The following is a 57,671-nucleotide window of genomic DNA, read 5'->3' on the forward strand; positions in this document are numbered from 1 at the left end:
ACATTTCAGGACGGGACAACTTATAAAAAAACGCCTCAAGCATTGCTTGAGGCGTTTTTGTTTGTCTGTTGTAGGCGCATCTATTGCTCTACAACGATTATTCTTATTATACGTTCGTTACGTCGATGAACATTGACTCATCGATGTTAGAAGATGAAATTTCAGCTTCTTCGAATTCGTACGCTTTGCGGTCTTCACTACGGTCTAGTGGAAGGTTCACGAAGTCAAACAGCTCGCGGTCAGCCAGTTGGCTTGGACTTACGTTCTGGATTGACTTAAAGATCTTCTCAACACGACCTGGCGTTTTCTTATCCCAATCAATTAGCATCGCTTTAATGTTCTGACGCTGTAGATTCTCTTGAGAGCCACATAGGTTACAAGGAATGATTGGGAACTCTTTATGTTCTGCGTATTTGATTAGGTCCGTTTCACGACAGTAAGTCAGTGGACGAATAACAACGTTACGACCATCATCTGAACGAAGCTTTGGTGGCATAGCCTTTAAGCGCGCACCGTGGAACATGTTTAGGAACATGGTCTCAACGATGTCGTCTAGGTGGTGACCCAGAGCGATCTTAGTTGCACCAATCTTCTCTGCGAATGAGTACAAAGTACCACGACGAAGACGAGAACATAGGCCACACGTTGTTTTACCTTCTGGCACTTTCTCTTTAACCACTGAATACGTGTCTTTATCTACGATGTAGTAAGGAATGTTCAGCGTTTCAAAGTACTCAGGAAGAATGTGTTCAGGGAACCCAGGTTGTTTTTGATCTAGGTTTACTGCCACAACATCAAATTTGATCGGTGCTGCTTCACGTAAACGTAGCAAAATATCTAACATCGCAAATGAATCTTTACCGCCACTAATACATGCCATTACTACGTCATTCTCTTCGATCATGTTGTAGTCGATGATGGCATTTCCAACATTTCTTCTCAGACGTTTCTGAAGTTTGTTGAATTCAAGTGTTTCTTTTCTATTATCGTTTTGGTTCATTGCGACTCTCACACCGTCGTATTACCGACTGTAGATTGCTAGTGGGACTGTTTTAGGGCGTGGATTATACGGATTTTTATTTGATGTTGAAATAGTAACGGCCGGATAAACAAGCTGAGTAATAGAAAGATTCTGCTTTTATTGTTCGATAAGCGCCTAAACGGCAGAGAAACGCGGCTTCACAAGCTCTCGGTTGGTATCATAGATAAAGAAAAGCAGCCTGATCTTATTCGATGAGGCTGCTTTAAGATATGTCGCAAAAACTTAGGGGGATGATTTCGCTAAGCTTTTACTTCACTAACAATGATTCTGTTAAAAATTATTGCGCGGGAATGTACGGCAATACGCGAACTGTTGGTTCTGGCAACGTGATGCTGTCACTTCCATTCAGTTCTTCTAAGGTGAATTTCGCACGTCCTTCTTTGATTGGTAGTTGCTTGCCATTTGAAAGCTCGATGTTGCCTTCCAGCTTATTAGCGAACTCTAGCGTTAACCCTTGGATATCTGGCGTGAACCAACCAGAGAACATACCGCTGACGTCTTCAAGCATCGCCTGCATCTGTGGCAATAGATTTTCTATCTGTGTAACTTCAACAGTTCCAACTAAAGGCTCTTGAGTCATCACGACCAAAGAATACGCACATTCTTGTTCTTGAGTTTGTACAAAGATAAGAGGGTTTGCTGAACGAAGGTTTTGATCTACCGGTAGAAGCAGTTCATTGGCTGGAGAGACTTTTAGCTCTTCGTAGTGCTCTTCTTTTTCCATCCAAGCTTTGCTGATGTGACAGGTTTGCTGAGCTTGTTGATCAACAAAGAAGACCGCAACTTTGACATCATCATGCCCTTCTTTGGTGTTGTTTTTCAGCTGAGTATAAAGCTTAGAATACGTGAACATGTATTCTTGCGCTGTAGCAGGAAGAGAAACCCCAAGGCTTAATGAGGCTAATAAAGCGAGTGCTGTCTTTTTCATTATTATAATCTTGTCGAAGTTGAGCGTTTATAAATAGAAAGAGCAGCCAATGAGCTGCTCTTTTTGTGATATTACTTGGTATAAGCCGACTATCGAAGGCAACCAAGTTGGTATCAAAATGAGTTACTTTTTCCAGTATACCTCGTTGTGACGGATCATAGCTTGTAAATCAGTCACATAGTCGGAACCTCGCTCAGAATATTTTAACAAGCCATTGGTGAGCTCTGTCGCCGTTGCGGTTGTTAAAAGATCATCACCTTGGGCAGCAAGTTTTGCACGAATCGCTCTTAGATCGGCGTAAGCACGATTACGATTAAGGTTCATGAAGTAACGATGTACGGATTCTTGGCTTGAAGAGAATGTGGCGACTTCATGCGAGCTACCTTCGTTACGTTGTAGCGGAACAAGGCCACAACCTTTGGTATAACACCAATGTCCAAAATAGTTGTTCGCTTTGGTGGCGAAACGCGATGTTCCCCAAGCCGACTCATTCGCAGCTTGTGTCAGTACAAGTGCCTCTGGCAGCACATTCACGCGGTTAAGCATCTCTGTCAGCCATACTTGATCTAAACCTTCACTAGGTACAGGCAAGCTGTATAACTTCCCTAACCTTTTCGCATAAGACGCGTCTTCAGAATCAATACTGCTTAAACCGGACTCAGAGAGCTTAGTTAAAAACGCGCGTTCTTTGGTGATACGTTTGTTTTCGATATTGATACTTGGACGTAGGAACGAAAAGAAGGTGTCCTTTTTCTCGTTCACATCTTCGATGGCCGCAAAGTTTGGTGTGCTCGAAGAAACCGTCAAGTCACCAAATTGGTCAGTGGAATTGGCGCTCTGCTCTGTCGTACGTCGACGCTCCTCTTCTTGGTAAATATAAGGACCAATTAGTGAAATAGAGCCAACAAGAGCCAGTGCCGTCACTTTTAGCGCAAGTGATTTACTTGCGCTTAATTTAGAGTTGTTATGCATCGAATACCTGTGGGTCTTTATTGTTGCTACCGTTGTGGTCGTCATCGCTCTTTGGACGATCTGAAGCAATCAGTTTCAACTTGATGCCAAACATTTCACGGTAAAGGATTCCTTTCACGTGGAAGAAGAACGGAAGAACGAAGATTAAGCCAATGCCGTACATCATTGCCGCGACGATGAACATCAGCATTACTAATAGGTAGATAGAAGCAACGGTGAAGATTTTTTTGTTGACAGCACGCAGAGAAAGCAGCAGCGATTGCATTGGCGGCACTTTCTTATCACAAATCAGCAGAATCGAATGGCTGAACGCCAGTGAGAAGTAGATAGACAAGAACGGCAGAATCATACCTGCGATGCCTTGAAGCATTAGGCTAAATAAAGTCACTAGGATAACGGGAACCGTAAACTGCAAACCTTTACCAATGTGGCGTACTTTGGTTTGTAGACCAGCAGCGTGGCTCATGGCCATTAAACAGATACCAGCATAGATAGGTGCACTGATCACTTCATAGCTAAAGTTCGCAATAAAAATCGATTCAACGATTTGTGGCGTGAACGACTCTGGGTCGATAACCGCATCCAAGATAACCGCAGGATCACCAAGCTGTAGTTTTAGTGCGATATAAAAGATAGCGAGCTGCACAAACATCAAAGCAATAATCGCTGGGGAAAACGAAAGAAAGTGACTTATCGTATGTTTCCAAGCTTCTTGGAATACAGCCGTTGCTTTGAGCTCATAATCGCCAGAAAGTGCACGGTTGATACTACCGCCCAAATTAAAATCTTTTTCGATGTCGTTGTTCATATTGATACCTAGGTGTGCCGATTAAGCGAAGCCACCTAACTTATTGATAAAAAATTACCTTCATTATACTCATATGTCGGATACAAACTAAAATATGAATCTGTAACAAGGCTTGCTTTTGCGTCTTAATGGTTAATAATTAGACACTTGTTAGGGTGTAGACCCAGTAAATAACAGTATGGTAAAGGATGTTTACTTTTACCTGCGAAATTTTTTATCTTCGAAAGGTAAAAAATGCTTTGAATTCACGTTTTTGGTGATTATGATGCGCGCCTTAAAGGTGTATAGCAACAGGTCTCAAATAGAACCAAGGTGGAGAAAAACAGACGTTGAACGCTAAAAAATCAGTAGGAAAGCCAGTAGTACAGCTAACTGGCATCAGTAAAAGTTTCGATGGTAAGGAAGTCATCGGCAATCTGGATTTAAACGTAAATCATGGTGAGTTTCTCACGATTTTAGGCCCATCAGGTTGTGGTAAAACAACCGTGCTAAGAATGATTGCGGGTTTTGAAACGGCAGATAGTGGTCAAATACTATTAGCTGAACAAAACGTAACCCAAGTTCCTGCTGAACAAAGGCATGTAAACACTGTATTCCAAAGCTATGCCCTATTCCCGCATATGACCGTTTTCGACAATGTGGCATTTGGCTTACGCATGCAGAAAGTTCCAAACAGCGAGATTGAACCTCGTGTAATGGATGCTTTGAAAATGGTGCGCCTAGAACAAATGGCACAACGAAAGCCACACCAGCTATCTGGTGGTCAACAGCAACGTATCGCAATCGCTCGTGCTGTCGTTAATAAGCCTAAAGTTCTTTTGTTGGATGAATCTCTATCTGCTCTGGATTACAAACTACGTAAACAGATGCAAATCGAGCTGAAACAATTACAACGCCAACTTGGTATCACGTTCATTTTTGTAACGCATGACCAAGAAGAGGCGCTGTCTATGTCTGACCGTATTATTGTTATGCGTGATGGCGTGATTGAACAAGACGGAACACCAAGAGAGATCTACGAAGAGCCTAAGAACCTATTTGTAGCGCGTTTCATTGGTGAAATTAACGTATTCGAAGCGACAGCGAAATCTCGTCAAGATGAAAAACGCATTGTTGCGACAATCGAAGGTGAAGAGTCCATTATCTATCACGATAAAGACGTAACACCGGGTCAAAAACTGCAAGTATTGCTTCGCCCTGAAGATCTTCGAATCGAAGAAATTAAAGAGTCAGAGCAACGCGGTATTGTTGGCCATATTGTCGAGCGAACCTATAAAGGCATGACATTAGATTCAGTCGTAGAACTTGAATCTGGTATGCGTGTCATGGTTAGCGAATTCTTCAACGAAGATGACCCTGATGTTGATCACTCACTGGGCCAAAAAGTTGCAGTAACTTGGGTTGAGAGCTGGGAAGTGGTATTAGAAGATGAGCAAGAAGTTTAATTTACAAAACGCAATTGTTGCTTTAATCACAGGTTGGTTAGTGCTGTTCGTGATGATTCCAAACATCATGATCATCGGTACTAGCTTCTTAACTCGTGATGAAGCGAACTTGATCGAGATGACCTTCACCCTCGATAACTACGTGCGTTTGGCTGACCCGCTGTATTTTAAAGTGTTGATGCACTCTTTCTATATGGCAATTGTCGCAACCCTACTTTGTTTAATTATTGGTTACCCGTTCGCTTACATCGTGGCAAAAATGCCTGCGAAGTGGCGTCCAATCATGTTGTTCCTAGTGATTGTCCCATTTTGGACTAACTCTTTGATTCGTACTTATGGATTGAAGATTGTACTGGGTACGCAAGGTGTCTTGAACAAAAGTTTGTTAGCGCTAGATATCATTGATAAACCGCTACGTATCATGTACTCAGAAACCGCAGTAATGATCGGTTTAGTGTACATCCTACTTCCGTTTATGATTCTGCCGCTGTATTCAGCGATTGAGAAACTGGATGATACGTATTTAGAAGCGGCTAAAGATTTAGGTGCGAACAAACTGCAAACGCTATTGAAAGTTGTACTGCCCCTAACAATGCCGGGCATTATCGGCGGTTGTTTATTAGTACTACTGCCAGCGTTAGGTATGTTCTACATCTCTGACCTATTAGGCGGAGCTAAGAACCTATTGATTGGTAACGTGATTAAGAGCCAAGTGCTCAACGCTCGAGACTGGCCGTTTGGTGCAGCGACGAGTATCGCACTGACCATGGCAATGGCTGTGATGCTGTATGCCTACTACCGAGCAGGTAAGTTATTGAATAAGAAAGTGGAGCTAGACTAATGGGTCGCACAGTTAAGTTCAGCTTTATGGCGCTGGTATACGCCTTTCTATACCTACCTATTATCGTATTGATTGCTAACTCGTTTAATGCCAATAAGTTTGGTATGAAATGGGGTGGCTTCACGACTAAATGGTATGACGCGCTTATTAACAACGACAGCCTAATGCAGGCTGCGTGGCACTCGATCAACGTAGCGGTGTTCTCAGCAACAGCCGCAACGATTGTCGGTAGCCTTACAGCAGTAGCCCTATTCCGTTATCAATTTAAAGGTAAAGGCATCGTAAATGGCATGTTGTTCATTGTAATGATGTCACCAGATATCGTAATGGCAATTTCGTTACTGGCTCTGTTCTTAGTAATGGGTGTACAACTTGGGTTCTTTACCCTACTTGCTGCTCACATTACCTTCTGTCTACCGTTCGTTGTGGTAACGGTTTACAGTCGCTTGAATGGCTTTGATGTGAAGATGTTAGAAGCAGCAAAAGACTTAGGTGCGAGCGAATGGACGATCCTAAAACAGATCATCTTACCACTTGCTAAGCCAGCGGTTGCTGCGGGTTGGTTATTGAGCTTCACTCTGTCTCTGGACGATGTGATCATCAGTTCTTTCGTAACCGGTCCAACGTATGAAATCTTACCCCTGAAGATTTACTCAATGGTTAAAGTGGGTATCTCTCCTGAGGTAAACGCCCTAGCAACAGTGATGTTAGTGGTGTCATTAATACTGGTGATCATTTCTCAGTTATTAGCGAGAGAAAAAATCAAGTAAGTCTCCTACTCTATAAAGAGACAGGCTTGGTAAGAAGTTAAGCTACTTCAAGTTCAAAAAAGTGTTAATCATAAACAGAATGGTAAATTGCCATTCTGTTTTTCTATCTACTGCCTTCGGGCAACGTTTAGTTTGGAGCTAACGTCAATGAAAAAATGGGCTACTCTATTAGCTGGTAGTGCATGTGCGCTTTCAATGTTATCTGCACCATCATTTGCAAAAGATAACAAAGAATTGGTATTCATGAACTGGGGACCTTACATCAACAGTGAGATTCTAGAACAGTTCACTGATGAAACTGGTATCAAGGTTATCTACTCGACTTACGAGTCGAACGAAACCCTGTACGCAAAGCTAAAAACACACAACAAAGGCTACGACCTAGTTGTGCCGTCGACTTACTTCGTATCTAAGATGCGTGACGAAGGTATGCTACAAAAGATCGACAAAACTAAGCTGAACAACTTCAAGAATCTAGATACTAACTACCTAGATAAGCCGTACGACCCAAGTAACGACTACTCTATTCCACACGTAGTTGCGATCACAGGTCTTGCTGTTAACACTGACATGTACGATCCAGAAGATTTCCAAAGCTGGGCTGATCTATGGAAGCCTGAGCTTGAAGGTCAACTAATGATGATGGATGACACTCGTGAAGTGTTCCACATCGCACTGCGTAAGTTAGGTTACTCTGGTAACACAACAAACGAGAAAGAGATCGACGAAGCGTACGCTGAGCTACAAAAGCTGATGCCAAACGTTCTAGTATTTAACTCAGATAACCCAGGCGCGCCATATATGTCTGGTGAAGTTGGACTTGGTATGCTGTGGAACGGTTCTGCTGCCGCTGCGCAAAACGAAGGTCTACCAATCAAATTGGTTTTCCCTAAAGAAGGCGGTATCGGTTGGGTTGATAACTTTGCAATCAGTTCTGGTGCGGTAAACGTAGAAGCGGCTCATAAGATGATCGACTTCCTACTTCGCCCTGAAATTGCTGAGCAGATTTCTCGCGATACTGGCTACCTAACGGCAGTTAAAGCGTCTAACGAGAAGTTCAAAGACAGCCCTGCTCTGTTCCCGTCTCAAGAAGACCTTGACCGTGTTGAATGGCAAGCTGCAGTTGGCGACAAGACAGTGAAGTACGAAGATTACTTCATGAAACTTAAAGCAGGTCAGTAACTTAGCTTATTATCTAATGGCGACTAAGTAATAGGTTTACTTCACAAGCCTAGCTAGATAATCAACAAGTTAAAAATAAGAATATCAATGAATAGGCAGCTTAGGCTGCCTATTTTATTATATCGCTGCTATAATATACCGCGATTTTTAGGAATCCTTTTACTTTGGGCTCACTACCCAACTTCAAATCAAACAAATGAACGGAACAGTAATGAAAAAAACACTGTATACCGGCGCATTGTGTGCTGCTACTTTACTTTCTACACCCTCTTTCGCAGCTGACCAAGAACTGTATTTTTACAACTGGTCTGAATATATCCCAAATGAAGTATTAGAAGACTTCACAAAAGAGACGGGCATTAAGGTTTATTACTCTACTTATGAGTCTAACGAAAGCATGTACGCTAAGTTAAAAACTCAAGGTACGGGTTATGACTTAGTGGTTCCTTCTACTTACTTCGTTTCTAAGATGCGTAAAGAAGGCATGCTTCAAGAGCTTGATAAAACTAAGCTAAGCCACTTTGCTGATTTGGATCCAAATTACTTAGATAAGCCATTTGACCCAAGCAACAACTACTCAATCCCATACATTTGGGGTGCAACGGGCATTGGTATCAACTCAGATATGCTAGACAAGTCTTCAGTGAAAAACTGGGGCGACCTGTGGGATACACAGTGGGAAGGTCAGTTGATGATGATGGATGACTCTCGTGAGGTTTTCCATATCGCTTTATCTAAACTGGGTTACTCTCCAAACACAACCAACCCAGAAGAAATCAAAGAAGCGTACGAAGAACTTCGTAAGCTGATGCCAAACGTATTGGTATTTAACTCAGACTTCCCTGCGAACCCTTACCTAGCGGGTGAAGTGTCACTTGGTATGCTTTGGAATGGCTCTGCTTACATGGCACGCCAAGAAGGTGCAACGATTGACATTATCTGGCCGGAGAAAGGCGCTATCTTCTGGATGGACAGCCTAGCGATTCCATCTGGTGCTAAGAACATCGAAGCGGCTCATAAGATGATCGATTTCCTTCTTCGCCCAGAGAACGCAGCGAAAATTGCTCTAGAGATCGGCTACCCGACTCCAGTAAAAACCGCTTACCCTCTTCTTCCAAAAGAATTTGCTGAAGACAAGAACGTTTTCCCACCACAAGCAGTGATGGATAACGGTGTATGGCAAGATGAAGTTGGTGAAGCGAGCGTCATTTATGACGAGTACTTCCAAAAACTTAAAGTGAACAACTAAGTTATTGTTAGTTAATCAGTTAAGTAAATAAAGCGGCGTAAGCCGCTTTATTTTTTTCAGATTCAGAAACTGATGTGCTTTATCAAAGACAAGGCTTAGGCCGTTAAAGAACCTTTCTCTGAACATAACAATTCCCCGACTAGTTTAGGTACCTCGATACTCGCCTTACCGTAACGTTTCTCTTCAAACTCACTTTCAACCGCGCTTGGTTCTAGATTGATCTCTATTGTGTGCGCACCATGCATTTTTGCATCATGAACAAAGCCTGCAGCTGGATAAACAACACCTGAAGTTCCGATAGAGATAAAGAGATCGGCTTCTTCGAGTGCTGAATAGATGTCACCCATTCTTAATGGCATTTCGCCAAACCACACAATATGAGGACGCATTTGCGCTGGAATTTGACAACAGTGACAAAGTTCACCAGTTTCAATATCACCTTTATATTCGATAACTTGATTCGATTCACTGCAACGTGCTTTTAGAAGTTCACCGTGCATGTGGATAATGTTGTTACTACCGCCTCTCTCGTGCAGGTTGTCGATGTTCTGAGTGATGATTGTTACTTTACCATCAAGTTTGTCTTCAAGCTCACCTAGCGCCTTGTGGGCTGAGTTTGGATGAATGCCCTCACCTTGTAAACCATGGCGACGCTTGTTATAGAATGCTTGAACCAAGTCGGGATCTTTAGCAAACCCTTCTGGAGTGGCGACATCTTCGATTTTATGGTTTTCCCATAGCCCGTCTTGTGCTCGGAATGTTTGTATCCCCGACTCCGCAGAGATGCCAGCGCCAGTAAGAATTACGATATTTCGATATGGGAAATGCATACAACGTCCTTTTCAATATGTCACTTTGTAACAGCTTAGCACTGTTCAAATTCCAACAATAGTTTTAGGGATTAGACCATAGTCTTAGGCAACTGAATTCATTGGCTATTTGTGACATAACTCGCTTGATGGGTGCTGCCGTTGTTACGCAAACTCTCCGTTTTGCTTTTCACTGAAACAAAAAAAGCGACCGAAGCCGCTTAGTTCTGTTTAACTGATGCCTACTTGATGAGCCTAAACCCATCAAAGTGAACGACGTTAGTCTTCGTTGATAGATGAGATCTTATGGATTGAAAGATCCGCACCGTTGAACTCATCTTCTTCACTTAAACGTAGGCCAGTTAGCTTGCTGAGCACGCCGTAAACAATCAAAGCACCAATCAGAGCAACAGCAATACCCGCCAGTGTACCAACCACTTGAGAAGCAAAGCTCACACCGCCTAAGCCCCAGAATGTTTGCGAACCGAAGATACCCGCTGCAATGCCACCCCAAGCGCCACATACACCATGCAGAGGCCATACACCCAATACATCATCAATCTGTGTTTTGTTTTGCATGTACGTGAACAAGTAAACGAACAACGCGCCTGCCACACCGCCTGTCACCAAAGCGCCTAATGGGTGCATTAAGTCTGAACCTGCACAAATTGCTACTAAGCCAGCCAAAGGACCATTATGGATAAAGCCCGGGTCATTCTTACCAGCAACAAGCGCCGCAAGAATACCGCCAACCATTGCCATCAGTGAGTTCATCGCCACTAGGCCGCTGATGCCGTTGATTGCTTGTGCAGACATCACGTTAAAGCCAAACCAACCCACACATAAGATCCAAGAACCTAGTGCTAAAAATGGAATGTTCGATGGTGCGAAGTTAGTGTGCTTACCCGCGCGGATGCGACCTTTACGCATCCCTAAGAAGTAAACCGCAACCAATGCAATCCAACCGCCGACACCGTGAACCACTACCGAGCCTGCGAAGTCATGGAAACCATAGCCAAACAGGCCTTCTAGCCAATCTTGGAAACCAAAGTTACCGTTCCAAATGATGCCTTCGAAAAATGGGTAGATGAAACCAACGGTAAATAACGTTGCGATCAAAATTGGATAGAAACGTGCACGCTCTGCGATACCACCAGAAACAATCGCAGGAATTGCGGCTGCGAAGGTCATTAGGAAGAAGAACTTAACCAGTTCGTAACCATTACCTTGTGAGAGCGTTTCAGCATCGGCAAAAAAGTGTGCACCGTAAGCAACCCAGTAACCGATAAAGAAATAAGCGATGGCGGAGACACCAAAGTCGGAAAGGATTTTAACCAGCGCGTTTACTTGGTTTTTCTTTCGCACGGTACCGACTTCGAGAAAAGCAAAGCCTGCATGCATCAGGAAGACCATGATTGCGCCAAGTAGTAGGAATAAAGTATCTGAACTTTGGGTAAGGGTTTGTACTGCACTATGAACTTGAGTCACCGTTTCACTCATTAAAGCATTCTCCTTCGCTTTATCTGATTTGCACTGATATCGTGCGATTCAATGTTGTAATTAATTAAAGACTCAACAGTAAACGCAAGATGTGTTCCAAGTGTTAAGGGTAATTTTCGTGCAACAGATTTTAATTTTAAGTCGTTGATTATTAGGGTCTAAATATTTACGTGCACTTTTATGGTTATTAAAAATTGAAAAAACAACCACGACAATTGCACCAAATAAGGGAGTTGCACCATATTGAAGCGGCCAATAAGTAGGTTCTGATACAGAGAGCGGCTGACAACAATTTACTGTTCCATAGCCTAAAAACAAAAAGCCCAGTGAATTTGAATCACTGGGCTTTCTTTAGATATGTCGTTAACGTGTTAGCGTTAGAGGTTTGGCCCTGTCGACGGGCTTTGCGGTAGGTTTTGACTTAAACGCTGCATGCCTTGATACATACGGATAAACCAAACCACAATCGCAACACCACCGAACAACATGCCTACATATGGAATGTAGTAAGCGATGTCATCGATAATATGGTTTTGATACCAGTAATCGTTCACACCGATTAACACGCCATTAGAGGTCGCTACCGTTACGATAAGCACCACGAAGAACGTCAGGTTCAAGAAGAACGAGCGAATCAGTCCGTAGTAATGGGTATCCACTACTTCCCCGTCTTCGCCTTTATCTAAACGATAGCCCGCGTAGATGATGGCAACCACACCAGAGAGAAGGCAAGTAAATGGTGTAAAGCAGCTTAGTATGTAAGCGACCCAAATACCTTTATGAGGTTTGTTCATTCTTATTCACCCCTTCCGTTTTCTCTGTTGCTGCGTTAGCGCTTTGCTCAACGCCGTTTTTCTCTTGTTCCATCACTTCTTTGTACCAAAGGTCATGGTGCTCTTTAGCCCAAGTCTCATCAACTTCGCCTGTTACCATGCCTTCTAGTGCCCCTTCCATACCGAACAAGCCGATGTAGATGTGGAACACGAAACCACAGATAAGGATCAAAGCAGCTAACATATGGACTAGGTTTGAAAGCTCCATATCTCGACGCGTTTGACCGAAGATTGGGAAGTCTAAAACCAAGCCACTGATCGCAGCCACACTACCCATAACAATCAATAGCCAGAACAGTGCTTTTTCACCCGCGTTCGAGAACTCTGCAGATGGGTGAGAACCTTTATGTTTCCCTACCATGCCACCCAGTTTCATGAACCACTGGATATCGACCATCTTAAAGATAGACTTGCGCCACCACTTGATCAGAACAGCCATCAACAGCACATAGAAAATCGGTCCGATGTAGTTGTGGTATTGCTTAGCCAGTAGAACAATGAAGCCCCATAGATCCGTTGGGATATAAGGTTTCAAGAAGTGTTTACCGTAAACCAACATCAAACCACTGAATGCCAGTGTTAAGAAGGTAAACGCCATGCTCCAGTGCAATGCACGATCAAGTCGAGACCAACGTTTGATCTTACGACCTGTTCTTGGTGCGCTTAGCATTAGCGGTCCAATCACAACGTACATCAAAGTCACGAAAGCAATACTGCCAAAGATAGCGACGGCACCGGCTGGTGACATCCACTTCTCTTTCAATATGTACCACGTCTGACCTGGAGTACTGATTAACACACCGTGTTCAGCCGATTGAGATGTGGTGTAACCTTCTTCACCATTTCTTACTTGTCGCCAAAAATCGGCACCAGCAAGTTGAGTGATTTCTCGTTGAGCAGAGCTCGATTGAGTTTGTGATGAGTTCGTCTCAGATGCATGACTCATAGGAGAAAGCATTGTTAGTGCTGCCAACATAGGCAGCACAACAAGGAAGAGACGCTTAAACATTGTAAGCATATGTCTCTCCTACTTAGCTCTTAGTCGCATCGTAAGAAAGGTCGTTGCCGTCTGTCCAACCAGCACCTTTCGCACCACGTTCAACTACACGCTGACGGAAAACATCAGAAACTTTCTCTGCGTCACCCGCTAGCAGTGCTTTGGTTGAACAAAGCGAAGCACACATTGGCAGTTTGCCTTCTGCAATACGGTTCGCACCGTACTTTTGACGCTCCTCAACAGAACCTGGCTCTGTTTCTGGGCCGCCAGCACAGAAGGTACATTTGTCCATCTTACCGCGCTCACCAAACGCTTCCTGTTTAGGGAATTGAGGTGCGCCAAACGGACAAGCAAACAAGCAGTAACCACAACCGATACAAAGATCTTTATTGTGAAGTACGATGCCGTCTTCTGTATGTTCAAAACAGTCTGCAGGACAAACTGCCATACAAGGCGCATCAGTACAGTGCATACACGCTACTGAGATAGAGTTTTCACCCGGTTCGCCATCGTTCAATGTCACAACGCGACGACGTTGAATACCCCATTCCAGAGCATCATCATTTTCATTCTTACATGCAGTGACACAACCGTTACATTCGATACAACGCTTGGTGTCACAAAGAAATTTCATTCTAGCCATTTTAAGACTCCTTACGCTTTACGAATATTACAAAGGGTTACTTTCGTTTCCTGCATCAACGTGACAGGGTCGTAACCGTATGTGGTTGCTGTGTTAGCAGCTTCACCAATAACGTAAGGATCAGTGCCTTCTGGGTATTTAGAACGCAAATCTTCGCCTTGGAACTTACCACCGAAGTGGAATGGGATGAATGCCAGCCCCGGTTTCACACGACGTGTAACCATCGCTTTCACCTTAATTCGGCCCTTCTCAGCACCCTCAACCCAAACATCATCACCGTCTTTAAAGCCGATGTCGTTCGCGTCTTTCGGGTTCACTTCAACGAACATCTCTTGTTGAAGTTCTGCTAGCCAAGGGTTAGAACGTGTCTCTTCACCACCACCTTCGTACTCAACCAGACGACCAGAAGTCAGGATAATCGGGTATTCACCAGATTTGTCTTGCTCTTGAATCGACTTGTAAAGCGTAGGTACACGGAAGATCGCCTCTTTGTCATCCCATGTTGGGTAATCAGCAACAAGATCACGACGTGGCGTGTAAAGTGGCTCACGGTGTAGAGGTACGCGGTCTGGGAATGTCCAAACAATCGCACGCGCTTTCGCATTACCAAACGGGATACAACCATGCTTGATAGCCACACGTTGGATGCCACCAGAAACGTCAGTCTTCCAGTTTTTACCTTCAGCAGAGGCTTTTTCTTCTGCTGTTAGGTCGTCCCACCACCCCAGTTGTTTCAGCAGTTTGTCACTGAACTCTGGGTAACCATCTTTGATTTCGCTGCCTTTTGAGTAGCTGTCTTCAGCCAATAGGCTTTGACCTTCAAATTCGACACCGAAACGAGTACGGAAGTTACCGCCGCCCTCAGCAACTGGTTTAGACGTATCGTAAAGGATATGCGTACCTGGGTGTTTCATTTCTGGGTTGCCCCAACATGGCCAAGGCAGACCGTAAGTCTCGCCATTCGCTGGGCCGCCTTCTGCAGCAAGCGTGGTTTTGTGGAACGTGTGCCAGTTTTGTTGGTGTTCTTTCAAACGCTCTGGGCTTTGACCTGTATAGCCGATCGTCCACATACCTTTGTTGAATTCACGAGTGATGTCTTCAATCAATGGTTGATTGTTCTCAACACGGATGTTTTTGAACAGTTGATCAGAGAAACCAAGCTTCTTAGAAAGAAGGTACATGATTTCGTGGTCAGGCTTAGATTCGAACAGAGGATCAACAACCTTATCACGCCACTGTAGAGAACGGTTTGACGCCGTTACACTGCCGTAGGTTTCAAATTGAGTGGTTGCTGGAAGCAAGTAAACGCCGTCGGTGCGATCGTTCATTACTGCCGCGACTGTTGGGTATGGGTCAACGATAACCATCATATCCAGCTTCTGCATCGCCTTCTTCATCTCTGGACCACGAGTCTGAGAGTTCACTGCGTGACCCCAGTAGAACATGGCACGGATGTTTTCGCGTTGGCGAATCTTGTCTTTGTCTTCAAGTACGCCATCAACCCAACGAGATACAGGAATACCTGCACTGTTCATTGGTTTTTGACCGCCGTATGCGTTGTCGTCGAAACGGCCTTTCACCCAGTCAAAGTCGATATCCCAAACTTTTGACCAGTGACGCCAAGAACCTTCAGACAAGCCGTAGTAGCCTGGAAGTGTGTCTGACAGTACGCCAAGGTCGGTTGCGCCTTGTACGTTATCGTGACCACGGAAAATGTTTGCACCGCCACCTGACTTGCCGATGTTACCTAGCGCAAGCTCAAGTACACAGTAAGCACGTGTGTTGTTGTTACCCGTCGTGTGTTGAGTACCACCCATACACCAAACGATACAACCCGGACGGTTTTCAGAAAGCAGTTTTGCTGTGTGGTAAACGTCTTGTTCACTTACGCCAGTAACGCGCTCAACTTCAGCTGGGCTCCACTTCGCGACTTCTTCACGGATCTCGTCCATGCCGAATACACGTTGGCGGATGAACTCTTGGTCTTCCCATTGGTTAGCAAAGACATGCCATAACACACCCCAGATAAACGCAACGTCTGAACCTGGGCGAAGAGAAACATAGTGATCAGATTTCGCAGCAGTACGCGTACGACGAGGATCCGCAACAACGATCTTACAGTTGTTCTTCTCTTTCGCGATTAAGATGTGCTGCATCGCAACCGGGTGAGCTTCTGCTGGGTTCGAACCAATGAACAGCATCGATTTACAGTTGTGCATGTCATTGAACGAGTTTGTCATTGCACCGTAACCCCAAGTGTTCGCAACACCGGCTACTGTGGTTGAGTGACAAATACGTGCTTGGTGGTCAACGTTGTTGGTGCCCCAAAGCGAAGCCATCTTACGGAATGCATAAGCTTGCTCGTTACTGTGTTTCGCACTACCTAGGAAGTAAACTGAATCAGGGCCAGACTCTTTACGAAGTTCTAGCGCTTTGTTACCGATCTCTTCAATCGCTTGTTCCCAAGAAAGCTTCTTCCACTTACCGCCTTCCAATTTCATTGGGTACTTAAGACGACGTTCACCGTGGCCGTGCTCACGAAGTGCTGCACCTTTCGCACAGTGTCCACCAGCGTTGAATGGGTGATCGAATGCAGGCTCTTGACCTGTCCATACGCCATTTTGAACTTCAGCGTAGATACCACAACCCACAGAACAGTGAGAACAGATAGTACGTTTCACTTCTGTTTTCGCTTCTGGATCGACTGATTTAGCCTGTGCTTTCTTCATCATACCTGGTGCAAATAGACTTGCGCCTACCACTGCGCCACCAGCAGCTAATGAAGTGTTTTTCATGAAGGCACGTCGAGACACACCTAGCTGATTGGTTTCTTTGCTCACACTATCGGAGCGTTTGACAAGTTTCATCCGTTATCTCCTAAAGTGTGTCGTAGTAATCGCGAATGTGTTGCGTCTCACGATACCCTGTCTTCTTCACGTCTTCTTTCGAAATTTCAACAGTTTCTGAAGCGGTTGCCACTTTAGTTGTACCAGCGACAACGGCACCAGCAACGGCTGCAGTCGTCAAGCCTTTGAGTAGATCCCTACGGCTTGTATTTATATCTTTATTATCTTTCATCATTGCTTCCTTACCTTACGGTAGATCTTTTTTTGGAGGCTTAATGCCCCTCTATCGATATAATCGCGTACTGCTCGATTACTCGTAATCAGTGACGTTTTTCACATCAATCTTTAATTTGTGCTTACTGCTTTTTGTATTCACGCTAAAACGCACTTGTTCTAACGTTAAGAATGCTTCACACAGTTGAGCGGCCGATTTGTAGAAGTTCGCGCTTTCTGCCCCTTCAAGCTGACGCGTGAAAGAGTTAAACCAAGGGCCAAGGTGCTTATTGAATACCGCCTGTTGCAGTGCTTCTTCTTCAGCCGTTAGCATCGCCATCACTTCACACAGTGCTGCGATATGATCTTCCGGCTCTTTCACTTGATCGTCACGCTCAATGCCTAAAAGCTCTAAGTCATGACGAATCTCTGCCAATGGTTTTTCCATCATGGCGCCAGTGCGATGCCAAGAACCAAATGGAACGACTTCTCCACGCCCAATACCGATGAACAAATCTTGATATTCGTCTTCAAGAGCTTCACGGTTTGATTCTGTTGCCGCTTGTTGAATGGCAATCCAAGCCTTTTGCATTGCGCTTTCAGACGCTTCAATATCGAGTGTTTTTAGAAAGTCGATCACCTCTTCAGAAGGTGCGCTGCGAAACAGTGCGGATAGAACCAAATAGATCTCAGTTCTTAGTGTCTGTTCTTGTGCCTGATCCAAATTCGTTTCCAAGGCTAACTCCTAGTATTTCAATTGTTTCAATGGGTCTTGAGCCATTGAATCGAACATATCCACCACACGGCAGTCTTCACACATAGCAATACGATTAATCGCTGCTTCATCTGAAAAGTGAGAGTGACCGCGTAACTTGTTCTGTAACATGTCAATCATAGACTGAGGTGCGAATGGCTTATGACAACGAATACATTCCGCTGCTTTCTCTTCATGAATTACAACAGCCTTCTGACGCTCTTCTTTAACCCAATTCATGCGAGGCGTTAGAGTCAGAACATTTTCAGGACATGCTTTTTCACACAAGCCACATTGAATACAGTCTTGTTCTACAAACTTAAGTGATGGAGACGCGCCGTCGGTATGAAGCGCACGTGTCGGACACACAGCCACACAACTCATACACAAAGTACAATCTTTGCTTTCACACGAAACGTTGCCGTAAGGTGCGTTTGACGGAAGCTCAACAATATTTTCAACAGGAATACGAGCTGAAGACATCGCATCAAGTGCTGTAAATAGACGTTGGCGCTTGTTGCCTTGAAGATCGCCAAGTGCAAGGTCGAATGAATCCACACAAAGTGTTGGAGGACCTTCACGTAGAGATTCTAAGTACAGAATATCGATGGTTTCTTTTGGAATACCGATTTGGTCTAGCAGTTCTTGTGCGATCCCTACTTCGTTATTCAGAACTCGAATGATCGTTTCTGGCATAAAGCGAGATGCGGCAAACAGAACCTGAGTTGCGCCATTAACTAAAGCTGCAAACCAAGTATCGATACCAATAGATGGCAGTTCTTCTACGACAATTGGAATCACGTTATCTGGTAGCGCTTTAAGAGCCATCACGTTGTAAGTCTCATGACGTGAGCTACAGATAAGTACGATTGGATCCAGACCACCCGCTTGCTCGTAGTTAGCTAGCGTACGTTCAATGAATTTTTGAGTATCGTCAGGGTTAGGTAATGCGTAAGAGATAGCTTCTGTCGGACAGCTCGTTGCACACGTACCCACGCCTTGACATAGGTAAGGGTTAATCTCGATCTTATGACCCGTCTTATCTGAGCCTTCACTTGAAAGTGCACCAGCAGGACAAGCATCAACACAACGCTCACAACCTTTAACACCACGAGAACTGTGTGCACATAGGTCTGTGTCCAAACGGAAGAACTTAGGCTTATCAAACGTGCCCATTAACGTAGGAATTTCTTCTAACGCTTCAGCCAGTTTTGGATAGCCTCGACCTACTGGGTAATAACCAGGAACAGGCACTTCTTCAGTCATGCAGCTATTCAGACATAAGTCCAAAACCACATCAAAACAGTCATGATTGATTGCTACTTTTGCAAGGTTATTGGTTAGGCCTTTGTTTTCGATTAGAACTTCGAACGTACCAAGGAACCCTGAAACCTGAACAGCATTTGCGTAGTAAAGCTCTGACTCAGTATTCGTTGCCTTCACACCATCTGTCGAAAGCAGTGTTAGGCTTGTTAACTGAGGTAATTGAGCCGCAGCACTTTCAATGATCGCAGTTGGACCAATAACAAGTGTATTACCGCCGCTTTCGTAGCTAACAGTAGGTGGAATCAGATTTGTTAACTCAACTGTATTTTCAAATGCATACAGTCTTGCTTTAGCGTTATTTGAATTTGCTTGTTCTAATAATTGTTTAAGCATTGCTCAGTTCCATCTTTGGACATGGATAATCTGTTCAACCTTTATTGTAGTAAGCGAGAGAGAACTTGCTGAGTAATCCGTTAACAACTAACCCTTTAGCCAGTGTGTCGTTCGTCAGACCGTGAACTCGTCTATCTACAAAAAAGTTGATAATGAACGTTATTTTGCAAATGCCATGCCAATTTAATATGCCTTATATTTCAGTGATTTAATCCTATATAACGTTTATTGTGCGTATAAAAAAACCGCTTGGGACATTTTGTCGCAAGCGGTTCATTGAGTGTTTAGTCAAAATGTACCTATTCTTTGTGTGGTATATTTTGTCCCACCTCTTTCAGGTCTGCTTCGTCTGACATTGTAGCGTTATTATCCGACACTGTGTTTTTATACAGTTCTTTTTCTTGTTCGGTTATTTCGGCACTTTCTGACGTTTCAAGTTTATTATCAGATACCTCAAGATCGCTTTCAGAATTTTCTAAAACTTCACCTTCGTCTTTATTATCAATGATTTGCTCTTCTTCTGGCGCAGTTTCTTCTTCCGTTTTGTCTTTAACCCAATCACGCAAGGTTTCCGCAACCCCTTCAGAAAGAGACTTCAAATTACTGTAATCGTCGTCGTAATCATCTAAACCATCACGAACGTTGAATTCTTCTGAGAGGAATAATTTACGCAATGCCGCTTTTTTTACGCTTTCTGAAGCTTCTGACACCAATAATTGAGCAACAGACAAGTCTTCAGTCGTTTCTGATGCTATCTCCTGAGAGTCAATAGTTTGAGAATCGACAGCGTGTTCTGGAGACTCTTTTTCCAAAGTTCCACGTTCTAATGACTCCGATGTTTCTGCGTCTATAGATGAAGCAGCAGACGAAGTCTTTGCGGAAGTAAGCTCAGTTTCCTCAAGCGTTTGTTGCGCTTCTAAAGGTTGGTCGGTTGATTCATCAAGCTTTCGTTGAGACCAACGGCTAAAAAAGTTAGTTGCCATTTGATCGACCCGCGCCTTTACGTTTCTTACGTCTTGCTTCTAATAACTCACCATGACGACCGATGAACGCTTCCATCCAAGCTTGTACAGGTAACGGAATGTCGTATGAAAGGACTTGGTTGTCACCGTCCATGTATTGCCCTGCAACGGTTTGTGATGCTGTAAGTAACTGAATGACGGGCTTAACGCCTGAATCGACATTATCCATCACTAAGAAAAGCTTAGGTTGCTGAGAGCTTAGGTTGAAACGATAGTCTGTACGCTCGTCTTTGTGCAACTGAAGCAAACATACGTCTGGGGTTTCATGTTCAGGTGATAATTCAAAACCGATGAGTTCCCATTGAGTTGCTACCCAAATGCCAGTTTTGATCTCTTTCTCTATTCTTTGGACACCTATTGGCCAAGCTGATTCTGTTTTTTCGTAGTGTTCTTGGAATTCTTTTATCTCAGACATACTGCACCCAATTGATTTTCTTTATTCTGATCGTACGTAGGACATTTTGTACTTCGCATAATCATATACCCTCTACAAAGCAATAAACACGCCAATACATTTTAAGTCCTGCTCCGTCTTTAGTGCGTTTGTCGTAAAGTTACCCCTATAACGTTAGTCGATCGCGCTGGTTTGAGACAGTTAGTCTCGGTGAACTCTCATATTTTGCGCTATTTTAATCGAATGCTTCATGTTTTCTCGAATAGCCGCTATTTTGGAATGAGAATTGCTAAATGCTTGAGTTAAAGCTAAGACTGACTAAGTGACAGAGAACGCATGTATTCTAAAGAGTCGTATGATGACTCTTGCCTAACTTCTTATCCCTTATAATCGCTATCTCATTAAGTAGGACGTGACTGTGGTAAAACCAAACATAATAAAAACCAGTGAAAACCCACTTCAGACCATCGAAGTTGAAGTGTTTGATGAATATGGCGAAAAGCTAACGAAACAAATTGCGTGCGAGCGCCCTCTTACCGTTATGTTGAACTGGAAAGAGATCGTAACTCTAATGACATTGGGTTCACGCCCGGAAGCATTAGTCTTGGGTTATTTGAAAAACCAAAGCTTCCTTTCTGATCCAGAAGCCGTTGAATCAATCATCATCGACTGGGAAACCAGCTCAGCAGCGGTTATCACCAAAGAAGATACGAGCCAACTTGAGCAAGCGCTTAAGAAGAAGACAGTTACCTCTGGCTGTGGCCAAGGTACCATGTATGGCAACGTGATGAAGCAATTGGAAGATTACCAAGTGCCTCAAACCAAGATTAAGCAATCTGAAATCTATACGGCTCTAGAAGCGCTGACTCATTATAACGACACCTACAAGAAAGCGGGTGCGGTTCATGGCTGTGCTGTTTGCAAAGACGACAAGGTTCTATCGTTTGTTGAAGATGTTGGCCGACACAATGCCGTTGATACATTGGCTGGTGAGATGTGGCTTAACAAAGAGACAGGTGAAGATAAGATCTTCTACACCACAGGCCGTTTAACGTCTGAGATGGTGATTAAGGTTGCGCAGATGGGAATCCCTGTTCTACTGTCACGCTCTGGCGTTACACAAATGGGCTTAGATTTAGCGCAGAAGTTCGGCATCACTACGATTGCTCGCGCTAAAGGTTTACGCTTCCAAGTGTTCACGGGTGCAGACAAGATTGACTTTGATGTGAAAGGTGAATAATCAGCAGTCGGAAAAAAGCGTAGGTTTGATTGGTGATTCACTAACCGCTTCTAATTGTAAAGTTCTGATGTAAATAGTTAGTGACCCATCAAGGATAAATACATAGAAACTTAGCTAGATACAAAAACGCCGTCATGCTTTTTAGTATGACGGCGTTTTTAATTTTCAATTTATAGCTTAATTTCCAACGCATAGAGTTGAAAACTAAGGCTAACTTAAAGCTTAGCCGCGTGCTTTCAAGAACTCAGCGTAAGTACCGCGGAAATCGTTGATCTTGCCATCTTTGATTTCAAGGATACGAGTTGCAAGCGAGTCTACGAATACACGGTCGTGAGATACGAAGAACAATGTGCCTTTGTAGTTCTCAAGAGCCAAGTTAAGCGCTTCGATAGATTCCATATCCATGTGGTTTGTTGGCTCATCCATTAGCAGGATGTTTGGTTTATGCATCATGATCTTACCAAGAAGCATACGACCTTGCTCACCACCAGAGATAACCTTTACAGATTTCTTAATGTCGTCTTGACCAAATAGCATACGACCTAGGAAGCCACGAACAACTTGCTCGTCTTCGCCTTCTTGACGCCATTGGCTCATCCAATCAAACAGGTTCATGTCTTGTTCGAAGTCATGTGCGTGATCTTGAGCGTAGTAACCGATGTTTGAGTTTTCAGACCACTTGTACTCACCAGTGCGAGGCTCAAGAGCGCCAGCTAGTGTGTTAAGTAGTGTTGTTTTACCCACACCGTTCTCACCGATGATAGCAACACGCTCACCTACTTCGAAAATACCGTCGAACTTGTTGTATAGGTCTTCTTCAAAACCTTGAGATAGGTTTTCAACCACAAGTGCGTTACGGAATAGCTCTTTAGACTGTTCGAAACGGATGAATGGGTTTTGACGGCTAGACGCTTTAACTTCGTCTAGTTGGATCTTATCGATCTGCTTAGCACGAGACGTTGCTTGCTTCGCTTTCGATGCGTTAGCAGAGAAACGAGATACGAACGTTTGAAGTTCAGCAATTTGCGCTTTCTTCTTAGCGTTGTCAGACAGTAGACGCTCACGAGCTTGAGTCGCAGCCGTCATGTACTCATCGTAGTTACCTGGGAATAGACGAAGTTCGCCGTAATCAAGGTCAGCCATGTGTGTACAAACAGAGTTTAGGAAGTGACGGTCGTGCGAAATGATGATCATTGTGCAGTTACGTTGGTTTAGCGTATCTTCCAACCACTTGATGGTGTCCATATCCAGGTTGTTCGTTGGTTCGTCAAGAAGCATGATATGCGGGTCTGCAAACAGTACTTGAGACAATAGAACACGAAGTTTCCAACCCGGTGCTACTTCGCTCATAAGGCCGAAGTGCATTGATTCTTCAATACCTACCGCAAGAAGAAGCTCACCCGCTTTAGCTTCTGCCATGTAACCGTCCATTTCAGCGAACTGAACTTCAAGGTCAGCCACTTTCATGCCGTCTTCTTCGCTCATTTCTGGCAAAGAGTAAATGCGGTCACGCTCTTGCTTAATAGCCCAAAGCTCTTTGTGACCCATGATAACCGTGTCGATTACCGTGAATTCTTCGTAAGCAAATTGGTCTTGGTTTAGCTTAGCAACGCGCTCGTTTGGATCGTAGCTTACGTTACCAGCACTTGGCTCAAGTTCACCAGATAGGATCTTCATGAACGTCGATTTACCACAGCCATTCGCGCCGATTAAACCGTAGCGGTTGCCTTCGCCGAACTTAACTGAAATATTTTCGAAAAGTGGCTTAGCGCCGAATTGTTGGGTGATATTTGCTGTGGAGATCAATGCCATTACCTTTTTAATGTGAAAAACGCCGCAACGTTACTTGTTCAGGGCTTTAACTGCAAGTATTGATTGCAATTACTGGCCATTAAGTGAGTGATAACCTAGCCAAATCATAGTTTGAGCTGACTCACATTTTTGATTTTCTATTTATCGCCGATAAGCCGTCGATTTTAAGGAAAAACAAAATATCGAACAGCGCCCCATAATGGGCGGTATATAACGTCCTAAATCGTGCCAACCATTGAATATATCGTATGCTGATTGGTCACAGTAAAAGCCAACCCGATCAACGCAACAGCAGACATAACAAAGATGCTCAAATACTAGCCTAATCCCTGACAATTTCATGACAAAATCGCTCGAAACAGGAATAAAGTACTCGCCCCCGACACGGGGTTGGATTTCACAAAGTCAGATTATCTAACTATAGTAATCCTAACCTCATAATTCTAAGAGACTTTTATGCGTTCACTATCGCGCTTCTTAATCCTCACTTTGGCCATTCTCTCTTGGCCTAGTCATGCCAACTTGGAATATGACTTACAATCTCAGCCGCAGGTATCCGATTCTGCTGTTGATCTCGATGATCGAATTGATTCGTTACCCGACCCCCTCTTTATGGAGCCGTCGGACAGACGCCAAGTCAATATATTGCTCGCTGAAGTGCTACAAGTTCAAAAGCAGGAAATCAAAACCTTCGAGCAACAGATAAAAGCCTACAGAGCGAACAACGACGCCGATCAATGGTTTGCCGTTCAAACCAGTTACGTCACTTTGAATAGCTTGAATGTGAGCAAGCAACACCTGTTAGAGCAGACGAATTCCGCTAATAAAGAGCGCCTAACGGGTTTTGGCCCCTACGGCGTAACTCAATTTAAGCAAGAGTGGGAATTAACCAAGCTCAACATTGAGTATCTTGTTTACTTCCAAATTCGTAGCTTTAAAGCGCTCGTTAAAGACATCTTTATTTCGCCAGTGCCTGTGATTGGTGCATCGTTAAAAGTGTTGTTTATCTATTTTGGTTTAGCGTGGTGGCTTGCCAATAGCACTCGTTTGATTGAGTTGTTCAGAATTAATTTTCTTGAAGCGAAAACGAACCCTCCATTTTTAGTACGTGTGATCTGGTACATCAGCCGCGCTGATCGTGCGATTGCTTGGTTAATTGCGATTACGCTTTCTCTAAGAGTGCTCTCCAGCATCCCTAGCCTGCAACACCTGATTTTCCTTGAGATCTTCACTTGGTGGATTCTAGGTGGTTCGATTGCTATCAGCTTTATTTTGGAATTTGCGTATCGTTTGGGCCGCACATCTAATCAAGAAGTGATTGCGCTGCGCCTATCGACCATTCGCCGTTATGTTTGGAGCTTCATTGTTGCGGGTGTGACTTTGCAAATATCGAGTATCACGCTAGGCAAAGGCACTATCTATAGCTGGATCTACAGCGCCCTATTTTTCTGGTTTGTACTGGTTACCATTTCAGTGCTTAGATTATGGCGTGCGAAAGTCTTCGATACGCTGCAACACATCTCTGATCGTCCGGTATGGGTGAACTGGGCAGTAAACCGCAAGGATACCTTCTTACTTAATATATTGGCGACGGCCATTGGCATCGTATGGTTGAGTGTTTACAACTTCCAACACCGCATCATGGCCTTACTGTCTAATTACACACTGTTTAGCCAAGCTTTGGCGTACCTGTTTAGAATTGAAGTGGCTAAGCAGTCTGACCTTGACAAGAATCAGCAAAACTTGGTTCGAATCAAAGGCGATCAAACCTATGAATACATTCTTCCGGGTAATATCGACAGCACGCTGATTGATTACGCCGGTGATGAGGTTAAGCAACTGTCTCGCTACTTGATGTCAGACAGCCCTGCTATCTGTATTGTTTCAGGTGAACGTGGTGTGGGCGCAACAACGCTGCTTTATACCCTGCTGCACAAAGTCTCTAACGCTGAACCTGTCTACGTAAGTTGCCCTTACGCTGGTTATCAAGAGCTGTTAGCGCATCTAGCGGTGAGCATCGGCTTGGAAGAGAAAGCGACTGAGATTCAGATCTTGGCTCACCTTCGTAAAAGCAAGACCACGTACTTGATTGCGATCGATAATGCACAACGTCTAGTTAAGCCAATGGTTGGCGGCTTGTCTGATCTGATACGTTTAACCAATCTACTGCGTCGTTCTAAAAAGAACCACCGTGTCGTGATATCGATCGCCAAATCAAGCTGGCGGTTTGTCGATCGAGCGCGTGGCGAACGTTTGCTGTTTGACTTGGTGTGTTTCCTTCCGCGTTGGACAGAGAAACAAGTCGGTGAGCTTCTAAATAGCCGTATTAATACGGAGCTTGAGAAGCCGTTATCGTTTGATGGTTTGGTGGTGCCTAAACAGTGGGACCAAGATGACATGAGCGAGGAAGATCGCGCACGCCAAGGCTTCTACCGAATCTTGTGGCATTACTCTGATGGTAACCCTACCGTTGCGTTGCGCTTCTTCCGACTCTCATTGAATCGAAACAAAGATACCGATCAAGCCGTGGTGCGCTTGTTCCATGTTCCAGAAGCACAAGAACTAGAAAACATGCCAAAACCTATGCTGGCTGTGCTTCGTTCTATCGTGCAGTTGGAAATCGCGTCTCCGGAAGTCTTGTCTGATTGTACGCAGCTAAGCACGGCTGAGATAACCGGCATTCTGCGTTACTTTGAAAGCCGTGGTTATATTGGTTGGCATGAAGAAAAGGCTCGAATTTCCGAGCACTGGTTCCGCCACATTACTAACGTTCTCGACCGTCAACATCTACTGGTGAAGTAAAATGAAGAAGTTATTTATCCTACTATTTGTTGGCTTGGCAAGTGCTGTCAGTTTCCCGATCTTTGCGACGGAAGAGTTAGCCAATGTAGAAAACATCTCAAAGATAGCGAGTCTAGTGCGATGGAGCGGCGTGTTCTTCTCCATGATCGTTATTGCTGCGATGTGGTTACTGCTCAAGTTCATCAACTCAATGGTGACCAGTTTTGGTAGCCAATTCGTGCAATATCGAATGTTGCTACAAAAACTGCAGTCGTTTACTCAGTTCTTTATCTACGTGAGCACCGGTCTTATCGTGTTCATGATGAGCTTTAGAATCAACGACCAAATACTGGCTTTGATTGGTGGTACCCTCGCCGTGTCGGTCGGCTTTGCGCTTAAAGACTTGGCAGCATCATTTATCGCGGGCATCACGGTAATGATTGATAGACCCTTTCAAGTTGGTGACCGCGTCACGTTCGAAGGCAACTACGGTGATATCATTACCATTGGTTTGCGTTCAGTGCGAATGAGAACCCTGAACGATGACATCATTACCATTCCGAACAACAAGTTCTTAAATGAAGTGACCACCAGTGGTAACTACGGTGCGTTGGACATGCAGGTGGTGATTCCGTTTTACGTTGGTATGGATGAAGACATCACCCTAGCCCGCGATCTGATTCAAGAAGCGGCGTCTTCAAGTCGTTATATCCACTTGCCGAAACCTGTAACGGTTTTGGTTAAACAGACGATTACCGATAACTACCTAGCAATACAGCTAACTTGTAAGGCTTACGTTGTGGATACTGCGTATGAGAAGCTGTTTGAAACCGACATTACTTTGCGTGTGATGAAAGAGTTTAAGAAGCACAACATCAACCCACCGAAAATTTCAGTAGCGGCGCATTAGGCTTGATGCTTTAGACGTTTGTTGCTTATAGCAAATGACTAGCCATAAATAAAAACACCTCCGAACTTATCGCAAGTGCGGAGGTGTTTTTTATGAGCTTTTTATCTTTAAGCTAATAGTCCTATTGATGCTAAACCTTAAAGTATTTCAATTGCTCAGTAAGGTGTTCTGTAGTGTTCGCCATTTTCTGACTGTCTTCTGCGAGCGATTGTGAGGCTTGGAGTACCTCATTTGCAGCGAGTTGAGATTTGGTTTGCGATAGATTAGTAGTGCGGAATTTTCGTGCTTGGGCTAAAACGTTCGTGTAATAGCCCAAGCGCGTTAGAAATATTATCAGATGATAATATCAGTGAATGAGTTCTTAGAACTTATAGGTTTGATACAAGCAATTGAGGTGTCGCTTTCTGTTGAAGATAGATACTAAAGCAACTTCCCTTACCTACCTCAGATTCAACTCGGATCTCGCCGCCAGTTTGGCTCAAGATACTCTGAGATACTGACAACCCTAAGCCCGTGCCATCTCGTTTGGTGGTATAGAAAGGCGAGAAGATACGTTTCAGTTGTTCTTCCTTAATACCGCAGCCTTCATCTTGAACATGAACGATAGCGCCATGAGACACACCATTTTCAACCCAGTCTTCACTCGAAATGGTTAACGTGCCCTGACCGTCCATTGCATGAATCGCGTTCATTTGTAGGTTAACCAGAATCTGTAGCAATTGGTTTCGATTGACCTCGACTGAGGTTTTAGCGTTCAGCTGCGATACGTACACAATGCCTTTCTTCTTCGCACCTGTTTTTACGAGCGTAATACTTTCATCCACTATTGGGTTGATATGTTGCCACGTAATTTCGTCTTGTACGCCGCCGTGACGGCTGTATTGAAGCAGGCTTCGTGTGATATTTCGAATTCGGTCAATCTGCTCCATGATCGCGTGGACTTCCTCATCTACACGGCTCACTTCATCGCCCAGTTCAAACTTCATCAGTTCAACGTTGCCAAGAATCACGGCGGTTGGGTTATTGATCTCATGAGCAATACCTGCCGTTAATTCACCTAACGCGGCCAGTTTTTCATTGACCACCAGCTTATCTCTGGCTTGATTGAGAAGCTTGATGTGCAGTTCAAGTTCTTCAGTTTTCTCTTTCAAACTCGCGGTACGAGAATGCACTTTGCACTCTAGTTCAGACGCCGCTTGTTGAATCTCTTGATTACGCTCGTGCAGTAGATCCAACATCTTATCGAACTGTTTAGCGAGCAGTGTCAGTTCGTGTTGATCATCCAAACCTAGCGTACCAATTCGCTTGTCTTGCCCCATCTGTACTAGCTTCACCACTTTATGAATGCGTTCGATTGGGTTGAAAAGATCACGTGCGCCACGGTGAACGATCAAACCGGATGCCAACAGAAGCAACACAATGGTAATGCTAATTTCGCCAAGGTTGGTTAAGTACGTTTCTATCAGCGGCCAAATCAAATAACCGGTGTAAAGCATACCAATCACATTATTAAACTGGTCATGGATTGGTTGGTAAGCTGTGATGTACCAAGCATCGTAAACATACGCTCGATCTAGCCACTCTTTACCTTCATTCAAGACTTTCGAGTGAACCTCGTGAGAAACACGTGTACCAATGGCGCGCCCTACACTGTCTTTACTGCTCAAAGGCACGTTGGTGCTAACACGAAGATCATCAAGGAAAACCGTGACCGTTCCTATATGACGATTAAAACCTTCTCGTTGTGGATAGATAAGGTTACTGATTTGGTCAACAAGTTGAGTACTGTTATTCAGTAAGATCCCACCATCGAGAAAACCAATCACATGATCATGTTCATCTTTGATGGATACAACGGTTCGGCTTACCAATCCGCGAGTCTCGACCTCTTGCCCGTTGAGCATCGGAACTTCCGCTTTTTTAGCGACGTCACGATCGAGATAATTGAGTTCATTACGGCTTAAGACACTGAAAAATGAAGGCTTGTGAGTTAAGTTTAGATATTCGAGTTTCTTTTCCATGCTCTCGACACTGCGCCAGCGCAGAAAATCGAGCTCATAGCGAGATTTGTTCTCAGACACCCAGCGAGTTAGCTCTTCGTGTGAAAGATCACTCGCAAGTTTGGTTCGAAAGTTATAAGACTCGGCAAACGCACGAACGTTGTATGCTTGCTGATTTTGGATCAGGTGAATACTGTTATCGGCAACATCCAAGCGTTCATCAACATCAATCAGAGCGCCCTGCCACGTGTAATGTATTGACCAATACAGTGTGATAGCCACAAGCGCGCACAAGGTCAGAATGATCGGAGCTGATGTTAGGAATAATAATCGGTAGCGAACCATGGTTTTGAATCGGAACGCCCACTTTGACCACCAACGACGTCTAATCGGCATATTCAGAGCCTTCTGTGTTCCAATCTTTGTACTTACGCTCTAGCGTTTTACGTGCGACGCCAAGATCTCTTGCAGCTGCCGATTTATTGCCATCATGAAAACTAACCAGCTGTTCTATATGAGATTTTTCTACTTCTTTGAGTGTCCAAGTGTTTGGATAACCCTCGGCAGCGTCTGCATTATTCAAGTTTGGCATTTCCGCACCATGTGACACCGTCACTGAAATGCTAGCGGGAACAGGATCACCATTAATCTCGCGCCAATAGTGTGCTGGTGGCTTGTCTAAAAGAATGCATCGTTCGACTAAGTTTTTAAGTTCACGAATATTTCCCGGCCATTCGTATTCGTTCAACGCCAAGATATCTTCATGTGCCCAATTTGGAACTGGCATGCCAAGCTCGCTCGATAAAAGACGAGTAAAGTATGGAACAAGTTCAATCAGGTCTGACGGGCGCTCTCTCAATGGCACCACATCAATCTTAAGTACATTGAGTCGGTAGAACAGATCGCGGCGGAAGTGCCCTTTATCGACCTCTTCTTGAAGATTTCGGTTTGTTGCTGCGACGACACGTACATCGACAGCGATCTCTTTCTCACTGCCAACTGGACGAATAGTACGTTGCTCTAACACACGTAACAGCGCTGCTTGCATTGGCAGTGGCATTTCACCAATTTCATCAAGGAACAAGGTGCCACCACTTGCGACTCGGAAAAGACCTTCACGGTTTTTCTTCGCGCCGGTAAATGCGCCTGATGTATGTCCAAACAGTTCACTTTCTAGAAGCTCTGGAGCAATCGCACCACAGTTGATTGGCACAAAAGGACCTGTGCGTTTACTGGCTTCATGTACACCACGAGCAACCAGCTCTTTGCCGGTACCCGACTCACCTTCTATCAAAACGGACGCTCGAGACGGTGCAAATTGACTGATCAGCAATTTAAGCTGTTTGGTCTTGTCTGAATTGCCGATCAATTCGGTCTTGATATGACGACTCACATCACGCTTCAACGCGTACTGCATTCTTTGGTCAAGGCGCTTGTCCATACAACGCAGAACCGCTTGTATCATTTGTTCGAGGTTGAATGGCTTAAGAATAAAATCTGAAGCACCAAGCTTAAGCGCAGATATCGTCATCTCTAAATCAGCATAACCTGTCATGAAAATCACATCGGCACGTTTGTCGTTGTCGTTAAACGCCTCTTCCCACTCAATACCAGACCGACCTGGCAGATTGATATCAAGAACAATGAGATCAAAATGCTCGCTCGAACGCAGTATTTCGGCTTCTTCAACCGACCCCGCACTCGATACCTTGCCAAAGAACTTACCCAGTGCTTTCTTTAAAATAGCCTGCATACCCATTTCATCATCCACAACCAAGACGGAAAACGCTTGATATTGAGTCAATGTGTTCGGGTTGAGGTTGGGTGCAGATGAACTAGGTAAAGACATAATGATTAGCCGGTGGGGAAAGTTGGGACAGAGTGTACCAATTAACCTTTTGTGCAACAGGGACAATGTGCGACATTTTGTCCTAGCTCATGTTTTGATTCATTTTAGAGGGCTAAATGACGCAGTTTTGTCCGAAATAACAGCAATTTAATGAGATCTGATGCATGATTTATTGGCATTAAGATTGCTTATAAGGTGTAGATTTCTAATTACAACAATTAGCGTCTTATGCACATGCCCTTTTTTGAGCCCTTTAAAACTGAAGGCATGTCATTCATTTATAACAGAATGGACATAATAATAATGAAAGCAATTCCCCTAACTATTGCAGCTCTATCTATCGTCAGTTATACGGCTAGCAGCGCGGAAGACACCATCCATATCAAATTGGCAACAACCACAAGTACCTATCACTCTGGTCTACTTGACTACTTATTACCTGAGTTCGAAAAAGATTCTGGTATCAAAGTTGATGTTCTAGCGGCGGGTACAGGTAAATCACTTCGCATGGGTGAGAATGGCGATGTAGATCTAGTGATGACTCACGCCCCAAAGGCTGAAGCGAATTTTGTTGAGCAAGGTTATGGGGTTCTACCTCGCAAGCTGATGTACAACGACTTTGTCATTGTTGGTCCTCAAAGCGATCCAGCGAAGATTGAATCTCAAAAAGCAGTGACTGATGTGTTCAAAGCAATCGCAACCAACAACGCGACGTTTGTGTCTCGTGGTGACGATTCAGGCACGCACAAGAAAGAGATGGGCATTTGGGCACAGACCAAAATGGAACCAAACTTTGGTGGCTACCGCAGTGTTGGTCAAGGCATGGGCCCTACTCTGAACATGGCGTCTGAAATGCAAGGCTACACCATGACAGACCGTGGCACATGGTTGGCTTACCAAAACAAACTGGATCTTAAAATCCTTTTCCAAGGTGACAAGAACCTATTCAACCCTTACCAAGTAATCCTTGTTAACCCAGAGCGCTACCCAAGCATTAACTACCAAGCAGCGAAAGTATTCAGTGATTGGTTGGTGAACCCTAAAGGTCAGAAACTGATTAACGACTTTAAACTGCATGGCAAACAGCTGTTTGTAGCGAGCGCAGAGTAGTTTTTCGTCAGCGTAGATTCGTTTATAACAAGCTGAGAATGGTTTGTTGTAAGTACTAATTCCAATTAGCACTACGCTTAACTAACCAGTTAACTGAAGCATTTAAAGAAACAATAGCTGACCAATACACACTCAAATAGTTTGGGTCAGCTATGATTAACATCAGTCATTACCGATAAAACCTATTATCGATTTACACGAGATACTTCATGACCCTATGGCAAACAACGATTGATGCAATGAATCTACTTGTGAGCTTTGACCACGAATTGTGGAAAATCGTCGCGGTATCCTTCAGCGTATCTTTGTCCGCCATCTCATTGGTGATTGTTCCTGCAATCCTTATGGCTTTCTTATTGGCTTATACCGAGTTCCCCGGGAAATGGGCTCTGCTTTCAGTGATCAACACCCTGCAAGCGATCCCTACTGTGGTTATCGGTTTGTTGATGTACATGATGCTTTCTCGCTCTGGCCCGTTAGGTGATTGGCAATTGCTGTTCACCCAAAAGGCGATGATTCTAGGTCAAATGGTGATCTGTTTCCCTATCCTAGTTGCGATGATGCATGGCGCTCTCCAAGCCAGTGACCGCCGAGCGGTTGAAACGGCGCGCACGCTTGGCGTATCAACGACTCGTGTGGCGTGTACGTTAATTTGGGAAACGCGCTTCCCTCTTTTAGCGGCAACTATCGCTGCCTTCTCTCGTATTGTCACTGAGGTTGGTTGTTCAATGATGGTCGGTGGCAACATTATGGGGATGACAAGAAACATCCCAACAGCTATCGCTATGGAAAGCCACAAAGGCGCATTCGCTCAAGGCGTCGCCCTCGGTATGGTGTTATTAGCATTGGCATTAGCCCTTAACTTTTTCCTTTCCAGTGTGAGAGGAAAAGGCTATTTAAGAACTTAGGAACGCTGTCATGAGTATAAAAATAACAACGCAGCAAATTTCAATGCGCTACAAAGAGCGTGTTTTGTTCCATATTCCCGAATTGTCGATCGGCCCCAACGATGCCATTTATCTCAAAGGAGATAATGGTGTGGGTAAAACGACCCTACTTAAAATATTGTCTGGATTGATTCAGCCAAGCTCTGGCCGCATTCAGTCTCCAACACAAAGCTGGCAGCAGATCTTATTCCCTAGGCTCAAGTTCAAAGACATTATCTACCTGCATCAAACCCCCTATCTTTTTGATGGTTCGGTGTACCAAAATGTCGCTTATGGCATTCGCTTTAACAAAGAGAGCCAAAAAGATAAGCGAGCTCAAATAATTAATGCGCTGAGAATGGTAGGTTTAGAAACCTTGGCAGATGAACACATTTCTGTGTTGTCTGGGGGTGAGCGTCAACGCGTTGCAATGGCACGAGCCTGGATTCTTAAGCCGTCAATCTTGCTTATGGATGAACCAAGTGCCTCTTTAGACAAAGAATCTATTGAAAGATTGGTGATAATGGCCGAAGATCTTCTTCAAAGAGGCGCGAGTTTAGTCATCACTAGTCACCAAACTAACGCGTTAACCGACTTATGTAAGAAGCAATGGTGGATCAAAGACAATACTTTGACCGAATCGCCGCTTCTGCAAGTTATTCAGAAAGATAAAGCACAAGAGAATATTTATGCTGCTTCCAACGCAAACTAGTTGGGTTATTTTGGCTGGCGGACAGGCCAGCCGCATGGGCGGAAAAGATAAAGGACTTGTTGAGCTCAACGGTTCTCCGCTTATTCAATACGTTATAAACAAGCTGTCACAACAAGATGTCAGCATCACCATCAATGCCAACCGTAACTTAGACAGTTACCAAGCATTTGCTCCGGTTGTTTCCGATTCCTTCCCTGACTATCCAGGTCCATTGGGCGGCATTCATGCTGGCCTTAAAAACGCGAGTACAGACTGGGTCGGCTTTGTCCCTTGCGACAGCCCACAAATCAGTGACGACCTTGTTGAGCGTTTTTGTTCTGCAGTTAAAGAAGACAGTGACATTCTTGTCGCGCATGATGGCGAATTTAAGCAACCTGTATTCACCCTATTCCACAAACGTGTTCTGCCAAAGCTAGAAGCGTTTTTGGAACGTGGTGATCGTAAAATCATCTTGCTATACAAAGAATGTGTTACCGAATACGTTGATTTCAGCGATTCTCCTAACTGCTTTGTTAATCTGAACACGCCAGAAGAACTCACCCAATTCGGAACGCTTCAATAATGAAAGATTCAAAACAACGCCCTAACCTTCCTCTATTGGGCTTTGCTGCTTATAGCGGTACAGGCAAAACAACGGTACTTGAAGCGTTACTGCCTCTGCTGACTAATGCGGGTTTAAAAGTGGGTGTTCTTAAACATGCTCACCACGATTTTGATGTCGATAAGCCAGGTAAAGACAGTTACCGCTTACGTAAAGCGGGCGCGAATCAAATGTTGATCGCTTCTCGTAACCGTCACGTGATGATGACAGAAACGCCAGAAGCCGAAGCTGATTTTGATTACCTTCTGACATGTTTCGATACCAACACGCTTGATCTGATTTTGGTTGAAGGCTGCAAGAACATTGCTTTCCCTAAAATTGAATTGCACAGAGATGAAGTCGGTAAACCTTGGTTATACCCGAACGATGACAACATTATTGCCATTGCTGCAGACAGCCAAGTGGAATCCGAACTGCCACAAATGGCGATCAGTGACTTAGAAGCGATTCGTGATTTCATCATCGAATATGCTCAATCATTCGACCCTTCTTCGCAAACAAGCAAAACAGCGTCGTGTTCGTCTTCAAAAGACAACACGCCCGCAGTGTGTTGTGATTCGTTCTCTCCTGCTGGTTTAACCGTTACTCAAGGCCAACAAAAGATTGTTGATAGCATTGACGCGCTCGATCTCACAGAGAGTGTTGAACTATTGCAGGGCTACGGTCGTGTTTTGGCTGAAGATGTAATCTCGCCAATCAATGTGCCTCAAAACACCAACTCAGCAATGGACGGCTACGCAATTCGTAGTGAAGATTTAGAACTGGATAGTTACCAACTGGTTGCTGAAGTTATGGCTGGTCACAGCTACGAGCAAACTGTTCAACAAGGTGAAGCTGTTAAGATCATGACGGGTGCACCAATGCCTGAAGGCGTTGATGTTGTTGTGATGCGCGAACAAGCCGTTCAAGATGGCGATAAGGTTAGCTTCCCAGGTGCGAAAATCTCAATTGGACAAAATGTCCGTATGGCTGGTGAAGATTTAGAAATCGGCCAACCTGTCTTTACACGTGGCACACGCATCGAAGCGCCAGAAATGGGCATGATGGCGTCGTTAGGTTTTGGTGCCTGCCCTGTTCTGCGTAAAGTTAAAGTGGGTGTGTTCTCTACGGGTGACGAAGTTCAAGATCCGGGCAGCGAGCAAAAACCAAACTCTATCTACGACTCGAACCGTTTTACTATCATCGGCATGCTTCAAAAGCTCGGCTGTGACATCGTTGATTACGGCATCATTGAAGATGATGAACAGAAGATGATGGATATTCTGCATTCAGCGTCGCTTGAAACCGATATGGTTCTGACTTCTGGTGGCGTGTCTGTCGGTGATGCGGATTACATCAAGCTTGCGTTAGATAAGCTGGGTGAGATTAACTTCTGGCGCATCAACATGCGTCCGGGTCGCCCTCTTGCTTACGGCAAAATTGAAGACAAACCTTTCTTCGGTTTACCGGGTAACCCAGTTGCTGTGATGGTGTCGTTCATTAACTTTGTTGAGCCTGCGATCCGTAAGCTACAAGGTCAAACCAACTGGACACCAGTTAAAGCGAACGCGGTAGCGACTGAACAATTGCGTTCACGCCAAGGTCGTACTGAGTTCAGCCGTGGTGTGTTCTCAATGAACGAATCAGGCGTACTTGAAGTGAAAACAACCGGTAAGCAAGGTTCAGGTATTTTACGTTCAATGAGCGAAGCGAACTGCTTAATCGAAATCTCGCCAGCGGTTGATACGGTGAAAGTTGGCGAGACAGTGACGATCATTCCGCTACAAGGTCGCGTTTGATTCAAAGCTCAAACACCTAAATTGACTTGGCCGCTTTTTAATTGACTTAGAAGCTCTTTGCCAAAACATAGATGAAGCCCCTTCTATCGAGCTTTCGATGTTATGGGGCTTTCTTTTCTGTTCGTTTTGTAAAAGACAACCTGTTCGTTCCTTAAAAGACGAAAAGCTTAAATAGCGATAAGCCTGAAGAACGATAATCTTAAGATTTTTTATCATAACCTTGAGCCACGTACTGTTTTTATGTAGAGTGCGCGCAAAGTAATAATTCTATTGGAGAGCATCATGGCTCGTACCATTCTGTACACTTACAAAGACGAAGACAAAGAGTTACTGTTTTCGAAACAAGAACACCGCACGATCCAAGAAGCTGTCGCTGCAGCTGAAGGTATCGACATCACTGAGTATCTAAAAACTGAGCAACAGCTTGAGTTTATTTCTGATACTAAAGCGGTTCGTAACTACCAAGACAACTATTTCCGTAAGCTAGGCTTTACTAAGCTTACGTTGAAGCAAAAAGACAACCTTGGTGTTGGTAAAAAGAAGAAGTAAGCCCTCTGGCTTCTTTTTCTCGATCTGTAGCTTCTAGCTTTTCGTTTGCACTTGAGAGCTAAGAATTAAGAGCTAAAGAAACGAAAACACTGAACAATAAAAAATGCCGCAACCTCTTTCGAGATTGCGGCATTTTTATTTGTGCTTTTTAACTATCTAACCCTAGACCTTAGCTAGCTTAACTTAAGCCACGACTACTTAATGTTAAGGAATGCAGCACCACGCACGCCGCCTGAATCACCGTGCTTCGCTTTGATGATCTTTGGACATTTCGCTACAGACAGTAGGTATTTAGGGATACGTTTTGGCATCTCTTCGTAGATAAGTTCGAAGTTTGAAAGACCGCCGCCCAATACAACTACGTGTGGATCAAGACCGGTAAACAGGTTCGCGAAACAGATAGCCAATAGCTCCATGAAACGATCAACGTGCTCAGCCGCTTTTGCTTCACCTTCGTTGTACGCTTGAATGATCTCGATCGCTTTCTTCTTCTCACCGAAGTAGTGCTCGTAAATCAATTCAAAGCCACGACCTGATAGGTAGCTGTCTAGACAACCTTTCTTGCCACAACCACAGCCTAGTAACGGTGCGTTGTCGCCAAGGTGGAACCAAGCATCAATAGGAAGACGCATATGGCCCAGTTCACCAGCAACGTGGTTACGACCAGAGAACACTTTTCCTTCGTAAACTAAACCGCCACCAAAACCAGTACCTAGAATTAGGCCTGCTACTGATGGTTCGTCTTTAAGCTCGTCATCCCACGCTTCTGAAAGCGCAAAACAGTTCGCATCATTTTCAATTTTCACACTACGACCAATAAGCGCTTCTAGGTCTTTACGTAGTGGTTTCCCCGTTGAAGCTGGCACGTTAACAACCAGCATTGTGCCGTCGTCAGCATCTTCCATACCAGGAAGACCAAGACCAATTTTACCTTCGCAAGAAAATTCGTTGTCGTACTTCTTTACCAAACCGGCAATCGTATCAAGTAGCAGTTGATAATCTTCAGTAGGCGTTGGTACGCGTTCTGTTGCTACTCGCTCAAGTTTTTCATTGAACGCACCAAATTCAATTTTTGTGCCGCCAACATCGAAGCCGTAATACATGAAATCTCTCCAATTTTTCCCTAAATTCGGGCAAATAAATTTTTCAAACTAAACATCTAGGAAGCATTATCCATAACACTCCCCCTACAAACCGTGATAGATAACAAACTTATCTCGTGTTCGAATCTGTTTGAACAACAAGTCAGCACAAAGCGGTTAAAGGTTAGAGTGACGTCTCATTTTTAGTGTGCTCTATGAAAGCGTTCAGGCTTGGTTTGGTTGGATCGGACTTATAACGCGTCTTGCTTAGCATGTAGCTTTCGCGAAATGTCTCAAACCACAACTGTAAAGTCTGAGCGCCCTGCTCTTCACCTGCCTGTTTCAAAACCAAGCTCGCCACTTCTGCAGTCGAAAGATGTTGTTCGTTGTCTGACTTACGCATCATGTATTGCGAAACCGATTCTGGTTCAATCGACAACACGGGTAAATCTTGCAGATACTCTGAACGACGGAAGATACGTCGTGCTTCACGCCAACTGCCATCAATAAAAATCAGCAGCAACGTCTTGTTCGAATCTCGCATCTCACCAAGGTCTGCAACCACGCGCGATTTGTCATCGGTATAATCTTCAGGAAAGACTACGACTGGCTGATATTTATCGTCTTTCAGCACCTCAATCATCTCTTGATTCGGTTCAGTGCGGTGCCAAAGGTAGGCATAGCTGTCTTTAACGGTATCAAGGATTAAACGGCCGGTATTACTTGGCTTGAGTATTTCATTGTCCGATAAGATCAACATGGTCGCGACGTTCGTATTTACGTCTGGTTGATGTTCACAGATACAGCTGTCTTGTTTGATTTTACAGAACTCACATCGAACCACTTTACACCCGCGCGCGTTAAACGGCTTGGTAGAAAGAGACAAACGGTGTTGATATAAACGGTGAAAAGCGTGGATTCTCATGGACAATAACGATAAATCTAGAAAAGTGGCACGATTGTACTTACAGTGTCCCTAGAATGATAGAAGGAATTCCCATGCAAGACCCATCACTGCTTCGCCTTGTTTGTTTTATTGTCGTTTTCGGACTGTGTGCGCTTTGGGAATACCGTTTTCCTCGTAAAGCACTGACTCAAAGCAAATGGTTTCGCTGGGGAAACAACTTTGCGCTGGTTGCTTTGAACAGCTTTCTATTGGCCACTTTAATTCCTATCGCAGCCTTCCAAGCGGCGGTTATCGCACAAGAAAATCAATGGGGTTTGTTCACTACCCTGTCACTTCCGAAAGAACTCACCATTTTGATTTGTGTATTACTGTTAGATTGCGCCATTTACCTACAGCACTTGGTGTTTCACCGTGTTCCTTGGTTGTGGAAGCTACATCGAGTTCACCATGCGGACCTCGATATCGATGTCACAACCGGAACGCGCTTTCACCCTATTGAGATGATTCTTTCAATGCTTATCAAAGTGAGCTTGGTGATCGCGCTAGGTGTGCCTGTCATTGCTGTCGTGATCTTAGAAATTGTTCTTAATGCGAGCGCGATGTTTAACCATAGCAATGCACGCCTACCACTTTGGATTGATAAGCGATTAAGAAAAGTGATTGTGACCCCAGACATGCACCGCGTTCATCACTCGGTCATTGTTAAGGAAACGCACTCAAACTTTGGCTTCTTTTTATCAGTGTGGGACATCTGGTTTAAGACTTACCGCGCCCAACCCAAGCTTGGTCATGACAAGGTGCATATTGGTGTTCCCGAGATTCAAGATGGTAAAGAGCAACGGCTAGATTTAATGTTACGCCAACCATTCGCTTCCTTCCCTCATTCGAAAGACAAGACCTAACGCCTCAAGAAAATAATAAAAAATGGCGCAAACTCATAAGAGATTGCACCATTTTTATATGCGTAGCTTCTCACCTTTCAGCGGCAATTCCCACTTCCGGACGACGTTTACACACTTACTTCAATACGTACTTATGAAGCATGGCTTGTTGGTGCCCTGCTATCTCTCCGACTTGCTCTGAACTCTCGATCATAGATTCAAGTTGCAGCTTAGTATTCTCGCCCTGCTCAGATACTCGAGTGATTGAATGGGTAACATCGACAGTTGCACGAGCTTGTTCTTCGGTAGCCACCATGATTTGCTCAACACGCCCTTTGATCTGGCTAACCGCAAATTCGATTTTCTCGAAGGCTTGTCTTACATCGCCACTGGTTTCCAGTGCATTGGCCATCTCACTTCTCGATTCCGTTACAGAAGCACGTGAGCGATCGGCTGCCGCTACTAGCTCGTTCATCATGCTACGAATATTGGTGGTTTGCTGGGATGTGCCGCTCGCCAATTTACGCACTTCGTCTGCAACTACCGCAAAACCTCGACCTTGTTCACCTGCTCGCGCCGCTTCTATCGCAGCGTTCAGTGCCAATAAGTTGGTGTTTTCAGCGATTCCGCTGATCATATCGACCATTTCACGAATCTGTTTCACTCGACCATCCAAGTCAGCCATCGACTCTTCACTCATGCTAAGAGAGTGCTCAAGCGCTTGTAATCGTTGTTGGTTAAGGCCAACCACTTGGCTGCCATTCACTGACTCATCTTCTGCTATTTGAGCATCGTCGTTCGATGCGTTAGAAATACGAGCAATCTCACCAATCGATGCTTCCAGCTCCGTAATGGTGGTGATCATATTCTGAAGTGATTCGTTCTGCTCGTTCAAGCTCGAATTGGTTTGCTCTGCAGCGTCGTGGCTTACTTCTGCCGTTTGATAAAGCGTCTCACAGTTACGCGTTACTAAACGAACCGAGTCTGCGGTTGAATCAACGACCGTATTGAGCTTTGAAGTAATAACTTGCAGCTCTAACGGCCCAAGCAATTCGCTCTGTTTAGAGAAGTCATGATCTGCCAGTGAACTCAACTGTTGAGTAATGTTTCTAAGCCCTTTATTCATCCAACGGCGTAACATGAACCATGAAATCACAATGATTACGGCAATCACTAGCCCGCTGATAAACAACACACGATCAATATTGGTGATGGTTTGATTTACAATCAGTTCACTTTCATCAATCAGGTGGGAAGCGGTAGAAGACAACTGATTCAATGTGCTGATGACGGTATTCGCGAGGGTGATAACTTGCGTTAAGTTCTGCTCTTGCTGCTGAACCAGTTCGAGTTTCAAGAGGATTTGTTTGATTACGCCTTCTTCGGTAAAGCCTTCTTTGACCATCTCGTAAGGCGCCGTTAAGCTCGCGAACTCAGCGATGTCTGGGTGCCAATCAGCAAAATCGCTGTAAGCCAAGTTAAGGCCTGCGATTCGGTTTCTCAATTGACGGTATTCGTCTTGTGCTTTATCAATGTCAGATTGCATCATCAGCATCAAGAAGGTGTTCGCCATAGCAGACGCACTGGATGTGAATCGGTTCGCTGCATCGCTCGCTTCTGGGTTGTCTTCAACCAAGAATGAGCTGATTCGATTCATTTCTGGTCCGATAGATCCAACGCCATAACGGAACTCGCCCATTTTACTGTCGATCAGATTTTGCTTACTTTGAATCTCAATCTGCGCCAGCAGTACCGTGTTGGTCATAGCTTGCAGTTGCGCCATGTCATCGACAAGGATTTGTTGTTGCTCTAAAGAGATTGCATCAGGAAAAGATTGGGAGATAAAAAGGAGTTCCTCTAGCGTGGTATTGCTCTCTGTAGCGAGTTGGTCAATTGAGCCCCTTGTGGCATTCAGTGTATCTAAGTCGGTTGATTGGGTGCTGTAAGTGAGAAGTTTTACTTGTTCTAATACGCTTTGCGTTAATTCGGCGTTATGTAGAGCAAGGGGTAATGCTTGTTCCGAGAGTGCATCAAAATGTCCCCCGACCCGTTCAACGCCCCGAATGCTAACCATTGATAAAAAAGTAACAAGTAAAAGAATGGAAATAAATACAGCAGTGACGGTTTGAATGAGCGAGAATGTATAACGTGAGGGTTTTATTGATAAATTTGTGTCGGGCATGTGAAATCCAGTTTGACTACGAAAAGAGATATCCTTAAGTTAGGTCGTATACTAGAAGTCCTTGATGACGTTTTTATTTCAGTTTTTTGTCAGAAGAGTTACATATGAAAATCAGAAAAATGGCTGTAGTTACAATAACTTTAGCAACATTGGCTGCTTGTAGCTCGTCACCTTCGCCTTCTCAGCTTAGTCAAACCGCACAGAAACCCCTATCAAAGTCAGAACAATTGACTACAAACGCTTATATGAGCGTGTATGAACAGTGGAAAGGTGTGCCATACCATTTCGGTGGGACATCATTTCGAGGTATAGATTGCTCTGCTTTTGTTCAAATCGCCGTGCAAAATGCGACTCAACAAGCTCTACCAAGAACCACAAAAGACCAGAGTAAAAAGGGAAAAGAAATTGCGTATGGGCAGGCAACAAGCGGTGACTTGGTGTTTTTCAAGACTTCGATGACGGTGCGACATGTAGGCGTTTATTTAGGAAACAACCAATTTCTACATGCCTCGACATCGAAAGGTGTCATTATTTCTAGGTTAGATAACCCTTACTGGGCATCCAAGTTTTGGCACTTTAGGCGTTTATAGCGGTTCGAAAGATAAACCGCTGAGCGAGGTAACTCTAGAAAGATACGACTTAAACGCCCGTTGTTATTATGCTGATTAATTACGACGATAAATGAGCAAACAAACCGTTAATCGTATTTAGCAACAGCAGTATCAAACAGGTTCTTCACTAACGCGATGTACTCATCGAGGAATACAATTTGTTCGTTAGTCGCTTTCTTAGCCCACACACCCGCTAATACTTCACCAAGATCCGCTACTACGGCATCTGCTTCTTTCAAAAGTTGAAAACGAACGCTCGAATGCAACTCTGGGTTTTGCTCGAAAATAGCCATGATGTTTGTTGAAATCATGTCGGTAACAATGTCTTCGACACTTTCGTTTCCAGTATCACCATTACTATTGGTAAACACATCAAGGTTGAATGATAGGTGCTCGATTAAAGCCAAATAGCCATCGGTTTCTACAACCACAATAATTCTCCGTTTTAAGCTCTAGAGCAGATTAATACGTACTTGCCTAATACTATGTAAATGAAGCTATTTGTCATCACTTTATTGCCCAAAACTACATTTAAATGATCCTAGTTAGTATTTCAGCTTAAAATTAAATCGATATAGCTTTATGTGGTATACCTGCCTACTTACGACATAAGTAAATTCACGCTAAAGAAGTGTAAGACAAACTTTGAAGCAAAGTATTGCGCCAGTTAACAATAGCCCTTTCAACTTACTCTAAAAGCTCATTTGATTTAGTCGCTAGACAATAACAAGCTCAAACCTCTTTTCCAGTTTGTGGCGTTCAAAACCGTTTCGATTGTGAGACCAGTTCCAAACTATTTCATCACGTCAGGTTTTCAATTTATGTTTGTATTTCAAAGAGCTTGAATCAGTTCGAGTTCACAATTCGGCCAATTGATTCTACGTAAGATGAAGAAGAGCTAAGAACATTGACGAGTGCGTCTATAAATTGTTCAGATTTATCCTAAACTAACGCTATTAAACAAACAGTATTTCTAACCTTCAACCTTTTTAACTTTCAGTCTTTGAGGATTTCCTATGTGGCAGGCCATTTCTCAACAACTTTCAGATACTCTTCTATTTAACTTTCAGATTACTGAACGTACCAAGGTTTCTGGTGGCGACATTAACGATTGCTATATGATCAGCGATGGTAATGAGCGTTACTTTGTGAAAGTGAATCAGCGAGAATTTTTACCTAAGTTTGAAATTGAAGCTGAGAACTTACGCTTGTTAAGAGAAACCTCCACTGTTTACGTTCCTGAGTTGGTGCTTATTGGCAAAACCAAAGAGTGCTCGTTCATTATTCTGAATTACTTGCCGACCAAACCGCTCGAGACGGGCAACAATAGCTTCGATTTCGGCGTTCAGCTTGCGCGGCTTCATCAATGGGGCGAGCAAAAAGAGTTTGGTTGCGACCAAGACAACTATATCGGCAGCACACTTCAACCCAACCCTTGGCATAAGAAATGGGGTCGCTTTTTCTCTGAGCAACGCATTGGTTTCCAACTGCAACTGCTCAAAGAGAAAGGCATCGAGTTTGGTGATATCGATGACATCGTTGATGTGGTGAATATGCGTCTTGCTGGCCACAACCCTCGCCCTTCTTTGCTTCATGGGGATCTTTGGAATGGCAATGTAGCAAATTCAGCCTTTGGGCCAATCTGTTACGACCCGGCTTGTTACTGGGGGGACCATGAATGCGATTTGGCATTAACGGAATTGTTTGAAGGTTTCCCTAAAGAGTTTTATGAAGGTTACCAGAGCGTCAATCCACTCGACGTGGGCTATACTGATCGGAAAGACATTTACAACTTGTACCATCTTCTTAACCACTGCAATCAATTTGGCGGCGAATATTTAGCACACACTGAAGCATGCATTCAGAAGATACAGGCCGTTTAATACCAATCACAGCTAGCTATTGCGTTCTATAACGCTACTGCGATCTTTAAAGCTACTACGATTGGAACAAGTTACAGTGAGGAGAATTCGCGATGCATAAATACACAGAGAAACATGTCTCCTGCCCCCACTGTGGGCATGCCATCAGCATAACGCTTGATGCTTCTAATGGGAGCCAAGATTTTTATGACGATTGCCCAGCATGTTGCAATGCCATTCATTTGGATATGCAGGTTGACGAAGTAAGAGACAGAATCAACCTTTCGATTGATGCCGATGATGAACAAGTATTCTGACAATCAGTTTCTCGTTTAAACCATGATCAAAAAAGAGCACCTCACGTGCTCTTTTTTAATTTGGTCATCGGTGTGATTTTATTGCCACCGATTCAATGCGCTTAGTGGCTATTCCTGGTTCGCTAATACACGCTCGACAGTATCAACAATTGCCTGCGTTTGTGGATCGAACTCAATGTTCACTTGGTCGCCTACTTCACGGCCGCCAAACAGAGTACGATTCAGAGTTTCTGGGATCAGGTGAACAGAGAAACGGTTCTCTTCCACTTCACCAATCGTCAATGAACAACCATCAACACCAATGTAACCCTTACTCAATACGTACTTCATCGATTCTTCTGGTAGTTCGAACCAAAGTGTACGGTTGTTTTCTGTTTTAATCACATCGACTAGGTTAGCCATCAGAGTAATGTGGCCAGACATGCTATGCCCGCCAATTTCGTCACCAAACTTTGCTGCACGCTCAACATTCACTTTGTCACCAACATTCAGTTGGCCTAAGTTCGTCAATCGCAATGTCGCTTGCATTAAATCAAAAGCAATCTGGTTACCTGAAATTTCCGTTACCGTTAAGCAACAACCGTTATGAGCTACTGAAGCACCAATGGCTAATCCTTCAACCATTTCATCGCTTAGCTCAATGGTATGAGTTTGAAACGACTCTTTTTTGTTGATAGCAACCAGTGTTGCCATACCTTGAACGATACCTGTAAACATAAGATTCCTATTTAGCATTCTAATAACAGTTTTTCATAGCAGTTATTGTGACATTTCTTTATGATTCGTCCAGTGGAAGCCTAAGATCATTGTCTCTGATTCCTTCAGAATGTCCTTTCCTACACTATTATTCTAATTTTCCCTCTTATTTGGAGTTGTTTGTGCATCGTTACAAAGAAGAATCCTCGAATCTAATTAAACTTGCGGCCCCAGTATTGATCGCATCCGTTGCACAAACTGGAATGGGTTTTGTTGATACCGTAATGGCCGGTGGCGTAAGTGCTATCGATATGGCGGCGGTTTCGATTGCAGCAAGTATCTGGCTACCATCAATCCTATTTGGTGTTGGTCTATTGATGGCGTTGGTTCCTGTCGTTGCACAACTGAATGGTTCTGGTCGACAAGTAAAAATTCCATTCGAAATTCAACAAGGCGCATTTTTAGCGCTCGTCATCTCCCTTCCAATCATTGGTGTGCTTTTTCAAACACAATTGATATTGGAGTGGATGGACATTGAACAACTCATGGCGGAAAAGACCATCGGCTATATGAATGCGGTGATGTTTGCTGTACCCGCTTTCTTGTTGTTCCAAACATTGCGAAGTTTTACCGATGGTATGTCTTTAACCAAGCCTGCAATGGTGATTGGTTTTATTGGCTTGTTATTAAACATCCCGCTTAACTGGATGTTCGTATACGGAAAACTTGGCGCTCCTGCATTGGGTGGTGTTGGCTGTGGCGTTGCAACGGCTATCGTATACTGGGTGATGTTTGCACTGCTATTCACTTACGTTTTAACTTCAAAACGGTTATCGAAAATCAACATCTTCGGTACGTTCCATAAGCCGCAACTTAAAGCTCAAATTCGCCTGTTTAGACTTGGTTTCCCAGTGGCGGCCGCTATCTTCTTCGAGGTAACTCTGTTTGCGGTGGTTTCTCTGTTAGTTGCACCATTAGGTTCATTGATTGTTGCCGCGCACCAAGTCGCGATCAACTTCTCTTCGCTGGTCTTCATGATTCCAATGAGTATCGGTGCAGCCGTGAGTATTCGTGTTGGCCATAAGTTGGGCGAAAACAACACCGAAGGTGCGAAGATCGCGACACACGTGGGTATCATTGTTGGTTTAGTGACAGCCCTTATGACAGCGGCGTTAACGATTCTGTTTAGAGAACAGGTTGCATTACTTTACACAGAGAACACGGCAGTAATTATGGTTGCAATGCAGTTGCTGTTGTTCGCGGCGGTTTACCAATGCACCGACGCCATCCAAGTTATCGCTGCAGGTGCTCTGCGTGGCTACAAAGACATGCGTTCAATCTTCAACATTACCTTCGTAGCTTACTGGTTGCTTGGTCTTCCTATCGGCTACATCTTAGGAATGAAAGATTGGATTGTTGAACCTATGGGCGCACACGGTTTCTGGATTGGTTTCATTATCGGTCTAACGTCAGCAGCGATTATGCTAGGTATGCGCTTACACTGGATGCACAAGCAGGATGATGACGTACAGTTAGAATTTAGTTCTCGTTAGATTCGCACTCGCTAAGTCGGTCTATCTGATTTCGAACACAAAAATGAGCTCTGATTTTCAGGGCTCTTTTTCGTTTAATGGTCAGGTAGATCGCATCTGCCTTAGTATTCACTCTTCTCTCGAACAAAGCGCGCAAACTTGGGTTTTCCGTTTTGAGTAAAACCATTGTAGCGAAAGGTAATACGGCTTCCGATCTCTGGCGGTGCGAGTCTCATTTGGTCACTGAACCCGCTGCCTATATAAAATTCCACACCCTCTTCTGTGTGAACCAAAATTGACCCCATCATCCCTTTGTACTTCCCTGTCCCGCTCTTGTAGCCAATAACTGTGGCTTCGGCATCATGATGCCTTTTCAGTTTTAACAAATCATTACTTCGGCCTGCTTGATAACGACTGGTGATTTTTCTAAGCATCAAACCTTCGCCATTACGCTCATCGACATTATCAAGTTGATGAAACAAAGCCTCTTCACTGTGAATTGGTACATGTTCTATGTAGCTGACATGAGATTCTCCAATCACGCTTACCCAATGCAAAATGTTGTAATAGCGCTTTTGATAATCTCCCGCAGCGCCTGGCATATCAAACAGCATGAAATCGATTTGGCGCCATGCTGTGTCACTCGGCGTATGATCGAGAACGGTAGATTGAACAAGGTGGAACTTGCCCCTTCCTGCCCACAACTCTCCTTCGAGATGGACCTTAGGCAAGTTTTCAGTAAACCACTTCGGTGAGTAAATGCGATTACCATTGCGTGTATAAAGATGTTGTCCGTCCCAAAGAGCCCGAATCCCATCAAGCTTTTCACTCTTCCAGTATTCAGAAACATCAATGCCTTGCTGGTAGGAGTTTGCAAGCACCAAATAGTCCGGAGGTAAATAGGATGAATGAGATGAAAGCGAACACACCCATAGAGTGGCTAAAGCCAGTTTGGTTAATCTCATCATCTTCTCCGTATTAATAACTGTAGTGGTCAACAAATGCTTTTAATCGTAAGTGCTCTAACACGCAGTTAGACAATCTTTGCTAGAAGATGCGATCCACTCATCAACCTTATCTAACCCTTGCATCTATTCATTAAATTAATGACTTATGGCTCTCATATGATCCGCCGTTTTTAGTTCTCAAATTGAGAAATGCCTTTTCTCAATTTGAGATGGGAATTCACGATAAATATAAGCCATTGAAAAATAACAACATAAAAGTTGGCACATTCAGTGCAATTGTCCATACATACTGAAAAGGAGATATCGCTATGGAACTACGTAAGATTGATTTAAACACAACGACACTGACACTTTCTATTTTCGGTGATCTGGATGCAGCAGGCAGTCGTGATGCACAAACCGACATCGATGATGTGATTTCTAACGATGGTCACCCTGAAATCGAAGTTGATTTTAGTCAGGTTGAGTTTTTAGATTCATCTGGTGTTGGCGCGATTGTTTATATGTTCAAACGTCTGACTGAACGCGAGCGCAACATGCGACTTGAAAATGTGACGGGTCAACCTCTTGAAATTATGAACTTGCTGCGTATTGGCCACGCTATCCCAGTAAATTCAAAAAATCCTGCAAATTCATGAAGACCCACTAAGCTAGAAGTAACAAAAAATAATAAGAAAAATTAGAAACATAGGACGTTGGCATGAAAATACTGAAAAACTACATAGCCCTTTCTCTGTCCGCTCTCGTTCTGGGTGGCTGTACTAGCTATCCTGAACAAGGCACAGGGGGTTTGGCTGAAAGTTACGATTCTATTAACTATCAAAACTCAGACTTCTCTCCTGTCATGCCAGACGAGCCTCTTGGTCCGGAACATGGATTACGCTTTGATTGGCAGCTCGCTAAATTGCACCTTGATGCTTTGATTCAAGAAGGTGCTCGTTGGTGTTTCCCCGCTGCTGTTGTTCAAGCAATCGAAAAGCAAAATCGTATTGCTCGCGAACTTCAAGGTGGTCTACTACTGGATGCAGCCAACGACTTAGTAATCCAAAGAAAACGCCTAAATGAACTTGAGGTCCAACTGGATTACGTAACTTCACAAGCCCGCTGTGAGCCACCACAAAATGAAAATCAATTTAGAATGCAACTGTCGGTTATTGAACAGTTGTATGACCTACTTAATGTTGACAACCAATTTGCGGAAAACTCGACTGAAGTAAATCCTAAGTATATGGGAAGACTGGCCGAGGCGACCACTTTACTTAAAGAACACAAATCCCTAGACCTTGTTGTTACCGGCCATGCTGATGCAACGGGTGCCGAAGAATACAACGACAAGTTAGCACTTGGACGAGCGAAACAAGTCGAACGCTACCTGACTATTTTTGGACTAGGCGCTCAACGAATCAAAGCCGTCTCTGTTGGCGAAACCGTCCCTCTTTTTGAAGGTGAATCCGACGGCACGCGTTTAACGAACCGCCGAGTAAGTATTGAAATTGTCTCGCCTAAGAATGCCGAGAAAATGGGAGGTGGATTATGAAATCCTTGATCGCTTTTATCATCACCCTATCGTTATGCTTTGCGAATGTCGTCAATGCTAACGATGAGTTTTCAGACGCGGTTCAAGTCGGTGATCTAATCCAAGTTAACGTACCCGGTGAAAGTACCTTAAACACGGGGTTCCAAGTGGATAAGCGTGGCCGTATTACTCTTCCAGAAGTAGGCGCTGTGTTTGTTGCGGGTTACGACAGCGAACAGCTTAACAAAGTCGTTCTAGAGTCGCTGGCAACCGCTTACAAAGATCTTTCGAACGCTTCAGTGTATGTAAAAGAGCAGCAAATCATCATCTACGTGCAAGGTTATGTAGAACAGCCTGGCGAATACACGCTCTCATTAGGTTCTAGCATCCAAATGGCACTTTACGCTGCGGGTGGTTTACGCCCGGGCGCGCAACTGGATAAGCTGATTCTTAAGCGAGGCGCAGATAAGAAAGAGTTTAACTACAAACGATTCCTTGATTCAGGAGACGAGTCAGCATTACCTACTCTTCAATCACTGGATTCACTATTCGTTCCAGCTTCTCCATTAGTCGGTAACATCGAGCAAGAGTTTGACGCAGCAAAGCTTGCTAACTCAGGTGACAGTGCTGATTCTCGTAACTCCATCAAAGTGTTTGGTGAGGTGAACGCGCCGGGTTCGTTCACTTACAAAGAGAACACCGACCTTGTCGACGTACTTATGCGTTCGGGCGGCGTAACTCGTTATGCCAGTGTTGAGCAAATCCGAGTGATTTCGAACAACACCCCAACGCTATTCAACCTAAAACGTTACTTAGATTCTGGTGACGAAAGTCTGCTTCCAATTTTACGCCCGGGTGCGACCATTTTCGTTCCCAAGCAAGAAGAAGAGATCAAATCCGGCGCCAACATGGTTTACGTAATGGGCGAAGTCGCAGCCCCTGGTGCTTTTGAAGGCAAAAGAGACGCGACCTTTATGGATATCTTGGCGAATGCGGGCGGCCCAACTCGATTTGCAGAGTCACGACAAATCCGTGTTATCAAAGCAGATGGCAGAGTGCTTAAATTCGATTTAGCGGCTTACACTGAAGGCTTACCTAACTCTAACCCTCCTAGCATCAAAGCTGGTGACGCGATTTTCGTTCCCGAGAAAAACGACATGAACGAGAAGTCTTGGTTGAAAATCACGCCAGACAGAGCAGTTAACGTGATTGGTGAGGTGAATCGACCTGGTCGTATTGAATGGTCAGATGAAATGAATTTCATGGGATTATTGGCACACGTCGGTGGCCCTACGCTACGCGCTGACACATCGAAAATCGAAGTTGTTACTGGTAGAAAGCTAGTTGTGTTTAACCTTGATGATTTTATTCGAAATGGTGCGCCACGTGACCAAATGCCACAAATTCGAGCGGGCTCTATCGTGCGTGTTCACGACTTGCCACAAGATCCTTCAGACAATAAATCACAATGGGTTCGTCAAAGCTCTGATGCTTCGATCTACATCTTTGGACAAGTGAATGCACCCGGTCGTTACCGCTTCACCAAAGACATGCACTTCCTTGATATCTTGTCTGCGGCTGACGGTCCAACAAAGGATGCCGACATCCACAACGTTCGAGTAACGCATCGTGACAAAACCTATTCGCAAGTAAGCAAACTTAACTTATCACTGTACTTCGAAACCGGTGACGAATCGTTACTGCCAAACGTAACCACTGGCGACACGATTTACATCCCAGAGAAAGGCAAAAACTGGTTAGATACACCGAAAGAAGAAACCGTTCGTGTGCTTGGTGCGATTAACAATCCGGGGCGTTATGTGTTCAACGACAACATGACCATTCTAGATATTCTGGCAGAAGCAGCAGGCCCTACCGACAATGCTTATGTAGAAAAAATTACCATCGTCAATATGTCTTGCTGCCAAGGTCAGGCTCGTACTTTTGACCTTGTTGAATTCAGCAAAACGGCGAACATTTACAACTTGCCGGTGCTACGCGCTGGTGACACGATTTACATCCCAGACCGTCGCGAAAGCTTTATTGAAAAAGCACGCGTCGGACTTGATGACATACTGCGTATCACCACCACCATCGTATTAATAGGAGCTTTATAATGACAATTTCAGCGACCCATGCCGAAGTCGAGCAACTGTATTTAGCTTCTGAACTTAACGGCCAAAAATCAATATGCGTCACCGCCTGCCATTCAGGTGACGGCGTAACATCTATTGCAACCGCACTAGCTGAGCGTTTTCTTCTTGCGGGTCATTCAACACTTTATGTTGACCTCAACTTATTCAACCCTGCTTTCAAAGATTTGAATATGCTAGAAGATAATCAGCAAGGTCAATTGATTGAACATGTTGAATCTCAGCGTACGTTTATCGGTGTACCTGCTCCACAAGTTGCTTCAACGCAATTGGCTTATAAAGATCCGACAACGTTACAAAACGTGGTCAACAAATGGTTAGAGAAATACGACAGAGTCATCATTGATACCTCACCGCTTCTCAACATAAACAAAGGCAACATTCCGGCTCAGTCTGTGGCGAGTGCTTGTGACAGCACATTGATGGTTGTCGCCTATGGTGAAACGTCGAGTCACCACCTAGAACAAGCGAAAAAGCTGCTTGATGCACAAAGTATCAACCTAATGGGCTGCGTGATGAACATGAAACAAAAGCCTAGCTTTGCACAAGAGTTGGTCAGACAAATCAATCGAATGAAATTCATCCCCGCTAAGCTTCGCGATAGCTTGGCAAACAAGCTGTATCAAAATGAGTTTTTGAACCTTCCGATGTAACTTTCTTTTGCTACTTTCTGGCTGTCATTAAACCATGACAGCTACCTATCCTATTAGACTTCAAGCTCCAAAAGCTCTGAATAACTCAAAACCAAATTGGGTATTTTTGGCGAAGTTATTATTAAAAATAAGATTTTAAAAACCATTCAACGCATTTCACACACATCAATCATGGTCTTACCCCCTTTAAATCCCTTCAAAAATCAACAGCCCCACGCCTAACTTTAGCGGTAATGTGACACAGACGGTTAAAGTGCCATGTAAATCGCATCAAAGATGGAATTCGTACGATTATTCCCTAAGATTATAAATAGAGGTGGTTTTTGACGAATTTGTAATAGTTTGACAAAGTTATCCGATGGCTGTTGAAACACAGTGGATGAATTGGCAAATCACACTTCACTGACTTTGCACGTTTATCTATTCAAACTTCACCCATCCCTCCTTCTGCTCAAATGGTTCAAATACACGGAAAGGATCACCATCGAGCAATTTAGATAATCAATTTACCTTGGTTACCTTAGTTGTATTATTAAAGAGAAAGGAAACTCAATATGAAATACAAGTTAAGCTCCGTATTTTTGTTAGTAGCAGCAGCCAGCGGTAATGCTAACGCTGGAGAATGTGGCAGCGTAACAATCGCAGATATGAACTGGAACTCTGCAACACTGATCGCCAATATCGACCAATTCATCCTTGAACATGGTTATGGGTGTGATGCTGAACTTATCCCTGGCGACACTATGCCAACAGGCACGTCTATGATCGAAAAAGGCCAGCCTGATGTTGCACCTGAACTTTGGAGCAACAGCTTAAAAGACGCATTAGATAAAGGTGTTGAAGAAAAACGTCTTCGCTACGCAGGTAAAGCACTTGTGAACGGCGGTGAAGAAGGCTTTTGGGTTCCAGCTTACCTAGTAAAACAGTACCCTGAAATGGCAACCATCGAAGGCGTACGCAAAAACGCAAGCTTATTCAAACACCCTGAAGATCCAGATACATCTGCATTCTACAGCTGCCCTGCAGGCTGGAACTGTCAGATCAGCGCCGGAAACCTGTTTAATGCTCTTGAGCTAGAAAACAGCGGTTTTACGATTGTTGATCCAGGCTCGAGTGCCGGCTTATCTGGCTCTATCGCAAAAGCTTATGAACGTGAAGAAGCTTGGTTTGGTTACTACTGGGCACCGACGGCTGTGCTAGGTAAATACGACATGGTTAAAGTCGACTTTGGCAGTGGCGTTAATGAGGAAGAGTTCCTTAACTGTACCACTAAAGAAGATTGTGAATCGCCAAAAGCGACCATGTACCCGCCTTCACCTGTTCACACGATTACCACTGAAAGTTTTGCGTCACGTGCTCCTGAAGCATACGACTACTTTACTAAACGTGGTTTCACGAACGACAAAATGAACTCGCTACTTGCTTGGATGGAAGACAACCAAGCTGATGGCGAAGAAGCGAGTCTGCATTTCTTAAGTGAATTCCCAGAAGTATGGCACCCATGGGTTTCTGAAGAAGTGGCTAAGAAAGTTGAAGCAGAGCTGTAAGAGCTTGATTTAATAACAAGTAATTACGCTTCAACAATAAAACAGAAATAACGTCGCTATACTTGATGTTATTCATGATTCGGAGCCCTTTTCATTAGCGATTTTCTTATCGCATGGACAAGTGGCTCCGAACTATAAGGATATAAAATGGCTGACAGCAATTGGTTATCAAGCTTTCCAGAGATGGAACGCGGTGATTTACGAACCATAAAAAAGACGCTAGATGGCGCATACCGTGAATTTTCCCGTGAATACGGCGAAATGATTGAATCTCTCTTTGACCCTCTTCTTTCATTCCTCGTTTGGTTTGAAAAACTCCTTATCTCAACACCTTGGATTATAGTCCTGGCTGTGTGTACCAGCCTTGTCTACGCAGCAAGCCGTTCTTGGAAACTGGCTCTAGGCTGTGTTGCTTCTCTACTTCTCATTGGTTACTTTGGAATGTGGGAAGACACCATGCGGACGCTCAGTATCATCACTGTATGTACCTTGGTTTCAATATTCTTGGGCATTCCGATTGGTATTGCGATGGCTCGTTCAAATCGAGCTCAGTCAATTGTTACGCCGATGCTCGATATCATGCAAACCATGCCTGCGTTCGTTTATTTGATTCCAGTGGTAATGCTACTGGGCATCGGTAAGATTCCAGGGCTAATCGCCGTGGTTATCTACGCGATTCCACCTGTAATTCGTCTAACTAACCTAGGCATACGCTTAGTTGATAAAGAAGTCCTTGAAGCCGCTACCGCTTTCGGTGCGAGCAAAAAGCAACGCTTATGGGGTGTTCAACTTCCTCTAGCAATGCCAACGATCATGGCGGGTATTAACCAAACCATCATGATGGCACTGTCTATGGTTGTTATCGCATCCATGATTGGTGTGAAAGGCCTAGGACAACCGGTTCTCAAATCGATTACTAACCAGTACTTCACATTAGGCTTGATGAATGGTTTCGCCATCGTTGCCCTCGCAATCCTTTTTGACCGCGCTTCTCAGGCGTACGCAAGAAGAACTAATGCGCATTTAGGAGGATTCAAGCATGACTAAACCATTGATTGAAATTAGTGGTCTGTACAAGGTGTTTGGACCGAAACCAATGTCTGTTATGAACCGAGTTCAAAACGGCGAACACAAAGATCAGATTCTTGCGGATACGGGTCATACCGTTGGTTTAAAAGAGATCAACCTTGAGATTAACCGTGGTGAAATCTTCGTTATCATGGGGCTTTCTGGCTCGGGTAAATCGACGCTGATTCGCCACTTCAACCGTTTGATTGACCCGACTCAAGGTAAAATCATGGTTGAAGGCATTGATGTGATGAGCCTCAACACTAAACAGCTAGAAGAGTTCCGTCGTCATAAAATGTCGATGGTATTCCAACGCTTTGGCTTAATGCCTCATCGCACTGTGGTTGAAAACGTTGCGTACGGGTTGGAAGTACAAGGCATCAAAAAAGAAGACCGTTTAGCAAAAGCCAACGAATGGTTAGAAACCGTGGGCTTGAAAGGTTACGGCAAGCAATACCCTGCGCAACTTTCAGGTGGTCAGCAACAACGTGTTGGCCTTTCTCGCGCTCTGTGTACTAACGCTGAAATCTTGTTAATGGATGAAGCCTTTTCGGCACTCGACCCTTTGATTCGAAGTGAAATGCAAGATCAGCTTATCGAACTTCAAGAGAAGCTTCATAAGACGATTGTTTTCATCACTCATGATCTGGACGAAGCACTCCGCCTAGGCGATAGAATCGCAATTTTGAAAGACGGCGAGTTAGTACAACAAGGCACACCACATGAGATTCTGCTAAATCCAGCCGATGATTACGTGGAAGCGTTCGTGAAAGACGTAAACCGTGCTCGTGCACTGACCGTTGAAACCGTTATGCAGCCTCCTCTGTATCGAATCACATCAGAAACGATTGAAGGTGCTCTGGCACAGATGAAGATGCTGAAAAACGATTACGCTTATCACGTAACGGATGACGGCTATCAAGGCCTAGTCACACAAGAGAGCCTACAAGACGCAGTTGAAGATTCATCGGTACATGATTTTAGTGATGAGATATACGAAGAAGTCCCTGCCATCTTACCAGATGCGGTGATTGAAGAAGTGCTACCGGACACTATGTCTTGTGACTACTCTCTTCCAGTTGTTGATGAAGACGGTAATCTAAAAGGTGAACTCGAGAGAAGCGCTGTTGCTGATATCTTCTCAGAAAGTAGCGAGGAAGAAGTAGAAGCCGACCCAAAGCCAAAGATTGATAAAGCTTCGTAGTCCTACTTTTCGTGATTTAAAGCTCGGCTGTTTAAATTATCGCTATTTGCGTTATCGCTATTTAGATTAGCCCAAACTGCTTACCCCGCTCTAAGACCACTGTTGTTAATTCACTGCAGTGGTCTTTTTTATTTGTATCGGGCTCGTTTTCTTCTGAGATCTACCCGCACCTTAGGCTTTATAGGCACCTAAGTTTATATTTCATAAGAGAAAACAAAATAAAATCAGTCCGTTAGGTTTGTCACAAACCCAATAGCAAGATGAGTGAGATGCCAATTAAATGCTCTATTTGTACGGCAACCAGTTGAAATTATTCTAGAAAATGACTAAAACTTAATAGTATTAACAGATATTAAGCTCAATAAAAGGACTTAGTTTGATGAATTCTACTTTAGCGTCAGACGCAGCTACAAATCTAAACTCACAACAAGTGAGCGAGCTTGTCGATGAAAGCGTTCTGGAGCAAATGATTCGCGATACAAGTGCGGACATTATCCCTATCTTGATCGACCATTATGTCGAAGAATCACAAACACGCTTGGTCGCTATAAAAGAGGCAGTCACGCAGAAAGACGCTCAAACACTTGAGTTCGAGGTCCACACTCTCGGCAGCACAGCGCTTTCGTTAGGTAATCGCCCTTTGGGTGAATTAGCTCGAGCTTTAGAAAAGCTATGTTTAGAACAGAGTCATGATGCGGCATTTCGACAAGTTGATGAATTACTAGAGCTCGCAGAGCGTTCAATAAAAGCCTTGCTTGAAAGGAAAGAGGCAGGCTTCAGCTAGCTTTGCATGTTCATTATCGGTATCAGATTAAAAACTCAAAACAGTCGTTATTAATATAGTCGCCATAAGATGGGCTCCATCATGAACAGCAATGCGAGAAGTTATACAGGCCGCTTCTTAAAAGATTGCATGTGGTAGATAACAAATACACAAGACTCGTATTGATGGTTGCATATCACTATGTTATTGATTGGTTAGGATAAAGTTTCAAAAGGAATACACAATGCGCCCTAAGGTATTGTTAGTTGAAGACTCCACCTCACTCGCCGTACTCTACAAGCAGTACGTAAAAGACGAGCCCTATGATATTTTCCACGTCGAAACCGGCGCGGAAGCTAAGACCTTCATTGAAAGGCACTCTCCACAGCTTGTGATTCTCGACCTTAAGCTTCCTGACATGCCAGGCGAAGAAGTCTTAGATTGGATTACTGCTAACGAAATACCGACCGCTGTCATCATCGCGACAGCGCATGGTTCAGTAAACATCGCGGTAGACCTTATCCAACGCGGTGCAGAAGACTTCTTAGAGAAAC

The 57,671-nt window shown here is 44.1% G+C and carries 52 protein-coding genes (1 of these 52 running past the window's edge); 28 read left to right on the forward strand and 24 right to left on the reverse strand.

The window, feature by feature from the left end; translation table 11 throughout:
• Positions 1 to 106: 106 nt before the first annotated feature.
• From ttcA to AB4558_RS05090, 4 genes are all read right to left on the reverse strand, one after another.
• Complete coding sequence (gene ttcA, locus AB4558_RS05075; protein ID WP_017059635.1) at positions 107 to 1,000, reverse strand: tRNA 2-thiocytidine(32) synthetase TtcA; 894 nt, start codon at positions 998 to 1,000, stop codon at positions 107 to 109.
• Between the two features lie 319 nt (positions 1,001 to 1,319).
• Complete coding sequence (locus AB4558_RS05080; RefSeq protein ID WP_372074966.1) at positions 1,320 to 1,970, reverse strand: DUF2987 domain-containing protein; 651 nt, start codon at positions 1,968 to 1,970, stop codon at positions 1,320 to 1,322.
• 123 nt (positions 1,971 to 2,093) lie between these two features.
• Positions 2,094 to 2,942, reverse strand: a complete 849-nt coding sequence (locus AB4558_RS05085) for a glucosaminidase domain-containing protein (RefSeq protein WP_372074967.1) — start codon at positions 2,940 to 2,942, stop codon at positions 2,094 to 2,096.
• Positions 2,935 to 3,750 (reverse strand): membrane protein, encoded by an 816-nt coding sequence (locus tag AB4558_RS05090; RefSeq protein WP_017063864.1) that lies wholly within the window; start codon positions 3,748 to 3,750, stop codon positions 2,935 to 2,937. Before AB4558_RS05090 ends, AB4558_RS05085 begins: the two co-directional genes overlap by 8 nt.
• A gap of 329 nt (positions 3,751 to 4,079) precedes the next feature.
• On the opposite strand from AB4558_RS05090, the gene potA reads away from it, so the two are divergent.
• The 5 genes from potA to AB4558_RS05115 all read left to right on the forward strand — a co-directional run bounded on the left by potA (position 4,080) and on the right by AB4558_RS05115 (position 9,237).
• On the forward strand, positions 4,080 to 5,195 hold the full coding sequence (potA, locus tag AB4558_RS05095) for a spermidine/putrescine ABC transporter ATP-binding protein PotA (protein ID WP_017059631.1): 1,116 nt from the start codon (positions 4,080 to 4,082) through the stop codon (positions 5,193 to 5,195).
• The gene (gene potB / locus AB4558_RS05100; RefSeq protein WP_017059630.1) at positions 5,179 to 6,036 is read left to right on the forward strand and encodes a spermidine/putrescine ABC transporter permease PotB; all 858 of its coding nucleotides are present in this window, start codon (positions 5,179 to 5,181) and stop codon (positions 6,034 to 6,036) included. Before potA ends, potB begins: the two co-directional genes overlap by 17 nt.
• Complete coding sequence (potC, locus tag AB4558_RS05105; RefSeq protein ID WP_004733706.1) at positions 6,036 to 6,806, forward strand: spermidine/putrescine ABC transporter permease PotC; 771 nt, start codon at positions 6,036 to 6,038, stop codon at positions 6,804 to 6,806. Before potB ends, potC begins: the two co-directional genes overlap by 1 nt.
• Positions 6,807 to 6,953: 147 nt before the next feature.
• The gene (locus tag AB4558_RS05110) at positions 6,954 to 7,988 is read left to right on the forward strand and encodes an extracellular solute-binding protein (protein WP_017059628.1); all 1,035 of its coding nucleotides are present in this window, start codon (positions 6,954 to 6,956) and stop codon (positions 7,986 to 7,988) included.
• 211 nt (positions 7,989 to 8,199) lie between these two features.
• Positions 8,200 to 9,237, forward strand: coding sequence for an extracellular solute-binding protein (locus tag AB4558_RS05115; protein ID WP_048665032.1), 1,038 nt, complete (start codon positions 8,200 to 8,202; stop codon positions 9,235 to 9,237).
• A 95-nt stretch (positions 9,238 to 9,332) separates the two neighbouring features.
• Here AB4558_RS05115 and cobB read toward each other — a convergent pair whose 3' ends face one another.
• The 11 genes from cobB to AB4558_RS05170 form a co-directional block, all read right to left on the reverse strand.
• Positions 9,333 to 10,067 (reverse strand): Sir2 family NAD+-dependent deacetylase, encoded by a 735-nt coding sequence (cobB, locus tag AB4558_RS05120; protein WP_102431930.1) that lies wholly within the window; start codon positions 10,065 to 10,067, stop codon positions 9,333 to 9,335.
• A gap of 258 nt (positions 10,068 to 10,325) precedes the next feature.
• A complete protein-coding gene (locus AB4558_RS05125; RefSeq protein ID WP_108020685.1) occupies positions 10,326 to 11,546 on the reverse strand; it encodes an ammonium transporter in 1,221 nt (406 codons plus the stop codon).
• A 377-nt stretch (positions 11,547 to 11,923) separates the two neighbouring features.
• On the reverse strand, positions 11,924 to 12,340 hold the full coding sequence (locus AB4558_RS05130; RefSeq protein ID WP_055318798.1) for a hypothetical protein: 417 nt from the start codon (positions 12,338 to 12,340) through the stop codon (positions 11,924 to 11,926).
• Entirely contained in the window at positions 12,324 to 13,397 is a 1,074-nt protein-coding gene (locus tag AB4558_RS05135) for a formate dehydrogenase subunit gamma (RefSeq protein WP_012603931.1), read from the reverse strand. The genes AB4558_RS05130 and AB4558_RS05135 overlap by 17 nt, the downstream gene beginning before the upstream one ends.
• A 13-nt stretch (positions 13,398 to 13,410) precedes the next feature.
• Positions 13,411 to 14,019 (reverse strand): formate dehydrogenase FDH3 subunit beta, encoded by a 609-nt coding sequence (fdh3B, locus tag AB4558_RS05140; protein ID WP_004742271.1) that lies wholly within the window; start codon positions 14,017 to 14,019, stop codon positions 13,411 to 13,413.
• Between the two features lie 11 nt (positions 14,020 to 14,030).
• Positions 14,031 to 16,886, reverse strand: coding sequence for a formate dehydrogenase subunit alpha (locus AB4558_RS05145; protein ID WP_372055933.1), 2,856 nt, complete (start codon positions 16,884 to 16,886; stop codon positions 14,031 to 14,033).
• Between the two features lie 10 nt (positions 16,887 to 16,896).
• Entirely contained in the window at positions 16,897 to 17,097 is a 201-nt protein-coding gene (locus AB4558_RS05150; protein WP_008217926.1) for a twin-arginine translocation signal domain-containing protein, read from the reverse strand.
• A gap of 78 nt (positions 17,098 to 17,175) precedes the next feature.
• Entirely contained in the window at positions 17,176 to 17,814 is a 639-nt protein-coding gene (locus tag AB4558_RS05155) for a molecular chaperone (protein WP_017059621.1), read from the reverse strand.
• A 9-nt stretch (positions 17,815 to 17,823) separates the two neighbouring features.
• The gene (locus AB4558_RS05160) at positions 17,824 to 19,491 is read right to left on the reverse strand and encodes a 4Fe-4S dicluster domain-containing protein (protein ID WP_372074968.1); all 1,668 of its coding nucleotides are present in this window, start codon (positions 19,489 to 19,491) and stop codon (positions 17,824 to 17,826) included.
• 299 nt (positions 19,492 to 19,790) lie between these two features.
• The gene (locus AB4558_RS05165) at positions 19,791 to 20,474 is read right to left on the reverse strand and encodes a DUF3306 domain-containing protein (protein ID WP_372055929.1); all 684 of its coding nucleotides are present in this window, start codon (positions 20,472 to 20,474) and stop codon (positions 19,791 to 19,793) included.
• Positions 20,464 to 20,928, reverse strand: a complete 465-nt coding sequence (locus tag AB4558_RS05170) for a DUF3305 domain-containing protein (RefSeq protein ID WP_017070541.1) — start codon at positions 20,926 to 20,928, stop codon at positions 20,464 to 20,466. The genes AB4558_RS05165 and AB4558_RS05170 overlap by 11 nt, the downstream gene beginning before the upstream one ends.
• Before the next feature lie 397 nt (positions 20,929 to 21,325).
• On the opposite strand from AB4558_RS05170, the gene AB4558_RS05175 reads away from it, so the two are divergent.
• The gene (locus AB4558_RS05175) at positions 21,326 to 22,147 is read left to right on the forward strand and encodes a formate dehydrogenase accessory sulfurtransferase FdhD (protein ID WP_017068189.1); all 822 of its coding nucleotides are present in this window, start codon (positions 21,326 to 21,328) and stop codon (positions 22,145 to 22,147) included.
• Between the two features lie 222 nt (positions 22,148 to 22,369).
• Here AB4558_RS05175 and AB4558_RS05180 read toward each other — a convergent pair whose 3' ends face one another.
• Positions 22,370 to 23,953: an ABC-F family ATPase gene (locus tag AB4558_RS05180; protein ID WP_050650342.1), complete on the reverse strand. Its 1,584-nt coding sequence runs from the start codon at positions 23,951 to 23,953 to the stop codon at positions 22,370 to 22,372.
• 462 nt (positions 23,954 to 24,415) lie between these two features.
• Between AB4558_RS05180 and AB4558_RS05185 the strand changes: the two genes are divergently transcribed.
• Positions 24,416 to 26,761, forward strand: coding sequence for an ATP-binding protein (locus AB4558_RS05185; protein ID WP_017068188.1), 2,346 nt, complete (start codon positions 24,416 to 24,418; stop codon positions 26,759 to 26,761).
• A 1-nt stretch (position 26,762) separates the two neighbouring features.
• The gene (locus tag AB4558_RS05190) at positions 26,763 to 27,650 is read left to right on the forward strand and encodes a mechanosensitive ion channel family protein (RefSeq protein ID WP_017059614.1); all 888 of its coding nucleotides are present in this window, start codon (positions 26,763 to 26,765) and stop codon (positions 27,648 to 27,650) included.
• A 368-nt stretch (positions 27,651 to 28,018) separates the two neighbouring features.
• Here the strand turns inward: AB4558_RS05190 and AB4558_RS05195 are convergent, their stop codons facing one another.
• Complete coding sequence (locus tag AB4558_RS05195) at positions 28,019 to 30,046, reverse strand: cache domain-containing protein (RefSeq protein ID WP_372158241.1); 2,028 nt, start codon at positions 30,044 to 30,046, stop codon at positions 28,019 to 28,021.
• Positions 30,036 to 31,499, reverse strand: a complete 1,464-nt coding sequence (locus AB4558_RS05200; RefSeq protein WP_372150165.1) for a sigma-54-dependent transcriptional regulator — start codon at positions 31,497 to 31,499, stop codon at positions 30,036 to 30,038. Before AB4558_RS05200 ends, AB4558_RS05195 begins: the two co-directional genes overlap by 11 nt.
• 303 nt (positions 31,500 to 31,802) lie before the next feature.
• On the opposite strand from AB4558_RS05200, the gene AB4558_RS05205 reads away from it, so the two are divergent.
• From AB4558_RS05205 to AB4558_RS05230, 6 genes are all read left to right on the forward strand, one after another.
• Positions 31,803 to 32,609 (forward strand): substrate-binding domain-containing protein, encoded by an 807-nt coding sequence (locus tag AB4558_RS05205; protein WP_372158244.1) that lies wholly within the window; start codon positions 31,803 to 31,805, stop codon positions 32,607 to 32,609.
• A gap of 209 nt (positions 32,610 to 32,818) precedes the next feature.
• Positions 32,819 to 33,517: an ABC transporter permease gene (locus AB4558_RS05210; protein WP_017067174.1), complete on the forward strand. Its 699-nt coding sequence runs from the start codon at positions 32,819 to 32,821 to the stop codon at positions 33,515 to 33,517.
• 10 nt (positions 33,518 to 33,527) lie between these two features.
• On the forward strand, positions 33,528 to 34,247 hold the full coding sequence (locus tag AB4558_RS05215) for an energy-coupling factor ABC transporter ATP-binding protein (RefSeq protein ID WP_004733775.1): 720 nt from the start codon (positions 33,528 to 33,530) through the stop codon (positions 34,245 to 34,247).
• Positions 34,225 to 34,809: a molybdenum cofactor guanylyltransferase MobA gene (mobA, locus tag AB4558_RS05220; protein WP_004733776.1), complete on the forward strand. Its 585-nt coding sequence runs from the start codon at positions 34,225 to 34,227 to the stop codon at positions 34,807 to 34,809. Before AB4558_RS05215 ends, mobA begins: the two co-directional genes overlap by 23 nt.
• Positions 34,809 to 36,626: a bifunctional molybdopterin-guanine dinucleotide biosynthesis adaptor protein MobB/molybdopterin molybdotransferase MoeA gene (locus tag AB4558_RS05225; RefSeq protein WP_372158247.1), complete on the forward strand. Its 1,818-nt coding sequence runs from the start codon at positions 34,809 to 34,811 to the stop codon at positions 36,624 to 36,626. Before mobA ends, AB4558_RS05225 begins: the two co-directional genes overlap by 1 nt.
• A gap of 282 nt (positions 36,627 to 36,908) precedes the next feature.
• Positions 36,909 to 37,175, forward strand: coding sequence for a DUF2960 family protein (locus AB4558_RS05230; protein ID WP_004733780.1), 267 nt, complete (start codon positions 36,909 to 36,911; stop codon positions 37,173 to 37,175).
• A gap of 194 nt (positions 37,176 to 37,369) precedes the next feature.
• On the opposite strand, the gene nagK is transcribed toward AB4558_RS05230, so the two are convergent.
• Together nagK and AB4558_RS05240 are read right to left on the reverse strand one after the other, a co-directional pair.
• Positions 37,370 to 38,278 carry an N-acetylglucosamine kinase gene (gene nagK / locus AB4558_RS05235; protein ID WP_372158250.1) on the reverse strand — a complete coding sequence of 303 codons (909 nt, stop codon included), beginning with the start codon at positions 38,276 to 38,278 and terminating at the stop codon, positions 37,370 to 37,372.
• A gap of 163 nt (positions 38,279 to 38,441) precedes the next feature.
• The gene (locus AB4558_RS05240; protein ID WP_372114790.1) at positions 38,442 to 39,188 is read right to left on the reverse strand and encodes a tRNA-uridine aminocarboxypropyltransferase; all 747 of its coding nucleotides are present in this window, start codon (positions 39,186 to 39,188) and stop codon (positions 38,442 to 38,444) included.
• A gap of 68 nt (positions 39,189 to 39,256) precedes the next feature.
• On the opposite strand from AB4558_RS05240, the gene AB4558_RS05245 reads away from it, so the two are divergent.
• The gene (locus tag AB4558_RS05245) at positions 39,257 to 40,066 is read left to right on the forward strand and encodes a sterol desaturase family protein (RefSeq protein ID WP_372158253.1); all 810 of its coding nucleotides are present in this window, start codon (positions 39,257 to 39,259) and stop codon (positions 40,064 to 40,066) included.
• A 115-nt stretch (positions 40,067 to 40,181) separates the two neighbouring features.
• Here AB4558_RS05245 and AB4558_RS05250 read toward each other — a convergent pair whose 3' ends face one another.
• Entirely contained in the window at positions 40,182 to 42,227 is a 2,046-nt protein-coding gene (locus tag AB4558_RS05250; protein ID WP_372158256.1) for a methyl-accepting chemotaxis protein, read from the reverse strand.
• A 104-nt stretch (positions 42,228 to 42,331) separates the two neighbouring features.
• On the opposite strand from AB4558_RS05250, the gene AB4558_RS05255 reads away from it, so the two are divergent.
• Positions 42,332 to 42,817: a C40 family peptidase gene (locus tag AB4558_RS05255; RefSeq protein ID WP_017059602.1), complete on the forward strand. Its 486-nt coding sequence runs from the start codon at positions 42,332 to 42,334 to the stop codon at positions 42,815 to 42,817.
• A 107-nt stretch (positions 42,818 to 42,924) separates the two neighbouring features.
• On the opposite strand, the gene AB4558_RS05260 is transcribed toward AB4558_RS05255, so the two are convergent.
• Positions 42,925 to 43,269 (reverse strand): DUF3802 family protein, encoded by a 345-nt coding sequence (locus tag AB4558_RS05260; RefSeq protein WP_010440912.1) that lies wholly within the window; start codon positions 43,267 to 43,269, stop codon positions 42,925 to 42,927.
• 585 nt (positions 43,270 to 43,854) lie between these two features.
• Here AB4558_RS05260 and AB4558_RS05265 point away from each other — a divergent pair.
• A complete protein-coding gene (locus AB4558_RS05265) occupies positions 43,855 to 44,721 on the forward strand; it encodes a fructosamine kinase family protein (RefSeq protein WP_017059601.1) in 867 nt (288 codons plus the stop codon).
• Between the two features lie 92 nt (positions 44,722 to 44,813).
• A complete protein-coding gene (locus AB4558_RS05270) occupies positions 44,814 to 45,017 on the forward strand; it encodes a CPXCG motif-containing cysteine-rich protein (RefSeq protein ID WP_004733789.1) in 204 nt (67 codons plus the stop codon).
• Positions 45,018 to 45,125: 108 nt separating this feature from the next.
• Here AB4558_RS05270 and AB4558_RS05275 read toward each other — a convergent pair whose 3' ends face one another.
• A complete protein-coding gene (locus tag AB4558_RS05275; protein ID WP_372158259.1) occupies positions 45,126 to 45,734 on the reverse strand; it encodes a riboflavin synthase subunit alpha in 609 nt (202 codons plus the stop codon).
• A gap of 161 nt (positions 45,735 to 45,895) precedes the next feature.
• Between AB4558_RS05275 and AB4558_RS05280 the strand changes: the two genes are divergently transcribed.
• Positions 45,896 to 47,266 carry an MATE family efflux transporter gene (locus tag AB4558_RS05280; RefSeq protein WP_372158262.1) on the forward strand — a complete coding sequence of 457 codons (1,371 nt, stop codon included), beginning with the start codon at positions 45,896 to 45,898 and terminating at the stop codon, positions 47,264 to 47,266.
• A 101-nt stretch (positions 47,267 to 47,367) separates the two neighbouring features.
• Here AB4558_RS05280 and AB4558_RS05285 read toward each other — a convergent pair whose 3' ends face one another.
• Entirely contained in the window at positions 47,368 to 48,210 is an 843-nt protein-coding gene (locus AB4558_RS05285; RefSeq protein WP_372158265.1) for a DNA ligase, read from the reverse strand.
• A gap of 311 nt (positions 48,211 to 48,521) precedes the next feature.
• Between AB4558_RS05285 and AB4558_RS05290 the strand changes: the two genes are divergently transcribed.
• The 9 genes from AB4558_RS05290 to AB4558_RS05330 form a co-directional block, all read left to right on the forward strand.
• Positions 48,522 to 48,851, forward strand: coding sequence for an STAS domain-containing protein (locus AB4558_RS05290; RefSeq protein WP_050621341.1), 330 nt, complete (start codon positions 48,522 to 48,524; stop codon positions 48,849 to 48,851).
• 62 nt (positions 48,852 to 48,913) lie between these two features.
• Entirely contained in the window at positions 48,914 to 49,750 is an 837-nt protein-coding gene (locus tag AB4558_RS05295) for an OmpA family protein (protein WP_372117838.1), read from the forward strand.
• Positions 49,747 to 51,846, forward strand: coding sequence for an SLBB domain-containing protein (locus AB4558_RS05300; RefSeq protein ID WP_171732996.1), 2,100 nt, complete (start codon positions 49,747 to 49,749; stop codon positions 51,844 to 51,846). The genes AB4558_RS05295 and AB4558_RS05300 overlap by 4 nt, the downstream gene beginning before the upstream one ends.
• The gene (locus tag AB4558_RS05305; protein ID WP_171732995.1) at positions 51,846 to 52,535 is read left to right on the forward strand and encodes a chromosome partitioning protein ParA; all 690 of its coding nucleotides are present in this window, start codon (positions 51,846 to 51,848) and stop codon (positions 52,533 to 52,535) included. Before AB4558_RS05300 ends, AB4558_RS05305 begins: the two co-directional genes overlap by 1 nt.
• 554 nt (positions 52,536 to 53,089) lie before the next feature.
• A complete protein-coding gene (locus AB4558_RS05310; RefSeq protein ID WP_017063893.1) occupies positions 53,090 to 54,082 on the forward strand; it encodes an ABC transporter substrate-binding protein in 993 nt (330 codons plus the stop codon).
• Positions 54,083 to 54,229: 147 nt separating this feature from the next.
• A complete protein-coding gene (locus tag AB4558_RS05315; protein WP_017059591.1) occupies positions 54,230 to 55,129 on the forward strand; it encodes a proline/glycine betaine ABC transporter permease in 900 nt (299 codons plus the stop codon).
• Positions 55,122 to 56,354, forward strand: a complete 1,233-nt coding sequence (locus AB4558_RS05320) for a glycine betaine/L-proline ABC transporter ATP-binding protein (protein ID WP_017059590.1) — start codon at positions 55,122 to 55,124, stop codon at positions 56,352 to 56,354. Before AB4558_RS05315 ends, AB4558_RS05320 begins: the two co-directional genes overlap by 8 nt.
• 379 nt (positions 56,355 to 56,733) lie before the next feature.
• Positions 56,734 to 57,138, forward strand: a complete 405-nt coding sequence (locus tag AB4558_RS05325; RefSeq protein ID WP_017059589.1) for an Hpt domain-containing protein — start codon at positions 56,734 to 56,736, stop codon at positions 57,136 to 57,138.
• A gap of 223 nt (positions 57,139 to 57,361) precedes the next feature.
• A protein-coding gene (locus AB4558_RS05330) for a sigma-54 dependent transcriptional regulator (RefSeq protein WP_136978470.1) crosses the window boundary here: on the forward strand, positions 57,362 to 57,671 show its 5' end (the start). The gene runs 1,202 nt beyond the window's last position; only the first 310 of its 1,512 coding nucleotides appear in the window; it begins with the start codon at positions 57,362 to 57,364; its stop codon lies off the right edge, out of view.

Source organism: Vibrio sp. 10N.222.51.C5, from assembly GCF_041474575.1.
Classification (GTDB): Bacteria; Pseudomonadota; Gammaproteobacteria; order Enterobacterales; family Vibrionaceae; genus Vibrio; species Vibrio crassostreae_C.

Coding starts and splice junctions, on each gene's coding strand:
- ttcA (WP_017059635.1), bottom strand. CDS start 1,000: ATGAACCAAAACGATAATAGAAAAGAAACACTTGAATTCAACAAACTT.
- AB4558_RS05080 (WP_372074966.1), bottom strand. CDS start 1,970: ATGAAAAAGACAGCACTCGCTTTATTAGCCTCATTAAGCCTTGGGGTT.
- AB4558_RS05085 (WP_372074967.1), bottom strand. CDS start 2,942: ATGCATAACAACTCTAAATTAAGCGCAAGTAAATCACTTGCGCTAAAA.
- AB4558_RS05090 (WP_017063864.1), bottom strand. CDS start 3,750: ATGAACAACGACATCGAAAAAGATTTTAATTTGGGCGGTAGTATCAAC.
- potB (WP_017059630.1), top strand. CDS start 5,179: ATGAGCAAGAAGTTTAATTTACAAAACGCAATTGTTGCTTTAATCACA.
- potC (WP_004733706.1), top strand. CDS start 6,036: ATGGGTCGCACAGTTAAGTTCAGCTTTATGGCGCTGGTATACGCCTTT.
- AB4558_RS05110 (WP_017059628.1), top strand. CDS start 6,954: ATGAAAAAATGGGCTACTCTATTAGCTGGTAGTGCATGTGCGCTTTCA.
- AB4558_RS05115 (WP_048665032.1), top strand. CDS start 8,200: ATGAAAAAAACACTGTATACCGGCGCATTGTGTGCTGCTACTTTACTT.
- cobB (WP_102431930.1), bottom strand. CDS start 10,067: ATGCATTTCCCATATCGAAATATCGTAATTCTTACTGGCGCTGGCATC.
- AB4558_RS05125 (WP_108020685.1), bottom strand. CDS start 11,546: ATGAGTGAAACGGTGACTCAAGTTCATAGTGCAGTACAAACCCTTACC.
- AB4558_RS05130 (WP_055318798.1), bottom strand. CDS start 12,340: ATGAACAAACCTCATAAAGGTATTTGGGTCGCTTACATACTAAGCTGC.
- AB4558_RS05135 (WP_012603931.1), bottom strand. CDS start 13,397: ATGCTTACAATGTTTAAGCGTCTCTTCCTTGTTGTGCTGCCTATGTTG.
- fdh3B (WP_004742271.1), bottom strand. CDS start 14,019: ATGGCTAGAATGAAATTTCTTTGTGACACCAAGCGTTGTATCGAATGT.
- AB4558_RS05145 (WP_372055933.1), bottom strand. CDS start 16,886: ATGAAACTTGTCAAACGCTCCGATAGTGTGAGCAAAGAAACCAATCAG.
- AB4558_RS05150 (WP_008217926.1), bottom strand. CDS start 17,097: ATGAAAGATAATAAAGATATAAATACAAGCCGTAGGGATCTACTCAAA.
- AB4558_RS05160 (WP_372074968.1), bottom strand. CDS start 19,491: ATGCTTAAACAATTATTAGAACAAGCAAATTCAAATAACGCTAAAGCA.
- AB4558_RS05165 (WP_372055929.1), bottom strand. CDS start 20,474: ATGGCAACTAACTTTTTTAGCCGTTGGTCTCAACGAAAGCTTGATGAA.
- AB4558_RS05170 (WP_017070541.1), bottom strand. CDS start 20,928: ATGTCTGAGATAAAAGAATTCCAAGAACACTACGAAAAAACAGAATCA.
- AB4558_RS05185 (WP_017068188.1), top strand. CDS start 24,416: ATGCGTTCACTATCGCGCTTCTTAATCCTCACTTTGGCCATTCTCTCT.
- AB4558_RS05190 (WP_017059614.1), top strand. CDS start 26,763: ATGAAGAAGTTATTTATCCTACTATTTGTTGGCTTGGCAAGTGCTGTC.
- AB4558_RS05195 (WP_372158241.1), bottom strand. CDS start 30,046: ATGCCGATTAGACGTCGTTGGTGGTCAAAGTGGGCGTTCCGATTCAAA.
- AB4558_RS05200 (WP_372150165.1), bottom strand. CDS start 31,499: ATGTCTTTACCTAGTTCATCTGCACCCAACCTCAACCCGAACACATTG.
- AB4558_RS05205 (WP_372158244.1), top strand. CDS start 31,803: ATGAAAGCAATTCCCCTAACTATTGCAGCTCTATCTATCGTCAGTTAT.
- AB4558_RS05210 (WP_017067174.1), top strand. CDS start 32,819: ATGACCCTATGGCAAACAACGATTGATGCAATGAATCTACTTGTGAGC.
- AB4558_RS05215 (WP_004733775.1), top strand. CDS start 33,528: ATGAGTATAAAAATAACAACGCAGCAAATTTCAATGCGCTACAAAGAG.
- mobA (WP_004733776.1), top strand. CDS start 34,225: ATGCTGCTTCCAACGCAAACTAGTTGGGTTATTTTGGCTGGCGGACAG.
- AB4558_RS05225 (WP_372158247.1), top strand. CDS start 34,809: ATGAAAGATTCAAAACAACGCCCTAACCTTCCTCTATTGGGCTTTGCT.
- AB4558_RS05230 (WP_004733780.1), top strand. CDS start 36,909: ATGGCTCGTACCATTCTGTACACTTACAAAGACGAAGACAAAGAGTTA.
- nagK (WP_372158250.1), bottom strand. CDS start 38,278: ATGTATTACGGCTTCGATGTTGGCGGCACAAAAATTGAATTTGGTGCG.
- AB4558_RS05245 (WP_372158253.1), top strand. CDS start 39,257: ATGCAAGACCCATCACTGCTTCGCCTTGTTTGTTTTATTGTCGTTTTC.
- AB4558_RS05250 (WP_372158256.1), bottom strand. CDS start 42,227: ATGCCCGACACAAATTTATCAATAAAACCCTCACGTTATACATTCTCG.
- AB4558_RS05255 (WP_017059602.1), top strand. CDS start 42,332: ATGAAAATCAGAAAAATGGCTGTAGTTACAATAACTTTAGCAACATTG.
- AB4558_RS05265 (WP_017059601.1), top strand. CDS start 43,855: ATGTGGCAGGCCATTTCTCAACAACTTTCAGATACTCTTCTATTTAAC.
- AB4558_RS05270 (WP_004733789.1), top strand. CDS start 44,814: ATGCATAAATACACAGAGAAACATGTCTCCTGCCCCCACTGTGGGCAT.
- AB4558_RS05275 (WP_372158259.1), bottom strand. CDS start 45,734: ATGTTTACAGGTATCGTTCAAGGTATGGCAACACTGGTTGCTATCAAC.
- AB4558_RS05285 (WP_372158265.1), bottom strand. CDS start 48,210: ATGAGATTAACCAAACTGGCTTTAGCCACTCTATGGGTGTGTTCGCTT.
- AB4558_RS05290 (WP_050621341.1), top strand. CDS start 48,522: ATGGAACTACGTAAGATTGATTTAAACACAACGACACTGACACTTTCT.
- AB4558_RS05295 (WP_372117838.1), top strand. CDS start 48,914: ATGAAAATACTGAAAAACTACATAGCCCTTTCTCTGTCCGCTCTCGTT.
- AB4558_RS05300 (WP_171732996.1), top strand. CDS start 49,747: ATGAAATCCTTGATCGCTTTTATCATCACCCTATCGTTATGCTTTGCG.
- AB4558_RS05305 (WP_171732995.1), top strand. CDS start 51,846: ATGACAATTTCAGCGACCCATGCCGAAGTCGAGCAACTGTATTTAGCT.
- AB4558_RS05310 (WP_017063893.1), top strand. CDS start 53,090: ATGAAATACAAGTTAAGCTCCGTATTTTTGTTAGTAGCAGCAGCCAGC.
- AB4558_RS05315 (WP_017059591.1), top strand. CDS start 54,230: ATGGCTGACAGCAATTGGTTATCAAGCTTTCCAGAGATGGAACGCGGT.
- AB4558_RS05320 (WP_017059590.1), top strand. CDS start 55,122: ATGACTAAACCATTGATTGAAATTAGTGGTCTGTACAAGGTGTTTGGA.
- AB4558_RS05325 (WP_017059589.1), top strand. CDS start 56,734: ATGAATTCTACTTTAGCGTCAGACGCAGCTACAAATCTAAACTCACAA.